This is a genomic window from Devosia sp. MC1541, from assembly GCF_012847305.1.
GTDB lineage: Bacteria > Pseudomonadota > Alphaproteobacteria > Rhizobiales > Devosiaceae > Devosia.
Genome location: NZ_JABBDZ010000011.1, coordinates 1 through 57,671, shown reverse-complemented (window position 1 = coordinate 57,671; position 57,671 = coordinate 1). Strand labels below are relative to the sequence as shown.

The following is a 57,671-nucleotide window of genomic DNA, read 5'->3' as shown; positions in this document are numbered from 1 at the left end:
TCGCGACGTGCGCATGTGGGAATGGGCTTGGGTACTGGCCACCGGCCACGAGGCCTGCAACGTGCGCCATATCGACGAAAAGCAGCGCGCCGACTTCGTCAGCGATTGCGCGGAATTCAGCCCAGTCCATGACGCGCGAATAGGCCGAGAAGCCTGCGACAATCATCTTTGGCTTGTGCTCTCGAGCCAGCGAACGCACCTGATCCATGTCTACATAGCCGTCCTGCTGACGCAGGCCGTACTGAATAGCGTTGAACCACTTGCCAGACTGGTTTGGCTTGGCGCCGTGGGTCAGGTGACCACCAGCGTCGAGCGACATGCCCAGAATAGTATCGCCTGGCTGTACCAGCGCCTGATAGACGCCCTGGTTCGCCTGCGAACCGGAGTTCGGCTGAACGTTGGCGTATTCAACACCGAACAGTTGCTTTGCGCGTTCGATGGCAAGGCTTTCCGCCACGTCCACATATTCGCAGCCGCCGTAGTAGCGCTTGCCCGGATAGCCTTCGGCATACTTGTTGGTCAGAACCGAACCCTGTGCTTCGAGCACAGCGCGCGAGACAATGTTCTCGGACGCGATCAGTTCGATTTCATGCTGTTGACGTCCGAGTTCCTGACCCATTGCTGCGGCGAGTTCCGGATCGGTCTCGGCAACGGAATTGGTGAAGAAGTTTGGAAACAGATTTGCAGCGCTCATCGGAGGGTTCCCTCGCAAGAGTTCGAAGTGGACGAATTGGCGATGGCTTTATCACGCGAAAGCGCGCGATTCCAAGGCCGGACGATGTGCAAAGGGTCCATAGGGCTCCCCTATTTGCGAATGGGTGCCCAGGCGAGCGGCTCAACAAGGTCCGCGCTCCCCGATGGTTCCCCATCTTTACTCGCCAGTCGCACGAACCAGAGCGTTATGCCGCAAAATGGGGCGAAGGGGAAGAGGGATGAATGTGCAGAGCAGCATCTTGCCCCACAGCGATGAAGATCCTTAAATGACAGTAGCTAGGGAGCACACCAGTGATGATTGACAACGCCGAACACGTTCAGGATGCCCCGCCTCCTCATGCAGATAACTCGAACGACAGCTTTCTACATTGGACTTCCCCCCGCCAATGGATTGAGCGAGAGCTGGAGTTATGGAATGCGCTTCACGCGCGTGTCCGCAAATTGCACCAAATGTCGCCCTTAGCCGGCGATACCCTCCTCCGGTACGAAACTCTTTTTTCCGCTTATCACAGGTTTTACAGCGCTATCGGAGGAGCAAGCGAGACCGACCTTCCCAAAATATTAGATGAGCAAGTCCGCACTCGTCAAATTGCTGTACTTCATGGCCATTTTGGAAAAACCATCAAGGAACTTATCCACGCCGCTCCTCTGGGGATTCTACTAGCCCTCGAAGCTCTAACAGCAAAAAAATGGCTACCCGAAAAAGACGAACTCGCTAGCGCCAATACCGCTGTTGAAATCCAACTTTACAGCAGCCTCACGCTCGACAGCATTCCTAACGCATTCAACCAGCAAGACCTCTACTTATTGGACATCGGAAACCGTTTCGGCGAACTCGTAAGCGACATTGAAGCCGCAAAAAAAGCCGCATCAACTGGCATAGCTGCCCAACAAAAAGAACTAGTGAATTGGATTGGCGAGCAAAAAGTCGAAATCTCGGCACTTCACGAGGCCTACCACACGAAGCTTAGCGTCGACACACCTGCAACTTTTTGGAAGAACAAGGCAGCATCGGCTGAAAAGACTAGTCGGAAGTTCCTATCACTTTTCTTTTGGTTGGTCGGCGCAGCTCTGCCCCTTGCGGCCCTATTGGTCTGGCAGCTTTGGCCAGAACTTAAAGTAGTAAGCCAATCGGGAAGCTCCATCCCGTTCGGCTTGGTTGCCGCTCTCCTCATTCCGACTTTGGGCTATGCGTGGATACGCAAGCAAGTAAGCCGCGTGTTTCTGATCAATCGCGCTATAGCCGACGACGCCAGTTATCGAGAAGTAATGACAATGACCTATCTAGGCTTAGTGAAGGATGTGAAGAGTGAGATTACCAAAGAGGAACGCGGCTTGATCCTCAACGCCTTGTTCCGCCCGACGCCTGCCAGCACGCAAGACGATGGGCCACCTACAGGCATCTTTGACCTACTCAATGGGAAGAAGCCTTAGTCCTTAAAGCTAAGCGTATTTGCCCAATGTGCCGGGAGGCGGCGTAGGCTGGGTCTGGGCCAGCTTTTTACGGAGTTTTGCTAGGGCAAGTTGCTGCATATGACCGCGCGCCGTATTGACCGGAGCGATGACGATCACCTCAGTGCCACTGTCGACGTCAATGGCGGCAACGCGCATCTGCTGACCAAGCTGAACGAACTCGAAAAACACCTCGCCTTCCATATTGGCCTCCAAAAACAGCGCTCTATCGTCATTTTAGCACAGTTGCGAGTTCGGTAACATGGGGCGCTGACCACCAGACACCCCTTCTCCGCTTTGTTTGCTGTCTTGGCCCCAGCAACCGGCACCCTGCCACCAAAAAGCAAAAAGGCCCCGCCGGAGCGGAGCCTTACAACCTGTCGAGCCAGAGCGCCTACGCCTGGAAGCTAACTTTGCCCTGTTCATCAAACTTGTAGACGTCATCACGGAAGCTGACTGTGCCCTGACGATTGGCCCAAGCGGTGATGTAGGTGGTGTGGATCGGAACACGCGCCTTCACTTCAACGTCGAGACGGGTCAGCGCTTCAAAGGTCGAGTCGACCTTGTTCTGATCCCAGTCACCATTGTCACGCAGGAGCCAGTTTACCATCTGATTGACGTCATTAACGCGCACGCAGCCTGATGAGTGGAAACGCGCGTTTTCGCCGAACAATTCCTTGCCGGGGGTGTCGTGCAGATAGCAATCGTACGGGTTGTAGAAATTAATTTTGCAGTGACCCATCGAGTTCGCCGCGCCCGGCTCCTGACGGTACATATAGTTCACTTCGCGATCGGAGATATTTGCCCAGTTGATCGTCTGCGGATCGATCTTGGTGCTGCCGTCGTAGATGAAAATATTCTGCTCTGCGAGGTAGTTGGAATTTTCCATCATGTACTTGGTCAGATCCTGACGGATCAATGACTTGGGCACATGCCAGTATGGGTTGAAGTTCACCTGATGAATGTTCGAGGCCATGATCGGCGTAGCGCGATCGGCACGACCGACGACGGCGGTGTGGCGTTGTTCCACCGCACCTTCGTTCACCGCTTCAATGGTTGCCGCCGGAATATTCACGACGACATAGCGCGCGTTCAGCTTGGCAGCCATGTTCTGAACCCGGGTGTAGTTCAGATAAAGCTGCTGCATGCGCTGCGCTGCAGACACATTCATTGCGTACCACGTGGCTTCGTCGATCTGTCCGTTCACAACGAGGCCGTGGCGCGCTTGGAAAGCACGCACGCCGCGATCCGTGTCGGCATCGAAACTGTCGTCCGCGTATTCAACCAATGGCATGTCACCAGAAGAAATCAGACGGCGCTTCACAGCAACGACGGCCGGAGAACTCGCGCCGAGAGCGAGGCGGAATGCCTGTTGCGGAATTTCTTCCCAACCACCAGCAGCGACGAAAGGTTCGTATTGCGAGATCGCCAGCTGCAAATTGTAAAGGGTGTCGAAGGAGAGGATAGGCTCGCGAGTCGCAATGAGCGCCTCTGCAGCGGCAGTGTTGCCCGCCTGATCGACCTTAACAACGCGATTGCCACCGAACCACCCCTGAGCATGAGCGCTCGGGAGAGTTAGAGTTGCCCCAAGATAGGCGCAGCCTCCCAAAAACTTGCGACGATTCAAAAGCATCTAGCCACCCAGAAAATTCTTTGCCCGCAGGCCCCTACCATCCTCATAACGATCAAAGGATGGATGCCCCAAAACAGTCACGCAGGAACGAAAACGACATAGACCTAACGGTTAATGGTTTCAAACCCTGTAACGCACTGAAAAGCGCAATTTTGCGGCATAAATAAGAAACGCCGACCAACTGGCCGGCGCTTGTTTCGGAGTCGTGGCACGGAGGCAACACACGCCACCATCTGCCGAAGATTTGTGTCCGCTCTAATCGTTGCGGGTTTAGAGCTTGTAGAGGATCTGGTCGACCCAGAAGCGTTCAAGTCGAGCGAGAGCCTTGTTCAGACCATCGAACTCGTCATCGCCCAGACCACCGACCTTATCGATGGACTTGAGGTGACGGTCATAGAGCTCGTCGATCACTTCCGCCACTTCTTCACCCTTAGGGGTCAGCTTGATGCGAACCGAACGACGGTCAGTGCGCGAGCGTTCCTGGAAGATGTAGCCAGTTTCGACCAGCTTCTTGAGGTTATAGGAGACGTTCGAACCGAGGTAATAACCGCGAGAGCGCAGTTCACCTGCAGTGAGCTCTGCGTCACCGATGTTGAACATCAGCAGCGCCTGAACCGGGTTGATGTCGTCCCAACCCATACGGTCGAACTCATCCTTTATCAGGTCGAGTAAACGACGGTGGAGACGTTCAACACGGGATACTGCTTCGAGGTAGAGTGGCTTCAGGCCTGCGCTAGAGCGTTCAGGGGTTAGCGCCTCGGCCGCGTTCGATTTGATTGCCATAGTGTGCCTCACTGTTTTGCTTGTGCGATTTTTCGCATCTCGTGAGGATGAAACTAGGCGTCTCCCATAAACATCGAACTAACTGACAGGCTTAAAACTATCTTACTGGAATGCAATGACAATTTAGCTTAATTGAGCCTTACACCTAGTCAGAAACTCGTAACCTTTCTCAGGTGTAAACACATAAAATTGCGCCACACCCGTGCTTTGATGCAAATGAAAGGCAAGTTTTGCTGGAGTTTTTAGTCAGCCGCCGCGCGTTTTAATCGCAAAGTTAGTGCAAAAATCAGCACAATTGCGAGCAAAAGCAGGATGCGAACGAAGAAACCGGCCATCGACATCCGCACATCAGGGTTACCGGAAAGGTAAAGCGCAAGCTCAAATACTGTCGCAGCGACAACTAACACCGCGCCCCAACTGGATTTTAGCCAAAGCCCTACCGCCGCAAACAGGCGCGCGATGCAAAAACCACCGAGATAGGTGAAAGCCGTTGCCCCCATATGCTCCATTGGGCTGACCCCGACCGTGCTCACGCCCAACAGGCGCGCAGCATCACTCAGGCCAAGAGCCAGGGTGAAGAGAGCGACGATGCGAATGTAAAGGCCGTGATTGGGCGCAGGGAACAACATGGCATGATTGATAGCTGGCTCGCTTTATTGGGACAAGCCGCGCCTTGTGAGCTTTTGCTTAGGTTTGATAAGAGCACTGGATAACCCTTTCAACACTGCGTGCCTTATTCAGCATTTTCTTGTTTGCCCCTCGCAAGGGGAGGATAAGCGCACCAAAGCATTTTCCTCTGGAGCATAGTGATGAGCAACTGGCCCAAGCATGACATGAGCTTCCTGGGTGGCCGTCGCCTGCGACGCACCCGCCAATCGGCATGGAGCCGGGACATGGTTCGCGAAACCGAACTGCTTCCCCGCGATCTGATTTGGCCGCTCTTTGTTATCGAAGGTCAGAACGAGCGCACTGAGATCAAGACGATGCCGGGCGTCGAACGCCTGTCTATCGATCTTATGGTCGAAGCCGCCAAGCAGGCGCGCGATGCTGGCATCCCTGCCCTCGCTATTTTCCCGAATACACCGGGCGAGCTTCGCAGCGAAAGTGCAGAAGAAGCCTATAACCCAAACAACCTCATGTGCCGGGTTCTCGCTGCCATTAAGGACGCCGTTCCAGAGATCGGACTGATTGCCGACGTTGCCTTGGATGAATACTCGGCAAACGGCCAAGATGGCCTTGTTCGCGACGGCGCAATTCTAAACGACGAAACCGTAGACGCTATGGTCAAGTCCGCAATCGTTCAGGCGCGTGCCGGCGCCGACATTATTGCGCCATCTGACATGATGGACGGCCGCGTTGCTGCTATCCGTTCCGCGCTGGACGATGAAGGCTTTGATCAGGTCCAGATCATGTCCTACTCGGCAAAATACGCTTCGTGCTTCTATGGCCCCTTCCGTGAGGCGGTTGGTTCGGGCTCGCGTCTGCAAGGCGACAAGCGCACGTATCAGATGGACTACGCCAATTCCGATGAAGCTCTGCGTGAGATCGAGCAGGACATCGCTGAAGGCGCGGACAGCATTATGGTCAAGCCGGGTCTGCCATATCTCGACGTCATCCGTCGCGCCAAGGATGCGTTCAACGTGCCGATCTACGCCTACCAGGTGAGTGGCGAATACGCGATGATCGAGTTCGCGGGCCGGGCTGGCGCGATCAATCGCGATGCTGCCGTGCTTGAGAGCCTGTGGAGTTTCAAGCGTGCTGGGGCCAATGGCATCCTCACCTATTATGCCCTCGAAATGGCTCGCAAGCTGGCCAAATAAGGCCCGGCCTAGCAAAGTACCTTTGAAATCCCCGCTCCGGCGGGGATTTTTATGTGTGCCCTTCTCTCAGTCTGATTCCGCTTTTCGAGACAAGGCCATGATTTCGCGAGACCTTTTGCCAAAGCTCGCATCGCGCCACTTCCATACCACGCACTTGCTTTCCGCACCCAAGCGATTTACCAAGTTTTTACTTGGAAAACTACGAGCCGCAAATGTCAGATCGTGTTGAGGGCCGTTGGGCCGAAATCTTCGGCCCCTCCTATCTCAGAGCGACCGCAATCATTTGCCTTGGCGTGGCATTACTAGCGTTCAATTCCTTCCTCTCCACGACGACCCTGCCGACTGCAGTGCGCGAATTGGACGGTGTTGAAGTTATCGCTTGGGCGACGACACTATTTTTGGTGTTTGCCATTGTAGGTGGCGCTGGGGCCGTACTCGTCAAACAACAGCTCGGCGCGCGTTGGGCTCTTATCGCCACCGCAGGCGTTTTCATAATCGGCACCCTCATCGCCGGTTTTGCCAATTCGATGACGCAGGTTCTCATTGGCCGCGCCATTCAGGGATTGGGTGAAGGCGCAGTTGCCGCGTTGTGCTTTGCGCTTATCCCCGAGCTCTTTCCCAATCGCTTGGTGCCAAAAGTGTTCGGTACCCATGCGATGATATGGGCGATTGCTGGCTTTGGTGGCCCCGCTGGCGCAGGTGCTTTGACAGAGTTCATTTCATGGCGCGCCGCATTCTTGGTCAATGTGCCCTTGGCGCTGATTTTCTGTGTGATGGTCCTCGCTGTCGTTCCCAATACACGCAGCAGTGCCGAGAAGATGGCGTTCCCCGGCATTCGACTCTTTGGAATTGGCGTCGGCGTCCTCCTGATAGCCCTCGCTGCAGTCATGCCTTGGTTGGAGGCCGCTGGTCTCGTGGCACTGGGAGCACTCCTCGTAACGGCTGCGATTTGGCTTGATCGCCGCCACCCCACCCCAATGACGCCAAAGGGCGCTTTCTGGTCGAACACGACATTGGGCCCCGGCTTCTGGACTATTCTCCTTCTGCCAATTGCGGGCACAATGTCAGCGGTCTACGTCGTCATGCTCCTGCAACAGCTGTGGGACTTTGGCCCGACGCTGGCGGGTGCCTTTGCAGCGTTTATGTCGATGGCATGGAGTGCGTCTTCTATCGCCGTCGCCAATATCAAGAAGCGCTCAACACGAAAGATATTCATCTGCATCGGCCCTCTGCTGGTCGCGATTGGGCTGATAACGGTTCTGATCGGACTGCAGCTAACCTCGCCACCGATCGTGGCCGTTGCGCAAATCTTCATCGGCTTGGGCTTTGGCACAAGCACAGGCTACACCATGATCAGCCTGATCGAGTCGAGCAGCGCCGCGGAACGGGATAAAACGTCTACGCTCATCCCGACCACACAATCGGCCGGCAATGCCATCGGCGCAGCTCTGGGCGGGGTGGTGGCGAACATGGCGGGCTATGCAGTCGCGACCAGCAATGAGGGCGTTTTGAGCTCCATCGTCCCGCTGTATATTGCAGCAACAGGCATTACTCTGATCTGCGGCGCTACAGCACTGGCGCTCGTCAGGCGCATCCCAAGCTACATCGAGACCGCTAACTCGCCCGAAACGGCCTAAACCGGTGGCGGTCGACCGCCCCGATTTAGGCGACCGCCCTACCCGGCCTTATCGGTCAGCCCATCTTCTGAGGCGAATTGTGCTGGCCGCTTGCCCCGACGCGGGCGAAGTGCACTAACCACACCCGCAACAGCGACAAGGCCCATGCCAACAAGAGCAATGGGTTCTGGCGCATGGCCGAAAATCACCCAGCCCAAAATGCCCGCCCAGAGCAGATGCATATAGCTCATCGGCGCGATGAATGCGGCGGGGGCATAGCGATAGGATTGGGTAAAGCAATAATGTCCCAGCCACGCTGACACGCCCAAGCCAAAGAACAGCAGCATTTGGAACGGCGTCGGTGATACGCCATGCATGGTCCAGGGCAAGAAAATGCCGAAACCAATAGCGCCCACCAAGGCCGAATAAAACAGCATGGCTGTCGTGCGCTCCGTCCTGGCCAGCACGCGCGAGAGCAGGTTGTAAGAAACTGAAACGATGACGTTTCCGAGAACGAAAATCACGCCCCACGGGTCCAGCCCGCCGCCCGGCCGCGCGATCAGCAGCACGCCGGCAAAACCGATACCAGCCGCGACCCAGGCATTTAGGCCAACTTTTTCGCTCAAAATCGGGCCGGATAGCGCCACAACCAGCACGGGCGCGAGATAGACAATAGCAGTGGTTTCCGCCACCGGCATTCGCTGGAATGCAAGGCTCACGAGCAGCGAACCAAGCGCAAGACTGCCAGCGCGCACCAAAACCCAGCCGGTACGTACCGTTTTGACCATCTCTTTGCCACGGAAGGGCGCGACCAAGGCCATCATCAGCAAGCAATGCCCGATGTAGCGCAGGGCCGTAACCATGGGCACATTATAGTCTTCGAGCAGAAGCTTATTGGTGGTGTCATTATAGGCGAAAAGCAGCGTCGCCGCGACGATGAGCACAAACCCACGTAAAGGCCTGTGACTTAACTCTGCGGGCGGTGAAGAAGTGGACATTGACCAATACCGGCTAGGGTCTTCAGGGTAACGACTCATGCCGCTGAAACGACTTCTGCGGACCATATGTCGAGCCTAGCCCAAGAGCGAGGCCCAAACTGCCTCGAAAAGTTAGTTTACCCGCCACTTGCAAACACGGCCCCACTTCCCATGTTTTACGCATGAACCCAGACTTCGCCGCTCGCCCTGAACTGCCGAACCCAACAACTGCCCCAGAACTTTTCGAGGGCGTTTTGACCCGGCGCGTGGTCGCTTACCTTATCGACCTTGCGTTGATCGGGGTCATCACCCTGATCCTCGGATTCGCGGGCCTGATTTTGGGCTTTTTCACTTTCGGGTTGGCGTGGGCAGCACTGGCGTTGGTCGTCCCGGCCTCAGTACTGATTTACTACGCAGTGACATTGGGTTCGCATCGCCGGGCGACTTGGGGCATGCAAATGATGGATATTGTCCTCACGCCAGCGCGGGGACAGCCGCTCGATGGCTGGATGGCCATTCTCCACGCCGCTCTGTTCTGGGCGACATTCTGGATCGCATGGCCAATTGCTGTGCTTTTCCCGCTGTTCATGCCACGGCGCCAGATGCTGCATGATCTGGTCGTCGGTGGCTTGATGGTCCGTCGTTCTCCTATGGTGCGCCATTGGCGTCGGACGACTGGTCACGATACGTACTGAGAGATTGCAGCCGAGCGAGCACAGGAGTATCCTATGCGTTCTGTGCTCAGTTGCTATGTAGATGACCGATCAGACGCCTGAAACCACTCAGCTCTTCCTAACAGCAGCCATGCCGTGTCCGTATTTGCCGGACCGAATGGAGCGTAAGCTATTCACGCATCTTTCCGGCCGCCGGGCCACTTCATTGCATCACATGCTCAGCGACAACGGTTTTCGTCGCAGCCAGAACCTGATTTACCGCCCCGCATGCGATGGCTGTAACGCCTGCCAATCGGCGCGCATCATCACCAAAGACTTTGTACCGAACAAGCGGTTCCGACGCACATCGCGCCAGAATGCCGATATCGCCGTACAGGTGCGTCCGGCCGTCGCCACACTCGAACAGTTTGACCTGTTCAAGCGCTATCTCCATGCGCGCCACGAAACCGGTGGCATGACGCAAATGGACTGGCAAGATTACGAATATATGGTCGAAGACACACCAGTTCAGTCCATTCTGGTTGAGTATCGGCTCGCTAATCATCCCGATCAGCCTTTGATCGCCGTTGCGCTTACTGATGTGCTGCCAGACGGGCTATCGATGGTCTATAGTTTCTTCGACCCCGACATGAGCCATCGGAGTTTGGGGACATTCATCATTCTCGATCATATCGCCCAAGTTCGCGCTGCAGCGCTGGACTACGTCTACCTCGGCTATTTCGTCGAAAGCTCTCCCAAGATGGCTTACAAAGCGCATTACCAGCCGCTTGAAGTTCAAAAGGGCAATCTCGGTTGGGTGCCTCTACACCTCGATGGAAATACTGTTCCTCAGCAGTAATTTTACGCCGCATTAGGAAGATACTCGTAACAATGCTTTCACAAAACCGGTGGAGGCAACGGTGCAGCGGCAATTTCACAATATTCATTCAGTCGCTCTTTCAGTTGTCGCGCCGTGCTACAATGAAGAAAGTGGACTTGATGAGTTCCACCGCCGCGTAAGCTCTATCTGCCAGTCCACCGTCGGGAACGATTACGAAATAGTTCTGGTCAACGACGGCTCGAAAGACGCAACCCTCGAAACCCTCTATCGCTTGGCCGCAACCGATGACCACTTGGTCGTCGTTGATCTCGCCCGCAATTACGGCCAACAAATCGCGCTCAGCGCCGGGCTGGAGGCAACGCGCGGCGCGCGCATCCTCATCCTCGACGCCGATTTGCAGGACCCCCCAGAACTACTGCCCCAACTTATGGAACGCCTCGACCAAGGCGCGGACGTTGCCTATGGCCAACGCCGCCGCCGCGATGGCGAAGGCCGGATGAAGCTGGCAACCGCTCATGTTTTCTATCGCTTCTGGCGTCGTCTCGTCGACATTGACATGCCTCTCGACGCTGGGGAGTTCCGCCTCATCAGTCGCCGTGCATTAGACCATGTTCTTTCCATGCCGGAGCGCTATCGCTTTGTCCGCGGCATGATCAGCTGGGTCGGCCTACGCCAAGACGCTGTCATCTACGATCGCGACAAGCGCTTCATTGGCGAAACCAAATACAACTTTCCAAAGATGATCGCCTTGGCCATGGATGGGATAACCAGCTTCTCTATCGTTCCACTGCGGCTTGCGTCCCATCTTGGTTTCTTCATGGGCATCGCCGGCCTCCTGATGCTGCTCTATACCGGCTGGTCGTTCGTCACCGGCCGCGCCGTTGAAGGTTGGACGAGCCTTGCGTCAATCATGCTTGTGATCGGGTCCGGACAGTTTCTCGTCTTGGGCATTTTCGGCGAATATCTCGGGCGCATGTATATGGAAGCTAAGCGCCGCCCGCTCTACATCGTCAATGAAATCCGCAGAGGCGCGGAAAACGCTCAGCCGCAGGACGCGCGCGACCTTCAAGAAAAGCTGACCCACGCTATCGCAGCGCAGCGTTGAGACCAATATGACGTTGGATACCGCACAATGGCGCAGCCGCGCCAACCACGCCCTATCGCCTGCGACCATAACTGCCGGCCTCTGGCTTATTGCCCTCATCTTCGTTCAATTTGCGCCGTTCTCCAGCGACAGCTGGTGGCAAATGTGGATCGCGCGCCAAATGAACGCTGGCATCCCCCTCTACGAGTGGATCAACGAGACCAATCCGCCGCTCTGGTTCTGGATGGCGCGGCCGGTTGCCTATCTCTCAGCGTTCACAGGCCTGCCCCAGCCCAATCTCATGGTCACGGGCATTATGCTCCAGATCGCTCTGTCGCTGTCCCTGTGTTGGATATTCTTGCGCCACCTGTCGCCGTCTCGGCAGACGCTTATCCTCGCCGGGCTGCTGTTCTGCATGATTGGCCCGCATTACATCGAGTTTGGGCAACGCGATCACATGGCGCTGATCGCCCTCCCGCCCTATGTACTGCTCATTGCTTGGCGCGCAGAGGGTAAAGCCGCTTCATGGGCCCTAGCGCTAGTCATCGGCTCCTTCGCCGCGCTGATGATCGCACTCAAGCCTCACATTGCCTTGGTCCCAATCGCGCTTGAACTTTGGCTGATTTACAAAAGTCGCAGCTTCAAGCCATTCCGCCCCGAAACCCTATGTCTTGCCATCGGCGCTGTAGTTTACATCGCCAGCATTGCGATCTTTGCACCTGCCTATTTCACCGACATCATTCCTGCCGTCACGGCAGCCTATGGCGATTTCGGTGGCCATAAACTCAGAGTCTTCCTGAGCCGCGCCGCTCTCATGCTGCCGATTGTAGCGCTCTATTTCTGGAGTTTTCGGGGGTCTATACCGCCAACTGCCCAAGCATTTCTCGCTATGGGTGTTGGCTTTACCGGCTCCATGCTGGTCCAGTTTAAGGGCTTTCTCTACCACGGCGACCCGGTCGCCTCGGCAATGCTGATGGCTGTTCTCTTCAACATCGTATGGAGAGAGGGCCCAATCACTTTGCACAAGCGCACCTTACTGGTGGCAATGGTCGGATTTGCCTTATCGCCCTTCGTTCAGAATGAGCGTCCGTACCAACAGTATGCAGCTCCACTGGTTAGCGACTTAGCGCCCGGCACAAAAGTGGCGACCGTGCTCATTGACCCCACTCAAACCTGGCCCCTTCTCGAACGGAATGACCTCATCAACGTCTCTCGCTACTACCATCACTGGATGCTGGTGAAGATAAACAGTACCCTGCGGAGCGGAGAGGACCTCTCACCAAAGCTACAGGCGATTGCTGATGATATCCGATCGGACCTTGCCAATGACCTGCTCTGCAATCCGCCGGATGTGCTGCTTGTCACCCCTGGCGCGCTCGGTGGCCAATGGCCCGTTGTTGATTTTCTCAAGCAAGATCCACGCCTCGCGCCAGTGATTAGCGCCTATAGCGAAGGTCCCGCACTCGAACATCTGGCCCGCTACGACCGAGTGGCCCCGCTACCTGCCCCAACACCCGACCTCGAGTGCTACGCATTAGCCCCATAGGACATCAGGAACGGGCGCAAAGAGACACGCCTGTTTTGTAAGGCCTTCCGTGACGTCAACTGCCGAGCTTGTTGTCAGCGGTATGCGCGACTGCAGTTGATCGACCGTTTAGCTCGCACAAAACTGGTGATCGTGCACTAGCACACTCCCAAAACCTGGGCGGCACAGGCACGCTCGCGGCGTCACGCTAAAAAGTTCCATCAAATTGAAACTATTCTGAAGCTCACGCATTAAACCACTGCGCGGGCCTGCAATTTCGCATGGGCGGCTAGCGAAGAATAACACTGGTTAGTTTTGCCGCATATGCGTCGACCGCTAATCGCGCACAGACCTAAAGCTAACCAGCGACCACCCTGACTATTATTCCCACTCTTTGGGCTCTGTATCGTTATCAACTGGGGTCATAAATGGCTGCACAAGCTAGCTCCGCCAGTGAATTGGAAGAACGTCTCACCTTCATTGGTTTAGATGAAAGAGCTCTCGCGGAGCTCGCAACCATCCAAGGGTATCTCGACCGTCACCTGCCTGTGGCCCTCGAGCGGTTCTACGAGAAAATCGCGACAGTTCCAGCGGTCAATCGCTTCTTTGCCGACAATGCACAAATGCGGCGAGCAGAAAGTAGCCAAATTGATCACTGGAAGAAGATCGCCGCAGGCCGCTTCGACCAGCAGTATGTCGAGGCCTCCCGCCGTATTGGACTGCGCCACGCGCGTATCGGCCTAGAGCCCCGCTGGTACATCGGCGGCTACGGCGTGATTGTCGACCACCTTGTAAGCGGGGTCATTCAAGAGTTTATCGCCGATAATCTACAAACGAGTGCGAAGGGCCTGTTTGGCCGGAAAACCGGCAATGACAATGCCGAGACCAACCAAAAGGTTGTTGAGCTCGGCGCCGCCCTCACTCAGGTCTTCAAAGCCATTCTCATCGACGTCGATCAGGCCGTGACCGTCTATTTCGACAAAATGACCGAAGACGCCGCCGCCATTTCCAAGGAAAACGCCGACAAGGTTCTGCATGCTGTGACAGCAACCGGCAATGTCCTTCAAAAAATGGCAGATGGTGACCTACGGGAGCGGATCGAGCAGGAGCTTGATCCCAGCATGGCTCAGCTTAAGCGGGACACCAACGCTGTGGGCGAAAAACTCTCTGGCATTATCCATCAATTGCGAGACACCTCTTCGTCGCTTAAAATCGCGACATCGGAGCTTCTCTCCGGTGCAAACGATCTTTCGGCTCGAACACAGCGCCAAGCCGCAACCATCGAGCGACCCTCCACCGGGATGAACCAGCTTGTCGACGCGGTCCTCGACAACGCCAAGATCGCCAATGACGCCGCTGGATCCTCCAACCTGTCCATGAGGACATCCGAAGAAGGACGCCTCGCCATGTCGGAAGCCACAACGGCCATGGAACAACTGGCAGACACGTCCGAAAAGATCGCCAAGATTGTCGGCATGATCGACGACATTGCATTCCAAACCAACCTCCTCGCGCTCAATGCCTCTGTCGAGGCAGCGCGTGCGGGCGAAGCCGGAAACGGTTTCTCTGTCGTCGCTGTTGAAGTCCGGCGCCTAGCGCAGTCGACTGCACAGGCCTCCAGTGAGGTGAAAGGCCTGATCGAGCAGTCGGGGGTGGAAGTGCGGAACGGAGGGCGCCTTGTTACCGAAGCTGCCAATCGGTTCGATGCGATGCAAACTTCTGCCAGCAAAACCAACGAACTCGTCGAGGTTATTGCCCAAAAGAGTCAGGTGCAGGCAGCAGCAATTGAGGAAATTAGCCGCTCCATTCGAGAGATGGATGAAATGACCCAGCACAACGCCGCGCTAGTCGAGGAAACAAATGCTGCGATTGAGCAAACCGAAGAGCAGGCGCACCGCCTCGATAAGGTCGTTGACGTGTTCATGATTAACCCCATGCCCAACAAGCACGAAGCTGGTCAGCACATAAGACCTTTGAGTCAAAAAAGAGCCCGATCTGAACAAGAGAAAGCCCACCGTCAGGTGGGCTTTCTCTTGTTCAGATCGGGCTAATTAGCCAACAAACTTGTTATTCTTCGGGAACCCGGTTGGGGGTTGGCGCCCTGCTGCCGCTCGGTCCCCGGCCCAATCCACCAGCTCCTCGGTCGGCTTGGAGTAAGTCCGTCCTGAGCTATCCTGCCAGGTGAGGCCGTCAGCGGCGAAGAAGGTCTTGATGTCGGAAACACCGCCATCCTTATAGCGCTGGAGCCGAACGCCCTTGCCGCGCGTCATCTGCGCAAGCTGTGTCATTGGGAAAACCAGCAGCTTGCGATTTTGCCCGATGATCGCCACGCGGTCGCCGTCGCTCGGTACGATCAATTTCGCTTCTTCCGGCGCACTGACATTGAGCACCTGCTTGCCCTTGCGGGTGTTGGCGATGATGTCATCTTCGGACACAATGAAACCATACCCTGCCGACGAGGCGATGATACGCTTCTGGCCCGGCTTATGGACAAACAGCGCGACAATGTCGGCACCCTCTTCCATATCCACCAACAGGCGCACTGGCTCGCCCTGCCCTCGCCCGCCGGGCAATTTGTCCGCAACGATGGTGTAAACACGACCATCCGTGGTCAGCATGAGCAGCTTGTCGGTGGTTTCGCAGTTGAACGACAGCCGCAAGCGGTCGCCGCTCTTGAACGCCTTATCGTCCACAGTGGCATTATGCCCCTTTGGCGCACGGATCCAACCCTTTTCGGAGAGCACCACGGTAATCGGTTCACGTTCGATAAAGGCTTCAGTGATCTCCGCGAGGTCGGCTTTCGGTGCAACACCCAGAATAGTGCGCCGAGCGCCCAGCGGATGCGGCACGCCGTCTTTGGTGAACAAGGGATAGGACTTCTTGAGAGCTTCCACCTGCTTGGCGATTTCGCCCCACTGACGCTTTTCAGACCCCAGCAATGCCTCAAGCTTGGTGCGCTCTTCGGACAGGTTCGAGTGCTCAGTCCGCAGTTCCATCTCTTCGAGCTTGCGCAAAGAGCGCAGGCGCATGTTGAGAATAGCTTCGGCCTGATTGTCCGTCAGTTTGAACGTCGCAATCAAACTGGCTTTGGGATCGTCATCCTCACGAATGATCCGGATCACTTCGTCGAGGTTGAGATAGGCGATGATGTAACCATCAAGCACCTCAAGACGGGCCGTGATCTGGTCAACGCGGAACTGCGAGCGGCGAACCAAAACTTCTTTACGATGCTCAAGCCAAGCGCGCAGTGCATCGGCGAGGCTCATCACGCGGGGCATTGTGCCCCGATCAAGCACATTGAGGTTGAGGCCGAAGCGCACTTCGAGCTCGGTCAGCTTGAACAGCTGCTCCATCAGAATGACAGCGTCGACCTGACCGTTCTTCGGTTCGAGGATAAGACGAATGTCGTCGGCGCTCTCGTCGCGCACGTCCTTAAGCAGCGGCAGTTTTTTCGCCAACAGCAGTTCAGCAATTTTTTCGACGAGGCGCGATTTCTGTACGCCGTAAGGAATCTGGGTGACGACGATCTGATAGACGCCGCGTCCCTTGTCTTCCTTGTCCCACGTGGCGCGCGTACGGAACGAGCCACGCCCAGTCTCATAGGCATGAACAATCGCCGAGCGGCTTTCGACCAGTTGGCCACCGGTTGGATAGTCCGGCCCGCGCACAAGGTCATCCATGCTTGGCGGCGCGGACAGATCTTGCTGGATGAGTTCTTCAACCGTCGCATTTGGATTCTGGATGAGCTTGAGCGATGCGTTACACAGCTCAACAATGTTATGGGGCGGGACAGACGTCGCCATGCCCACAGCAATACCCATGGAACCGTTGGCAAGCAGGTTCGGGAAGTTCGACGGCAGCACGATCGGCTCGTCGTCTTCCCCGTCATAGGTCGGCTTAAAATCGATGGCGTTTTCGGTGATGCCTTCGAGCAGACGCGTAGCAACCTCGGTCATACGGCTTTCCGTATAACGCATCGCCGCAGCGCTATCGCCGTCGATATTACCGAAGTTGCCCTGCCCGTCGACCAGCGGATAGCGCAGCGAGAAGTCCTGCGCCAAACGCACCAAGGCGTCATAAATCGAAGAGTCGCCGTGTGGGTGGAACTTACCGATCACGTCGCCAACCACACGCGCGGACTTCTTATAGCCCTGGCTCGGATCGAGCTTCAGCAGTCGCATTGCGTGCAGAATACGGCGGTGCACAGGCTTGAGCCCGTCACGCGCGTCTGGCAACGCACGTTGCGTAATGGTGGAGAGGGCGTAGCTTAGATACCTCTCCTCAAGCGCCTGCTTAAGGTCGACGATCCGGAGGTCATCCGGCGGCGGGGTGGTATCTGCATCTGACATGAGTGCTTCAGTCCATGAGAACGAATCGGGAGCAGAATACAGCGCAAGTACGTTTCGCGCATGTACTCACCTTTCGTTTTGCCCAGTTTCCCGGACCCGAGAGCACTTTTGCCGCCACCCAGAGAATACTCCGTGCGGCGGTCAATCTAAGAGTCAGAACAGCGTGTTATGCGAAACGGTTAAACCAATCAGGCACATAAGCCGCCTTTTCAGCGCGCGCTACGTTCTGCGTGAAATAGGACAACAGCATCAAAACAAAGAGGGCTACCGCGATTTCAACACCGGGTATGCCCGCGGAAATATGAGCGCTCGCAGCGATGAGGAGGTGGTAGAAAAAACCTGCATAAGCAAGCTGCGCGAGCCAGACAGGCTTACGAACCAGAACGGCCAAAACGCCTAACGGCTTCACAATCATCATCAGCGGCACGAGATAGGCAGGATAGCCGATCGCAACATACCCTGCTTGCGCACCGGCCGTGTCAGTGATGTAGGCAAATGTGCTCACCAGATAAATGGCGAGAAACATCGCGGTGCTGACCCAGTATATGATTTTACCAACCAATCGAGCCTCCTGCTCTAAGCTGTAGAGCAAGGATAACAAGGCCAGATTTACAGCAAGTGAATCAATGCTTTGTTAGGTTTTCAACGAGTGGCGCACGAGTGGCTGGCGCATGGGTCTGACCGGTAGACCAGAAATGGGCCCTGAGAAAATGCTCTGTCAATGTGAACGCATCCCGGATGTCGTCTGGCGACGCATTCCCACGTTCAAACAGAAAACTCGGCAATTTCAGGAGCCTATCACGATAGGGCTCCGCCGCCTCGCGGCATACGGCTCTGCCCGTTCGAGGAGAAACGTGGGTAAGGTCGTGTGTAGCCCCAGTGGCGCCGCATTGGGTGAGATCTAGCCCGAAACCCAATTCATCCAGCAGCGCGAGCTCAAACCGCACCAATGCAATCGCATCGGGTTTCGCATCGATCAAACGCAGGGCCATGCCCAACAGCCGATCGGCCGCTTCACGCTCTGGCAGGAGATGGAGATGCTCAAAAACAGTCTGCGCCAGATAGAGCCTATCGCGATCGGCAATCAGCTCTGCAGCACGAGCATGGAGTAGCTCTACCGTGAAAAAGCCAAGCTGACTTTCAAGCCGCGAACGCCACGTCACTTGGAGCACATTGCCTGGCTGCAAAGCGGCCGCCAGTTTGGGCGACCGCCCTCCCCGGATCAGGCCCAGCTGACGCCCGCGCCCGGCCACCATCACCTCAGCAATGAGGCTGGTTTCACCTTGGCGTTTAGCGCCTATCAGCAGGCCTTCACCGGTCCATTCCATCGTGTACTCGGGACAGCGCCCTACTTCTTATCAGAGGGGAATTCGAGGCCCATTTCCTGATAGCGCTCTGGGTCTTCAGCCCACTTTTCGCGGACCTTGACGAAAAGGAAGAGATGGATCGGCACTTCGTACATGTCCATCAGTTCACGACGGCTGTCCGCGCCAATGGCCTTGATGGTCTGGCCACCTGCACCGAGCACGATCTTCTTATGGCTCTCACGCGACAGGTAGATCACCTGATCGATCTTGTAGGAGCCATCCTTCTGGATCTTAAAACTCTCGGTTTCGACCGTGGAGTTGTATGGGATCTCATCATGGACGCGCAGGAATAGCTTTTCGCGCGTCACTTCCGCCGCAGTGATCGCCATGGTCAGATCGGTCAGGTGATCTTCTGGGAAGTGCCATGGGCCCGGTGGGACGTGCTTTGCAGCCCAATCGATGAAGTCCTTGACGCCGTCGCCCTTGAGCGCGGACAGCATAAAGGTTGCTTCAAAGCGAAGATGCTCGTTGAGATCATGCGCGAGGTGCAACAGCTTTTCGCGCTGTACCTGGTCGATCTTGTTGAGGATCAGCACCTTTGGGTGGTTGATGTTCTTCAAGCCCTCGATGAGCGCTTCGATGTCGCTCGTGATGCCGCGCTCTGCGTCGACGATGAAGGCGACGATGTCAGCGTCACCTGCCCCGCCCCAGGCGCTATCGACCATAGCGCGGTCAAGACGGCGCTTTGGCTGGAACACACCGGGCGTGTCAACGAAAACAAGCTGGGTCTGTTCAAGCGTCAGCACACCGCGCACTTGGCTACGGGTGGTTTGCGCCTTGTGAGTCACGATGGACACCTTCGTGCCAACCAGCGAGTTCAATAGGGTCGACTTACCGGCGTTGGGCGCGCCAACCAGCGCGATAAAGCCGCAAGCGGTGTCGGTCATTTCGATATTCTGTGTCATTTTGTTTCCTTCCAGACCTTCTGCAGGATCAGGAATTGTTCGGCGACGCGATGCTCGGCGATCTTCTTGGAAGGGCCTGTAGCTGAAATGCGTTCAAAGCCGGAAAGATCAACGGCGATCGTAAATTCTGGGGCGTGGTCGGGACCGGTGCGCTCGACAAGCGTATAGGCCGGGACTTCAAGTCCCCGCGCCTGCGCCCATTCTTGCAGGGTCGTTTTCGCGTCTGCACGGTTTGCCTGACCACCATCCAGAACGCCTTCGAAATTGCGCTGGATGAAATGGGCAGCTGGATCGAGACCGCCATCGAGATAGATCGCCCCGATAATGGCTTCCGTCACGTCGCCGAGAATAGCATCCTTTTCAGCGCCGCCGGAGCGCGCTTCGCTGTCGCCGAGCACCATCTCTTTGCCTAAGCCAAGACGACGCGCGATGTCCGCGCAGGTTTCCTTGCGCACGAGCGTGTTGAGCGTACGGCTCAACTCGCCTTCGTTTGACTTTTCATAGCGTTGATAAAGCATGTCAGCGACGACGAGCCCGAGCACACGGTCGCCGAGAAATTCCAACCGCTGGTAAGAACGGTCAATGCGCTTTGCCGGAGACAAAGCGCTGGAATGGGTAAGGGCCCGCTCGAGCAGGTCCGGGTCGGCAAAATCATAGCCTAGCCGGTCCTGCAGCGCGGTCCGCGATTTAATACGTGATGTCATTAGTGAATGGACTGGAACATGCGATCCCAACGAACATTGGCAGGCCACTGCCAAATCTGCCACGGCGGCAGGTTGTCCTTGATGGAGAAGAAGCGTGCTTCCGCCTTTGCGATAAGGTTGACCGAAGGGACATAGCCAACCTGGCTGAGCACGCGGCTGTCGGCCGAGCGGTCACGGTTGTCACCCATCATGAAATAGTGGTTCGCCGGCACAACATACTCAGGCGTGTTATCGAGCTGCTGATTGTCGCTGATTTCCTGAATGATGTGGCTCGTGCCTTCCGGGAAAGTCTCGCGGTAAACCGTGACTTCGCGGGTGTCGAAATTGGAGTCGGTATCCATGGCTTTGCCGATCTCTTCGCGCTCAACCATGGTGCCGTTGATGTACAGACGCCCTTCCTTAACCTGAATACGGTCGCCCGGCATGCCGACAATACGCTTGATGTATTCCATGTTCTGCGGAACGGGACGGAACACAGCAACATCGCCACGGTTCGGATCACGACCCAGGATACGATTGCCGATTGGCAATTCGAAATCGAGCGCTGCGAAATTGCCATAGCGGCCAAGCGAGAACGAGTGCTTGCCGTAGCCCCACACGAACTTGTTAGCGACGAAGTAGTCGCCGATCATCAGCGTCTGCTGCATCGAAGCGGTCGGGATCGAGAACGGCTGATAGAGGAAGAACCGCAGGAAGATCGCAATCGCCAGCGCTTCGACAACCACAATGATGGTATCGAGCCATTCGTTCTTTGCCGACTTAGGCTTGAGCGTTTTTTGGGGCTTGTCCGCAAGCTGGTTCATGTTTTCATCCGATAAGGCGCTGCCGAAGGGTTAGGCGTTTGCGCTGTTCTGGTCAACCTTGAGCGACCGGGAGAGCTTCAATGATAACGAAAGCCTGCGCTAAACCTGCGTCGTCGGTGATGGTTATGTGAATGTGGGGCTCGTGCCCCTCTGGCATCATCCGGGCCAGCGCTTTGGCTGCACCATTGGTGAGCTTCATGGTGGGCTTGCCACTCGGCAGGTTCACGACGCCCATATCGCGCCAATAAACCCCACGACTGATGCCGGTTCCCAAGGCTTTTGACATGGCTTCTTTCGCCGCAAAGCGTTTCGCGTAAGAAGCCGCCCGTTCAGCCCGACGGTCCGACTTGGCGCGCTCAATGTCTGTAAACACGCGATTGGTGAACCGCTCGCCGTGCCGGTCCAACGTCGCCTGCACGCGATGAATCTCGATAAGGTCAGAGCCGAGGCCGATGATCATACTCTTTCCCTTTGTGTGATCGCCTGTGACCCGAACAGGAAGCCCGAGCCACAAGCGTTCCGTCGTTCGGTTATTTTACGCCCTGAATCCCGCGCGACCCCGGCTTAACAGCTGGAATAGCGGCCAATTCTGGCGGGAGATTGTCCGCAGGATAGGCAGGAACCTTAAATTCAATCAACGAGATCAGCGGCACGCCAACATCGGCCTCGCCACCCGAGCGGTCAATCAGGCACGCAGCAGCCACCACATTGGCACCAATGCCGCGCAGCGCTTCCACGCACTCACGGATCGAAAGACCAGTCGAAACGATATCCTCAACCACGATGACCTTGTCATCAGGCGAGATTTCAAAGCCACGACGCAGTTCGAACTTGCCGTCGACGCGTTCTGTATAGAGCGCTGGCAGGTTGAGGTGACGCGAGGTTTCGTAACCCGGAATAATGCCGCCGATTGCTGGCGACACGACCTTGGTCACGCCCGGCACTTCAGCCTTGATGCGTTCGGCCAGAGCCTTGCAGAGCTTTTCCGTCTGATGCGCGTATTGGAAGACCTTGGCCTTCTGCAGGAAAACCGGCGAGCGCAAGCCTGAGGACAGAATGAAGTGTCCTTCCAGCATCGCACCGCATTCCCGGAAGATATCCAGAACTTCGTCCCTATTCATCACGCGCACTCCTGTCGACTTTGCCGTCCCATTCTAGCGTAGAGATCATTCCCGCTTCACGCAGGCCAGCCCTCTGGACGGCAGAGAGGCCAGGGCTACGCTTGAGCGTTGCCAGAACATCGGTGAGCTGCGCAAGGTCGCGCACCTCGATTTCAAAGATCATCTGGTGGAAGTCAGGCGAAATCATCCGCATGACAAGGTTATTGATGTTCGCATCGCATGACGCGATGGCGGTCGAGATCTGCGCCAGAGAACCCGGGCGGTTGACCGATTCCATCGAAATCACCAGCGCGTAGAGATTATCTGGTGCGTCCGCGGCAATGTTCCAGCGCACATCAACCCAGGCCACATCGCTATCATGCATAGCGATGAGCGCTTCGGAATGTGCCGGATAGATCATAAGCGGTTTTTCGGGCTGCAGAATGCCAATCAGGCGATCCCCCGGAACAACCCCCTCCCCCGACACCACAACAGCGGTGTGGAAGTCGAGCTGCTTGAGCGCACGCCAAGCTTCGGAACCTTCGAGGTGCCCACCCGCAACGCGGAAGCGGAAATGATCGGTGGCGCGCAGCGCAAACCAGCCATCAGCCGTATCAGCCACAGGAAGCTCCAACTTCCGGCGACGCTTGCGGATGCCCTTAACCTGCTCAAGCGCAGTGCCCAGCTCTTCTGAGCCAATTTTGCCTTCGCCCAATGCGATCAGCAATTCACGCTTATTGGGCTGGTTCAAAGCCTCAGCCAGTGCCTGCGCTTCGCTGTCTTCCAGCATCACGCCTTCACGGTCGAGCAGCAGGCTCAGCACTTGCTCGCCAAGCGCCAAGGCACGCTGGGTTGCTTGCTGACGCACAGCACGACGGATTGCAGCACGCGCCTTGCCGGTCGCAGCAATACTGCTCCAGTTGCTTGGCGGGCGATGATTGTGGTCGCGCATAATTTCCACTTCATCGCCCGACCGGAGCTGAGTGACGAGTGGCAGAATAAGCCCGTTGATCTTGGCCCCGACGCAGGTATCCCCGATGTCGGTATGCAGTGCATAAGCAAAATCGATTGGGGTCGCGCCGCGCGGCAAGGCGATCAGACGGCCGCGCGGGGTAAAGCAGAACACCTGATCCTGGAACAATTCCAGCTTGGTGTATTCAAGGAATTCTTCGGTGGGGATACCCGAGGTCAGATGGCTAATCGTCTGGCGCAGAGAACCGTAAGCCGCCGATTCCATTTCAATGCGCGATAGGCTCGCGGAAGCACCGTCCTTATAGAGCGCGTGAGCCGCGATACCGAACTCAGCGATCCGATCCATCTCTTCGGTGCGAATTTGCAGCTCAACACGCTGTCGCCCCGGCCCAACAATGGTGGTGTGGATCGACTGGTAATCATTGTTCTTCGGGACCGAGATATAGTCCTTGAACCGGTTCGGCACGACCTTCCAGGTCGTGTGCACCAGACCCATGGTCCGATAGCACTCTTCGACTGAACCAACGACCACGCGGAAACCAATGATGTCCGAGAGCTGCTCAAGGGCGATCGACTTCCGTTCGATCTTGGAAAAAATCGAATACGGGGCCTTCACCCGCGCCTTTACCCGCGCCACGATCCCCGCATCGGCGAGACGATCGGTCAGTTCATTGGAAATGGAAGCGATAATCTCGCGGTTCTCGTCCTCAAGTTCCTTGAGGCGGGATTTGATGGCAGCGTAATGATCGGGCTGCAGGATCTTGAACGAGAGATCCTCCAACTCGTTACGCATATCCTGCATACCCATACGCCCCGCGAGAGGCGCGTAGATATCCATGGTTTCTTGGGCAATGCGCTTCTGCTTGTCCTCGCGCATGAAGTCGAGCGTACGCATGTTGTGCAGCCGGTCAGCCAGCTTCACCAGCAACACGCGGACGTCCTGGCTAATCGCCAGCAGCAGCTTACGCAGGTTTTCCGCCTGGGCTTCTTCACGAGAGACGAGATTGAGGCGCTCAATCTTAGTCAAACCGTCAACAATGGCCGCGATTTCCGCGCCAAAAAGTTGATCGATCTCCGCGCGAGTCGCGTCGGTATCTTCAATGGTGTCGTGGAGGAGGCCCACAGCCACCGAAGCGTCGTCCAGCTTCAACTCTGTGAGAATTGCAGCGACTTCTAGCGGATGATGGAAGTAGGGGTCGCCAGACGCGCGCTTTTGCGAACCATGCTTCTGCATGGCGTAGACGTAGGCCTTATTCAACAAATTCTCGTCGACGTCAGGGTTATACGCCTGAACGCGTTCGACGAGCTCATACTGTCGCATCATGAAAGTAGCCGCGGCTCTGGGGAGGAGAGCTTAGCGCCTGCACTAGAAATGAAAAGAGCGCCCAGTTTGAAAACCGGACGCTCCAGATATAGCTTGAACTGGCTAGCCCGCAAGCGGGATCAGTCGTCGCGACGCTCCGGCGGAGCAAGGCTTTCGATACCGCGCAGAAGTTCTTCTTCCGAAATGGTGTCGAAGTTGATCGAATCGTCGTCGCCGGCGCTTTCGATCATCGGAGCAGCGCTATCTTCTGGCTCGTCGACTTCAACATACTTCTGCAGCGAGTGAATCAGATCCTCGTGCAGGTCGTCTGGCGAGATCATGCCGTCGCCAATCTCACGCAGTGCAACGACAGGATTCTTGTCGTTATCGCGAGGAACGGTGATCTGTGCGCCTGAGGAAATCATGCGCGCGCGGTGAGCGGCCATGAGGACGAGGTCGAAGCGATTCTCGACCTTTTCAATGCAGTCTTCAACGGTGACGCGTGCCACGAACGTCTCCACTTTTTATTAAAGGGAATGAAGGGCCGGAATACACCAAGGACGGCTGCTTGACAAGCGGAAGCGAAAACACCAGATGCGGCGATCTCACCGTTGCTCGCCGATCAAAAACGTGCGAATACCGAACTTAAGTTATCCACACAGTATATTGATTTCGCCAGGCAAGTCCTAGGCACTCTTTGAGGGGTTTATAATGGCTATTGATCCACGTGAGAAGATTGCCCTCTTCATTGACGGTGCAAATCTTTATGCCACATCAAAAGCTGTCGGTATCGACATCGACTATCGCAAGCTACTTACTGAGTTCAGCGGCAAAGCTTATCTATTGCGCGCAAACTATTACACGGCTCTAATTGAGGATCAGGAATATTCCTCTATTCGCCCGCTCATCGATTGGCTTGATTACAACGGCTACACCGTCGTCACCAAGCCAGCAAAAGAGTTCACAGATGCTACCGGCCGCCGCAAAGTAAAGGGCAGCATGGACATCGAGCTCACCGTTGACGCGCTAGAGCAAGCTCCATTCTACGATCACATGATCTTGTTCTCCGGCGACGGTGATTTCACGGCGCTTGTGGCTTCACTTCAGCGCCGCGGGAAACGCGTCACAGTGGTCTCGACCCTATCGAGCCAGACGCCCATGATCTCGGACGATCTGCGTCGTCAGGCCGACTTCTTTATGGATGTGGCTGATTTGGCGAAAACAGTGGGCCGCCCACCACAGGCGCCACGCCCGCACGAAGAATAACAAAAAGCCCGGATCGCTCCGGGCCTTTTTTTATCCTCGTCCGCCTTCTTTCATGATGCGGGCTTTGTCGCGATTCCAATCCCGATCACGGGCCGTCGCGCGCTTGTCGTAATTCTTCTTACCCTTGCCAACGCCCAGCAGCAGCTTGGCGCGACCTTGGTCATTGAAGAACAACTTCAGCGGCACAATCGTGTGCCCTGCCCGCGCCACATCCTGGTCCAGCTTGGCCAACTGCTTCTTGCTCACCAGCAATTTGCGCGGACGGCGCTCAAGATGGTTGAAACGGTTTGCCTGCAGATATTCAGGGATATGCGCGTTGATCAGCCACAGCTCCCCCATCTCTGGAGAGGCGTAGGATTCGGTGATTTGAGCCTTGCCTAAGCGAAGAGACTTCACTTCGGTGCCGGTTAAAACCACACCGGCCTCAATGGTATCGCCGATTTCATAATCAAATCGAGCACGACGGTTTTCAGCCACGAGACCGTGGCTGATCCAACCGTTCTTGCTCTTGTCGTTCTTTGCCTGTGCCATAGACCTTAGATAAGGCCTGCGTGGCGCATTGCAAAGTCCATTGCGTCTTGCGTTGCTTGGCTCACAGGCACAAGCGGCAGCCGCATTTCATTCGCACACAGATTGAGACGATTACCGACATACTTCGCAGGCGCCGGATTCGGCTCCATGAAGAGATCACGGTGCAGGTAAGCCAACTTATCGTTGATTTCGCGCGCCGCAATGAAGTCACCCGCCAGCGACAACTCCTGCATTTGCGAGCACAAAGCTGGAGCAACGTTTGCTGTTACCGAGATACAGCCCATGCCGCCATGTGCATTGAAACCCAAAGCGGTGCTATCGTCGCCGGACAGCAGAATGAAGTCTTTGCCCAGCTTCTGGCGCTGGATGGACGCGCGTTCGAGATTACCCGTCGCATCCTTCACACCAATGATATTGCTGTGCGCTTCGTGGAGACGCGCAATGGTGTCGACGGAGAGATCAACGACAGTACGGCCCGGCACCGAGTAGAGAATGACCGGGATACCGATGGACTTTGCGACAGCCGAGAAATGCTGGAACAGGCCTTCTTGGTTCGGCTTGTTGTAATATGGAACAACCGACAAAACCGCGTCAGCGCCTGACTTTTCGGCGTGCTGAGCCAGAGCCACAGCCTCGGCCGTTGCATTCGAGCCTGCACCAGCCAAGACCGGTACGCGCTTGTTGGCGACTTCGATACAGATGTCGATGATGCGGTTGTGCTCTTCGTGGCTAACCGTCGGGCTTTCGCCGGTCGTGCCAACCGGCACCAGACCGCGCGTCCCCTGCGAAATCTGCCATTCGACAAAGCTAGCGAAGGCTTTCTCATCCACTACCCCATCGCGCATGGGAGTGATGAGTGCCGTAATCGAACCTCGCAGCATTTTGCCGATATTCCCTAATTATCGCCAGCCCTTTGCTGGCGTGATTCCAATCTTGCCTGCACACGCGCGGCGCAGGATGCGCTGCACCATACTTTCAACGGTGCGTCGCCACAAGACAAGCAAATGGTGCTTGTGGGTCCTGTCCGCAGATCGATAAACAAGAAGCATGGACATGTTGCTGCGACGCCACCGAACCACGCCCGCCGATCACCCAGCCTTCGCTGGGCTGGATGTCACACGCGTCCCATTACACGATGGAAAGACCCACGCAGCAGTCCACATCAGGGGAAAGTTCGAACCCGGACGGCCACCTTTAGTTTGCCTGGCTGGCTACCATCGCAACATGGCGGATTTCTCCGGTTTTCTGGACATTCTCCAAAAGACCAAGCTGGCTGATTGGCCATTGATATTAGTGGACTTTCCCGGCCGCGGGCGAGCCGACGACCGTTCGAAGATCGAGGATTACAACTCGCTCAATGACGTTCGCGACCTCGAGGATGTTCTGGCCAGTTTAGGAATCGGGCGCGCCATATTTTTTGGACAAGGGCACGGTGGCCAAATCGCCATGCTCTATGCTGCCCGTCATCCAACCCTGATCGCAGGCACAGTTCTGGTCGACGCCGGTCCGGTAACCGATTCGCGTGGCTTAGTGCGTTTGCGTAGCAATATTGCCCATATTGCCTCGTGGCAGGGGCAAGCTGTGAGTTCCGGCTTCCGCCGCATCCTTGGGGGCGACTACCCCGAGCTCAGCGAAATTGCGCTCGATAGTCTCGCCAAGCGCACGCATAGCACCGGCAAAAAAGGTCGGGCCCTCCCGCTATTCGATGAGCGCCTCATCAAACGCCTCGACCAATTTGATTTTGACGATATTCTGGTGCCTCAATGGCAGCTTTTTGACACCCTTCAATGCGCGCCACTGTTGATTTTCCGCACGCAACTGACGGATCTTCTGCGTCGGGAAATCTACGAGGAAATGGTGCGCCGCCGCCCTGACGCGACCGCACTCACCATTTCGGGGCAAGGCTCCCCTGCCCTTTTTGAACACTTTGAAGAGGTCGAAACCATTGTCAGCTTCATCAGCCAGATTACCCAGCCGCCGTCGACTCGCACGCGCCGCTAAATCTCTAGTCGCGCAGCCTAATGACGATCCGGCGGTTCGCCGATTTCCCAGCCTGCGTATCGTTGACCGCTACCGGTACAGTCTCACCGTAGCCAATCGCGTAAAATCGCTCTTCAGCGATGCCGCGTCCCACAAGTGCCTTAACAACGGATTCGGCGCGCATCACTGATAGGATAAGATTTTTCTGATCGTCGCCATCGCTGTCAGTATGGCCCTCAACCTCTACGGCTGCGTGTCCGCATCCCTTCAAAGCTTGGGCAAAGAGGTCCAACTCAGCTGAAGCCGATTCAGCAATCACCGACGAACCTGACCGAAAAAGTATGGCGTTGTGCGCAGAAAGCTCCGCCAAGCGCGCCACACACTCGTCGCGTGACATTGTCACTGTTAAGCTAACGGCACTGTCGCCACCCAGCTCCGCCCCCAGGCGTCGCGCGACGTCATCCGACCCGACTTCGCCGGTCAACGTCCAGCCACCATCCCGTAACTCTAAGCGGCCTTGATCAAGTTCCATAAGGGACCGCATGCCAGACTGAAGCTTCGCGCCAAAATCGTCGGGTGCATTGCCCGATACCGCCAAGCGGTCAACAACGACGCCAGACAGATTGCTCAAATAGCGCAACGTCGCCTCCGACGGCACCTGCCCGCGAAACGACAAGGCACCGCCAGGCACTTTGACGGCCACGAAACTGAAACTGCCCGGTGCAGAAACGAGAGTGGTAGGGCTTGGCGTCGCCGTTTCGACAGCGCCGGATGGAGTGGTGGCTGTGCCCGCTTGCCCGTGAACCGTACTCACAAAACCTGCAATACAAACAAAAACAACACCAGGGGCCGCTCGCTTGAGCATGTCCTTGATCATCAACTTAATTCCAGATTATCGCCGCAACACCTGAACGTACCAAAGCCGAGGGGACATACCAAGCACGACTTCGTCACCGAGGCTTCACTCAAGCATCGAGCGCTTACTTGAATTCCTTCCCGGCGCGGACTGTTAGCTTATATCCGCCCTCGGTGTTGAACTCACTTTTCAAGTGGCCAGTGACGCCGCCACCTGGCGTCACGTTCACATGGGCGCCAGCGTATCCCACAACATCATTATGGAAGGCACCAGCGGCTTTCTGTTCAGCGATCTTCGAGCCAAAATAGACACCAGCCTCAGCGCCGACCGAGAAAACTTCCGTCATGACAGCATTCACCTGCCCAGCAACCTGCCCCGTCACTAGGCCCGTGCGACCGTCGATAAAAGCGCGCGTACCGACATTGCCAGAAACATACCTATGTAGCGGGAAGCCAACCGACGCACCAAAGCCGTAGTCTATGAAGTTCGTCCCGAACAGCGGACCATCATGAATAAGTTCGGACGACACGGCGAAGGTCAAACTTCTAAAGCGCCCTTCGGCGGAGGCCATAGCGTCAATGCGATCAATGCCGTCATGCTTTGCGTTCGCATGGTATGCGACTGCGGATCTGAGGCTAAAACCATCGAAATATGCGGACGCACCGCTATGGAGCATCCAAGAACGGTCCGCACTGCTGAGGTCGAATAACAGGCCAGTTAAATGCCCGGAGAGACCATCGCGATTATAGGCGATAGAAGCCACCCCAGTGCCGCCAGTGTCAGACCCAATCGCCTCAATACCGCCAGCAATGGTCCACTGATTGTTCAAGCGAGAGGTTGCATGCACGACATGCCCACCAATCTTCTCGCTGTCATTGTCAATGCCGACGCCACCACCTTCATACGAAGAGGTATTGAACAAGCCGAGATAGTTAAACGGCCTGTCATTGCCAAATATGGCAACCGACCCCTTCTTCCCAATCATCAACTTGGTCGCGTCACCAATCTCAACAAAAGCCTCGTCAATCTTTAGCTCATTGCTGCCGCGCGACGACGCCATTGGGCCGTCAGTAGTGTAACCAACTGCACTGCCCCAATACTTTTGCTCTTCCTCGGTGCCAATCTGGATGACCGCACGAGAGGGGCCAAAATCCGTTTCAGAGACATCGACCAACTTCAGCCAAGTCTTGACCTTGGTATTCCAATCGACGCCATAAAGCCCGACGGGCAATTTAGTGTCGTGAGACGTCCGCGCGATAACAACTTCATCCCGAAACTGCCCCAACTCCAGCTCATAGGACACACTACCCCGCAACTGCAGACAGTGAGTATCTGAGGCCAAAGTCATGCCGGGCACGCCGAGGTAATCGCAGGTGTTCAACTCTTGCAACACGCCCAATCCCTGCGCCTGCACAACACCAAACTCCTGCGCCGCAACGAACGACGTCGGCGCAACCAGAGCACAGGTAAGAAGGAAAAGTCGCTGATTTATCAAAGTTTTGCCCCAAGACGAAGTCTAGCAACGCCGCAGCCCAATGGGCAGTGTGATTACAGCTCAGCCAGCCTTAGCCCACACGCATTAACGGGTCATAAACCATAACGCAGAAGGTTGGAAACAGTTCACAATTCTTGAGCGGTCACGATGATTTGCAGACCACGGGAATGACGCACGATTGGTCCAAAAAATGAATTGTGATGTCGAAATTCGTTCGATCACTGATCCACTTGGGCGTTGCGCATGCGAGCAGAAACCCTCACCCACACAGAACGAAATTCTCAAACTACCCAGCGGACGCTCGTAGACCGGTCGCCCAACTAAACGGGATAGGGCGTTCACTCGCCCAAATCACTTAGTCGACCACCAAGTCAAAGCCCGGATATCGATCGGGGATATAGCCCCACATTATGGCAAGCTTCGGCACGAACGTGGCAGATGTCGATAACACGCTAACCACCGCCAGCAAACTCCACGGACCGATAACCACGCATCCGGCCCTTTGTGAGTTACACGCTCGGTCAGTTAGGAACAGCGTAAAAAGAAAAGGCCCGGCGTGAGCCGGGCCTTTCCCAATTCAAAGCTAATCCAAGGATTACTTGAATTCCTTCGCAGCCTTGAAGGTAACCTTGTAAGCGTTTTCGCTGTTGACGGTACCTTCGAGCGAGGAGGTGAAGCCGCCACCTGGTGCCCAAGCAAGACCAACGGTACCATAGATAACGTTGTCGTTCTTGAATACGCCAGCAGCCTTCTGAGCCTGGATCTTATCACCGAAGTAACCGCCGATTTCAGCAGTTGCCTTGATGGTTTCAGTCAGAGCAGCAACGAGCTGTGCCGATACCTGGGTGGTGTTGAGGTTTTCAACGCCAGCGTGGAAGTAACGAGCGCCGAGGTTGATCGAAACACCTTCGGTGACAGCGAAGCCAGCCGATGCGCCGAAGCCGTAGTCGGTGAAATCACCAGCTGGGCGGTTCGAAACGTTCAGAACTTCAGCCGAAGCTGCGATGGTGAACAGGTCGAACTTACCTTCAGCCGAGATCAGGGCGTTCAGGTGGTTGTAGCCGAGGTAGTTAGCGCCGCCGATGAGCGACTTGTTCAGGTACGATACCGCAGCGCGGACCTTGAACGCGTCGAACTGGCTGGTAACGCCAGCATGCAGCATCCAGGATTCAACGTTGCTGTTGAGAACTTCGAATGCAGCTGCAGTGAGGTGCGCAGTGATACCTTCGCCAGCGTATTCAACAACGCCAACTACAGTACCTGGACGCTTGCCAGCAACGTTCACATCGTTGCCAAGGGCTTCGAAGCCCAGACCAACCTTAACGCCATCAGCTACTTCGGAAACAACCTGAATTACGTTGCCGCCGAGCAGATCGGAGTCACCGTCGAGGCCAACACCAGCACCGTCGATCGATGCAGAGTTGAAGAGGCCAAGGAAGTTGAATGGAGCGTCGTCACCGAGGTTCGCGATCGAACCCTTCTTACCAGCCATGATGGTGGTGGTGTCGCCAACCTGAACGAAAGCCTCGTCGATGAAGACGAATTCCTTTTCAGTGTTGGTGGTGGTGCGTGGCGTACCAGTGGTACGGAAACGCTGGTCGCTCTTCAGCTTGATGGTTGCCGAAGCTGGACCGAAGTCCGAAGCTGCAGTGCCAACAGCCTTGATCCAGGAGATAGTACGGCTATCCCACTGTTCACCGTTGAGAGCAACAGGAACCTTACGCGAATCGTGAGTTTCTGCAACTACGCCTTCGTTACGGAACTGGCCGATACCGAATTCATACGATACGCCGCCGGTGATCTGGAGGCAGTTGTCCGAGGACGAAAGGGTCAGGCCCGAGATGCCGAGCGAGTCGCAAACGTCGAGCGAGGTGAGAACGCCGAGATCAGCAGCGTAACCAGCGGTCGAGAGACCAGCAGCAGCAACGGAACCGAGGATAAGGCTCTTGAGTTTCATTATTGACCTCCAAAGTCAGTCATATTTTTGTGCCGGTTACCCAGCGGTTTGTCGTAACGCGACCACACTATTCGTGGTGCAGTGTGTTGTCGTCGCGTCGCGACCGACAAACGATCCCATGCATGGATTCGCAAGACCCACTCTACGCAACCCGGAGGCGTACGCAATCGTTCAGAAGCGGTTTTGGTGCGAGGTGGGGTTCGTAGCGGAGAGGTTGTTGCAGATTCAGCACACACTCAGTGACGAACTGTTAACGGCGGTTAATTTTACCTTAACTCGGCACTTTAGTAGATGACGGCACCACTATTATTGGCGCGAGAAAACCAGGATTTAGAAACAATGAGGGCGCGGCAGGTATCCTGCACGCGCCCCAAACTGGTTAAGCTGCGTAGACGCAACTTCCATTAATCCACGTCGACTGGACAGCTCTCTGGTCATCTAAATGAACGAAGTTGCCGACGGCCTTAGCGCCCAAATGGCCATGCTCATTATCGATGCCAAGCGCTTGCGCCGCATAGAGCGAGGCCATCCGGAACACCTCTTCCGCATCCACACCAACGACATCGATCACATAGGTCACCGCATCGATCATATCGAGATCGGCACCAGCTAAAGTTCCATTGGCCAGACGCAATGCGCCGTCTGCACGGGTGATCGTGCGACCATTCAAAATGATTTCCTGCAAATCCGTGCCCGTTTGCGACATGGCGTCCGTAACAAGAAATACCTTGCCCGAACCGCGTTTGGAGCGAAGCGCCACGCCGATCGAAGCTGGATGGGCATGAATACCGTCGGCGATCAGCCCTGCGGTAACGCCTTCGCTGTCCAAGACAGCCCCTACAACACCAGGCTCGCGGCTTCCCATTTGGCTCATGGCATTGAACAAGTGCGTCGCCATGGAAGCGCCAGCTGAGAAGGCCTGCTTTGCAATGTCGAAGCTCGCGTCCGAGTGACCGATACTCACGACAGCCCCAGCCGCAACGAGCCGTTCGATCTGCGCCGGAGGCACTGTTTCAGCCGCAACGGTGCAAATAAGGTTCGGCAATGTCTGCGCTGCGTTGACCAGTCGCTCCTCATCTTCGCTATCCATGGGGCGGATGAGCGCAGGATCATGGGTCCCTTTACGCGCTACGGCCAAATGCGGTCCCTCGAGATGCAGACCGATAAAACCGGGTACGCGTGCAGCGTCCGCTGCAACACCAGCAGCAATCGCCTGCTCATTGACCTGGGCCGTATCGGTGATCAGCGTTGGCATGAGCGCGGTCGTACCAAACTGATGGTGTGCTGCGCAAATCGTGCGGATAGACTCAAGCGTTGGCGCGTTATTAAAGAGAATGCCACCCCCGCCATTGACTTGAAGGTCGATGAAGCCAGGCACAACCATGCCTGCACCCAAGTCAGTCACCTCTGCATTCGACGGGACAGCTGCCTGGTCGACAATGCCCGCGACATAACCAAATTCGACCAGCAATGCGGCCTTCTCGTGCCAGGCATGACCATCAAAAATGCGATCACAGGTGAAGGCTTGGATATCACTCATTCTTATACGTCACTTGTTTGAGCCATCAGCTCGTCAGGAAATAAGTCGATTGGGGCGGCTTATGCGCTCAGTCGCAACTCAGCGACAAAGTCATAGGCATCCCCGCGATAGATCGAGCGCGTGAACTCAACCACACGCCCAGTTTTTAGATAGGAAAGCCGCTCGATCTGCAGCCCCGCTGAGCCGATCGGCACTTGCAGGAGCGCCGCATCAGTCTCGCTGATATTGGCCGCGCGGATGCGCTGCACTGCACGCACCGGGCGCGCATCGCGAGTTTCGAGAAATTTGTAGAGCGAGTCGCCGATCTTGTTCGGATCGGCAATGAGTTCCGCCGAAACACTCGCCCGCTCGATAGCCAGCGGCAGATCTTGGTGTAACCTGAGGCGATTGATACGAGCTACTTTTTCTCCTGCTGAAAGCCCGAGCGACATGGTTTCTTCAGGCGACGGCAGGAACACGCCCCGTTCCAACCATTCCGACCGCACGATCATCCCACGCCGAGCCATATCATCGGTAAACGAGGTGAGCTGCGACAGGGATTGCTCAACCCGTTCAGTGTGCGGCGCGACGAATGTGCCCGAGCCGTGGCGCTGTACGAGAACGCCTTCTCCGACCAGTTGCTGCACCGCCTTGCGCACCGTCACGCGAGACACGTTGGCGCGGATCGCCAGATCACGCTCTGACGGCAGGGCATGACCCGGGAGGACTTCACCCGCCAAAATTACGCCCTCTATCCAGCGTTTCAATTGCAGATAGAGTGGCCCCCCGCGAGGCAGGACAACAGGACTATTGCCGAAAAGACCTTCAGGCGCAGTGCTCATGGGACCATCTTGTACCATGCGTTTACTGCTAATCAATACCAATCACATACCAGCTAAGCTCGTCATCGACTTTTGCGATACGGCGCAACTGGCGCTTTTATCTCGACCAAACGTTTGGAGACCGCAATGCCCCAACCCCGTACCGAGCAAAAGAACAAAAACGCCAATGCGTTAGACCTTCGTTCAAACGCAGAGATTCTAGCACTGTTCGCTGATGGTCAGGTTGCGGCAGCACAGTGCGTGTCAGCCACGATCCCCTCTATCGACGCAGCAGCCACCATTGTCGCCAAAACGCTGCAAAGCGGCGGGCGTCTAATTTATGCAGCCGCTGGCAGCTCCGCGCTCATGGCCTTGGCCGACGCCCTTGAATTGCCGGGCACATTTGGCTTCCCCCAAGAACGCATAATCGTCTTGTTCGCCGGAGGATCGGATATACTGCGCCACCTGCGCGGCGGCCCTGAGGACGATGCCACCGCGGGCTCAGCGGAAGCGGAAGCTCTCCATTTGACCGATGCTGATTGCGTCATCGCAATTTCCGCCAGTGGCAGCACCCCCTATGCCGTTGCCGCGGCGCAGGTTGCCAAGTCGCATGGCGCGCAGGTGATTGCCATCGCCAACAATTCAGACAGCCCTCTGGGAAGTTTGGGTGATGCAAACATTGTTCTCAGCACGCCGCCGGAAACTATAGCGGGCTCAACCCGCATGGGCGCAGGCACCGCACAAAAGATCACGCTCAACATGATCTCCACACTGGCCGCTCTTCGGCTTGGGCACATCTATGATGGCTACATGGTCAATGTTGTCGCCGACAACGCGAAATTGGTCACGCGCGCTCAGACCATGATTACCGAGATCACAGGCGTCTCATTTCCAGAAGCGCAAGCGGCACTTGAGCGGGCCCAACTCGCTGTCAAACCAGCCATTCTGTTGGCAGCAGGTGCGCCAGATCTTGCCAGCGCAGAGACACTCCTGAACACGCATTCCGGTCAACTCCGGCCGGCCTTACGCGCTCTCGCACACCCCTAGTGCCACGCAAAGACGATTGACAGACGCGCGGCTTGCTGTAGATGTATTTTACGTTTGTAAAAAACATGATCAGCCATGTCAGAGCCGCAGCCGCGCAATAAAGACGACGATCCTCGCCTCCTCAGGACACGACGTGCCCTGTTGGACGCAGTTGTCGCCTTAGTCGACGCAGACCCGTCACAGCCCATTTCCATCACCAAGCTGGTGGAGACAGCTGGGGTTACGCGCCCGACGTTCTATCAGCATTTCCCGGACGTTTCCTCAGCTCTGCAGCGCGCAGCACTTGAACGCGTCGCCACCGTATTACCGCCATTCACTGGGGTCTGCACACCAGAGACCATCGAGCAGACCGTGACGCAACATGCCCTGCCCGCCCTCATTCACATCGACGCCCACCGCGCATTCTATTTGCGCTCTATCGAAGGCGCAGCCACCGCGGCGTTCTTCGAAGAGCTCGTTCAATTCGTCAGCCAGCGCATGCTCACCCGTACGACCGACGATCTCAGTCCCTTGGCAAGTGAAAAACTCAGCCAACTCTCTGACGTTATCGCAGGCGGATCGATGTGGCTCGTCGTGCGCTGGATCCGAGGGGATTTGCTCTGCACGCCTGCCGATCTCGCGGCGCGCATGGCAGATACCGCTCGCCTCCTCTACCTCGCTCAATTCCTCCCGGCTGAAGGACGCTAAAGCCGATGCTTAACACCCCCTCACTACTCAAACTTGCCGCATTGGCCAGCATTGCCGGCCTCGCCGCGTGTGACGCTCCCGCGAATACTGCGACCAAACCGACCCCGCTCGTCGAGGTCGTAACGGTCACTCATCAGCTCCGAACGCTTTCACAAACCCTCACAGGGTCGGTCGAAGCCAAAGCTCAAGCGTCTGCCGCCTTTCTGATCAGCGGCAGACTTTCGACGCTCACTGTAGACGTCGGCCAGCGCGTACAGGCCGGGCAAGTTCTAGCGCGCATGAGCCCTGCAGAATACCAAGCTGATGTTGACGCGGCACAGGCGGGTGTCACGGCAGCGCAATCACGCCTGGCGCAGACCAAGACTGCGCTCGATCGACAGACATCTCTCTGGGATCAGGGACTGACGACGCGAAGCGCGCTCGATGGGGCGAAGACGGCTTGGGAAACGGCCTCCGGCACAGCTGAGAGTGCGCAGGCGCAGCTCGAACTCGCCCAGGAAGCTCTCAGCTACACAACACTCAAGGCGCGTGCGGATGGTGTGGTCATCCGCAAACTCGCCAATGTCGACGAAGTCGTCCAAGCAGGCGCTCCTGTCTTTCTCATCGCAGAAGATGGCCCGCGCAACGCCCGGATCAATGTGCAGGAAGCCGCAATATCTGGCTGGGACATGAACCAACAGGTCTCGGTGTCCCCCATTTCAAATCCAGCCGCCATCACCACCGGACGCATAGCCGAAATTGCTCCGGCTTTGGACGCGACAGGCACTGTCCCGGTGAAAGTTGAAGTTGACCCCAGCCTGCCCCTAGGCGTGCCAGTCTCCGTCCGCTTGCAAGTCAGACAAGACGATCACGTTACCCTACCGATGCAGGCTCTGACGCTAGCTGATGGCCAAGTGGCCGTTTGGCTCGTCTCCGCCGACAACACAGTCTCTCTGCGAGCAGTCGCTGTCGAACGCTACGAGAGCGGCGTCGCGATCCTTGCCGATGGGCTTGAGGATAACGAGAAGGTGGTCGTCTCCGGCGGTCAGTTCCTGTCCCCCGGCCTCGTTGTCGATACCCGAGAGGTGGCCCAGCCATGAAGTCCGTCACTCTCCTGACCGCCTCGGCGCTTGCGCTGTGCCTGTCGATACCATCATGGGCTGAAGACGCTGCGCCGGGCGACATCGCAACCGTGCGCCCCGTACTCACCCAACTCGTTACAGAGCAGCACGCGTCTGCCCCACAATTTGTTGGTGTGGTTTCCCCGCGCGTATCGGCTTCGATTGCTTTTCGCGTCGGTGGAACCTTAGTCACACGTCAGGTCGATCTGGGTGCGCAAGTCAGCGAGGGAACACCTCTCGCCAATCTCGACGCCACCACTCAAAACCTAGCGGTTCAAACCGCACGCGCCGATCTCGCTTCGGCAAAAGCCCAATACGCCAATGCCGCCGCCGCTGAAGGGCGCCTGCGCACCCTCACGCAAACGGACGTCGTCTCCATTGCCAATCTTGAGCTTGCTGAACAGCAGACGTCAGGGGCAAAGGCGATGCTCGTCCAAGCTGAATCTCGCTTGCGCCAAACGCACGAACAGCTCTCCTACACAACTCTGCTCGCCCCCTTCGACGGCATTGTCACTGCCGTAAACACCGAAGCAGGCTCGGTCGTCGCTGCCGGGCAATCCATCATCATCCTAGCCGACCCAACAACGCGCGATCTCGTCCTTGACCTGCCCGATAGCCTCATGGGTGAGGTCTCGGTCGGCACAGAGTTTCAGATTTGGCCTCAATTGACCCCTGAAACGAGCGTCCCCGGAACGGTACGCGAGATCGCCCCCCAAGCAGACCCGATAACGCGGGCTTGGCGCATCAAAATCGGTATTGAGACCGAAGTGGAAGCCTTTTGGCTGGGGTCAACGGCGAGTGCAGCTTTGGTGGCATCCAGCAAGCAGCAACTCACCATTCCCGCAAGTGCTGTCAAATTCGAAGATGGCAAAACCGGCGTTTGGATTGTCGATGAACCCAACGCCACCGTTCACTATCGAGAAGTCGTCCTCCGCGGTGCGCCAGCTTCTGGGCGTGCAATCGTCAGCGTCGGCTTACAGGCCGGCGAGCGCGTGGTCGTCGCGGGCGTCAACAGCCTGACCGACGGCCAGTCCGTCAAACTCATTCTGGAGAGCAAAAAATGAAGTCCTTCAACCTCTCCGAATGGGCCCTCCAGCACCGCTCTATGGTCTGGTACTTCATGATCGTCGCCATGGTGGCGGGTGTATTCTCCTATTTAAGCCTTGGTCGTGAGGAAGATCCGGCCTTTGCCATCCGCACCATGGTCATTGCCGCTGCCTGGCCCGGCGCTGCACCTGAAGAAATGGCGACACAGGTTACGGAGCGCATTGAACGCGAACTGCAGGATTTGCAGACGCTCGATTTCACGCGCTCGACAACCACCGCTGGCTCGACGACAATTTTCGTCAATCTGCGCAATGAGACCCCGGCGGCGACCGTTCGCCAGACTTGGCTCGAAGTGCGCGCCATGGTCAGCGACATCGCCCGCACCTTCCCCCAAGGCGTACAAGGACCCTTCTTCAACGACCGCTTCGGCGACGTCTATGGCAATATCTACGCCTTCACGGCCGATGGCCTGACCCATCGTCAGTTGCGCGACTATGTCGAAGATGCACGGTCCAAGATTTTAACTCTCAAAGAAGCTGGCACTGTCGAACTCATCGGCGCCCAGAGTGAGCAGGTCTACCTCGAATTCTCCTCCCGTCAGCTTGCTGCAATGGGTGTCAGCGCTGCCGAGGTCATTGCGACCCTGCAGGATCAGAACGCGATTAGCCCATCGGGTGTCATCCAGGCAGGCGCTCAGCGGGTTGCGGTGCGCGTGGGTGGACAATTCTCCTCAGAAGAAAGTCTTGAGCGCGTCAATCTGCGGATCGGCGACCAGTTCTTCCGTCTCGTCGACGTGGCCAGCGTTCAGCGCGGATATACCGACCCACCAACGGCGCTCTTCCACTACAATGGGGAGCCAGCAATTGGCCTCGCCATTGGCATGCGTGCTGGTGGCAATCTCTTGCATTTCGGCGAAGAGCTGACTGCCGAAGTCGAACGCATCGTTGGCGAACTGCCCTATGGCGTCGAGATCCATCGCGTCTCTGATCAGCCGCACGTGGTTGAAGAAGCCGTCAACGGTTTCACCAAAGCCTTGTTTGAGGCTGTTGGCATTGTTCTCGTGGTCTGCTTCGTCAGCCTCGGCTTGCGTGCCGGCATGGTGGTCGCCCTCTCCATCCCGCTCGTGCTCGCAATCACCTTCCTCTTCATGAGCTATCTCGACATTTCGCTTCAACGTGTGTCGCTCGGCGCCCTCATCATCTCGCTCGGGCTTTTGGTCGACGACGCCATGATTGCCGTAGAAATGATGGTGTCTCGACTTGAGGCAGGAGACTCTCTCAAAAAGGCTGCCGTGGCGGTTTACACCTCCACCGCCTTCCCCATGCTCACCGGCACTATCGTCACTGTGGCGGGCTTTGTCCCTATCGGCCTAAACTCATCCCAGGCTGGCGAATTCACCTTCACGCTCTTCGTGGTGTTGGCAATAGCCCTCTTGGTTTCATGGGTTGTGGCCGTGCTGTTCACCCCGCTCATTGGCGTTTCCATTCTGCCAAAGCAGATGAAGCACAAGGCTGGCAAAAAGAGCCGTGCCATGCGTGCCTTCTCAGCCCTCATTCAAGGGGCGATGCGCCATCGATGGCTCACGATTGTCGTCACCATTGCGCTCTTTGGCGCCTCCCTCTTCGGCATGACCCTTGTTCCGCAGCAGTTCTTCCCATCGTCGGATCGCCCAGAGTTGATCGTGGAATGGACGTTGCCGCAAAACGCCTCGATCGCCGAAACTGAACGGCAGGTCACCAAGTTCGAATCCGATCTCCTCGCTCAAAACCCGAATATCGATCACTACTCGAGCCACATAGGGGAAGGCGCGCCACGCTTCGTTCTGACCCTTGATGTGCCCGTGGCTATGCCCAACATCGCCCAGACAGTCATTGTCACAAAAGGGCTTAAAGTCCGTGACGGGGTGAAGGCGGAAATCGAGGCCTATCTGCAGCAGACCTTCCCCGGCACTGATACCTATGTGCGCCGTCTGGCACTCGGCCCGCCTGTCACCCGCCCGATCCAGTACCGTGTGAGCGGCCCGGACATCCAAACCCTCCGCACTCAAGCGCAGCGTCTCGCCGCCGTCATCAGCCAGAATCCAGACCTCGGTCCGGTTCGCTATGATTGGATGGAAAGCATGCAAGTTGTGCAGGTCGATGTGCTTGAGGATAAGGCCCGTCAGCTGGGCATTTCCAACAGCGACATCTCTACCGCCCTCAATGGCGTCACATCGGGGCAGCCCATTACGCAGATTAGAGACAATATCTATCTCGTCACTGTCACCGGACGCTCTGAAGCCACTGATCGTGGGTCTATAGAACCCCTGCAAGACATGCAGTTGGCAACGGGCGATGGTCGCTCCATCCCGCTCTCTTCGATTGCTACTCTGCGCTATGAGCAGGAACAACCGGTCATAAACCGCCGCGACCGTGCGCCAACCGTCACGCTCAATGCTGATGTTGTCGGCACGATCCAGCCCGCCAGCGTTGCCAGCGCATTGGCCCCATTGGTCGCTGACTTCGCCCAATCGCTTCCCGCGGGTTACTCTGTCGTCACCGGTGGTGAGGTGGAAAGCAGCGAGCAATCGATCACGCCGATCGTTGCGGTGGTGCCGCTGATGCTCTTCATCATGGCCACCGTGCTCATGATCCAGCTGCAGAGCTTCTCGCGCCTCATCCTCGTCTTCGCTGTGGCCCCTCTCGCGGTCATTGGCGTCGTCGCGGCGCTCTTGCCCTTCGGCAAACCTCTGGGCTTTGTCGCCATTCTCGGCGTCTTGGCGCTTGTCGGCATCCTCATCCGAAATTCGGTGATCCTGATCGTGCAGATCGAGCATCTGCGCTCTGAGGGGATGCATGCATGGAACGCCGTCGTCGACGCCACGGAACACCGTGTGCGCCCGATCATCCTCACTGCGCTCGCTGCCAGCTTGGGTCTTATTCCGATTGCGACGGAAGTGTTCTGGGAACCGATGGCCTACGCCATGATCGGCGGAATTTTGGTGGGCACCATCCTCACGCTCGTATTCCTGCCCGCGCTTTACGTGGCGTGGTTCCGTATCCATCCGGAGGAAACGCCTGAAGCCGAGCTGGCCGTTGCACCAGCACCACACCCGTAATTGGCACAAGAAAGGGGCGGTCTATACCGCCCCTTTTCACATCTGCTTTTTAGCCTGAAATCAACCGTAAACTGCCCGGCACACGGCCTCGCACTTGTTCAGATCAAGATAACCGTCGGTGCGGATGCGCGACTCCATGTCGATCCAGTACTGAACGCCCTGCGGCGCATCGATCGCCTTCAGCACATCCTTGACCGTGTCTGGCCCGATCCCGCCCGAGAAGCCCACGAAGGGACCGTTCTTCGCCAGCGTCGGCCACGCGGTTGGAGCTACGCCTGTGCCGAAGGACACATCGAACAACCAATCGAGCCGAGAATCGCTAGGCGTCTCTTTGCTGAACTGCAGCATCGAGCGAACCCCGATCTTCCGCCCGAAATAGACGGTGTTCTCAATGTGGGCGGCCGAACTCCCGGTAAAGCTGTGATTAACTTGGACGCGGGAATAACCAAATAGTTCTACGTCCACGCTGTCTGGCTCGTTGGCGATGCGGCGTGCCTGTTCTCCGCACACGTGGGCTGCCAAGCGCAGCCCACCAGCTGTCACAAAAGCTTTGCGTTTTTCTGCATCTGGAAACAGCGGCTTTTCTGTCTGCGCATCATCCACCAAGACGCCCCATTCAATCGGGTAACGCGCTGAAAGCGCCCGCAAATCACCGATCTGCGCGGGGTTATCCAAACCCGTAAACGCAATAAAGCTTGGCAGCTCAGCCATACAAAAGACTCCCTAAAATATCACCCCGGCTTCTATTGGTACGTACCACCGAAGTCAAATTTTGCGCAGCCCTGCCTGATATTTAATCACTAATCCGTGAAGTTGACTTATTGGTACGTGCCACTTAGCACGCCCCGTCCGACAGGGATCTCTCATGACCTCTTCTGCACTGAACACAGATGGACCGCTCTACCGCCGCCTCGCAGAACAATTGCGCGGGGCGATCGAAACAGGTGAATTTGCCGCCGATGGGCCGCTGCCCGCCGAGCGCGATCTCGCCCTGCGCTACCAAGTCAGTCGCGACACCGTCCGTAAATCACTGAAACTTCTTGAGACGATCGGCGTCGTCTACGGCGATCATGGGCGCGGGACCTTTGTATCCCCACCGGCCGTCCAGCAGATGTCGCGGTTCATCGATGGCTTCTCGGTCGACACCAGCAAGCGTGGCGAAACCGCAGGTCAAACCGTTCTTTCTGTCGAACAATTTCCGGCCAGCATTGCTATCGCTGGTGTGCTTGAGATTGAGCCCAAGCGCCTCATCACCAAAGTCGTCCGCATTCGAACGGTCGACGACCGGCCCGTTGGTTTGCAGGAAGCCTATCTGAACCTACCCCAAAACAGCTCTTTCACGCTAAGCGAGCTTGCTGAGGTTGGTTCCCTTTATAAGCTGCTCCGCGCTCGATTTAATATCGCGCTGGCAGAAGCACTTGAGAGCCTCGGCGCAATTGCCGCAGGGCCTGAAGACGCGTCCCATCTTAATGTTGAGCAGGGCTCGCCCCTGCTGCTGTGTGAGCGGGTCACCTTGTCCGATCGCCGCCAGCCCATCGAATACTGCGTGATGCGCTACGTATCGACGTATCGCTACACGACCAGGATTAACCAGTTCAGCCAACTCACGAAGTAGCTTAGGAGAGCTCATGTTGAAGGTTTTGAAGGCCGCAGGTCTTGCTGTTAGCGCACTGACGCTGGCGACTGCGGGTGGCGCGATGGCGGAAGATCTGCAGCGCGCCCCGGAAAGTGTCGTTTACTTCATCAACGGCACTCTCGGCGACAAGTCGTTCTTCGACTCCGCGGAACGCGGCATTCAGCGCATCAATGCTGAAATGGGCATCGAAACCAAGACCGTCGAAGGCGGTTACGACCCAACCCGTTGGGAAGCAGCGCTGTTCGATATCGCTGAAAGCGGCGACTACGACACCATCGTTGCAGGCACCTTCACCATGGTCCCGCTGATCGAAAAGATCGCGGTAGAATTCCCAGAAATCCGCTTCGTCGTCTTTGACGGCACCGTGGACTACGCCGTTTGCGGCTGTGAAAACGTCTATTCCATCCTCTTCCGTCAGAACGAAGGCGCATACGTTGCTGGCGCTCTGTCGGCTCGTCTCACCACGGCTGGCGTTGAAGACATTGCCGAAGGCTCCAAGCTCGGTGTTGTCGGCGCAATGCCGATCCCGGTTATCGATGACTTCCTCGTTGGCTACGAAGCTGGCGCAAAGTCGATCATCCCGGAAATCGAAGTCCTCAAGCAGTACTCGAACTCCTTCGCTGATCCTGCCGTTGGCAAGGAAATCGGCAAGGCCATGTACGATCAGGGCGCAAGCATTGTGTTCCAGGTCGCAGGCGCTTCGGGTCAGGGCACCATTGAAGCCGCTGTTGAAGCTGGCCGCTATGTCATCGGCGTCGATTCTGATCAGGCTCTTCTGTTCGAAGAATCCCGTCCGGAAACCGCAGAGCGCATCTTCACCTCGGTCCTCAAGCAGGTCGACAATTCTGTCGTCTACGCTTTCGAGCAGCTCCAGAAGGGCGAGCTCAAGCTCGGCTCGGCTGAATCGCTTGGCCTGAAGGAAGGCGCGATCGCTATCGCCGTCAACAAGTACACCGATGCTGTCGTTCCAGCTGACGTGATGGAAGAGATCAAGGCCATCGAAGCCAAGATCATCGACGGCTCTATCGACGTCCCAACAACTCTCTAAGCCTATCTGCCCTCGGAGATTTTTAGATGCACATCGCCCCTTCGATTTCCGAGGGCGCCCCTGCTATTGAGTTGCGCGACGTCACCAAGCGCTATCCCAATGGCACGCTCGCCAATGAACACGTCTCGCTGACCATTCGTGCTGGAGAAATCCACGCGATCTGCGGCGAGAATGGCGCTGGCAAGTCCACGATCATGAAAATGATCTATGGCCTTGAAACCCCAACCTCCGGTCAGATTTTGATCAATGGTCAGCCTGCCCGCTTCACCCACCCCAGTCAGGCGATTGCCTCTGGCGTTGGCATGGTGGCGCAGCACCTTAATCTGGTGCCTTCACTGACCATTGCCGAAAACATCGTGCTGGGCCAAGAGCCGCGCCAGTCCAATGGCTTGCTGGACCGCGCTGCCGCCGAAAAGGCGGTCGCCGATCTCGCGTCGACCTATGGTCTCGACGTGAACCCCGCTGCCAAAGTTGCCGATTGTTCTATCGGGACCCAGCAGCGCGTTGAAATCTTAAAGACGCTCTACCGCGGCGCGCGCATCATCCTCATGGATGAACCCACAGCAGTGCTAACTCCGCAAGAATGCGATGAGCTGTTTGCCGCGATCCAGCGCCTCGTGGCGTCCGGCGTGACAGTAGTCATCATCACCCATAAGCTTGCGGAAGTGAAAGCGATCTCCAATCGCCTTACCGTCCTGCGCGATGGCAAGGTGACTGGCGCAGCCGACACCGTCGATATCGATCATAAAACCATCGCTGAAATGATGGTTGGTCGCCCCCTCTCGATCCCCCCTGTGCCGCGCGTTGATGCCCGCGACAAGACCCCACTCGTGGTGGTCCGCAATCTCGGTCACATCAACAATCAAGGCACGATCGAACTCTCCAACGTTACCCTCGACGTCGCGCCGGGCGAAATCCTCGGCATCGCTGGCGTTGAAGGCAATGGTCAGGACTTCTTGGCCCGCGTTCTCTCTGGTCTCGCCGATCCGCATTCCGGCACTGCCGAAATCGGTGGCGACAGCTTTGTCGGCCTGGGCGTGCGTAAGGCGCGCGAAATGGGCATGGCGGCGGTCCCTGAAGATCGCCTCAGCGATGGCGTCGCTGCAACGCTCTCCATCGACGAGAACCTTGCCGCCACGTCTTATTATCACGCCCCAACCTCCAAGTTTGGCTGGCTGAACACGAGCTATATCAAGCAGCGCGGCGTTGAGCTGATCAAGAAGTTCGGCGTCAAAACATCATCGGGCAAAACCCCGGTTGCTGCGCTGTCCGGCGGCAATATGCAAAAAGTGGTCATGGCGCGCGAGCTCTCGTCTCAGCCCCGCTTTTTCATCGCCGCCCAGCCCACCCGTGGCGTCGACATCGGCGCGGCCCAAGGCCTTCGCGACGAAGTCATTGCCGCGCGCGACCGTGGTTGCGCAGTGCTCCTGATCTCCGCCGACCTTGAAGAAGTGCTCGCCCTCTCGGATCGCATCGCGGTCCTGTTCAAGGGCGAGATCACCGCTCACTTCCGCGCCGACACCGTCGATCAGCGCGAAATCGGGCTCTACATGACCGGCCTCAAGCGTCAGCCAGACGCCTCTGCCCAGCTCAGCGCCCCCTTTGCTACCGAACTTCAGAGTACAGCTTCATGAGCGCGCCAGCTTCTGCCAAAGGCTCCATGATCTCCCGCGTCGGACGCCTCGTTTTCGTTATCGCAGCAGCTTTGCTCTGCGGTTTCATCATGACCACCTTCGCCAGCGAAGACCCGGTCGGCGCGTTCAAGGTCTTGCTCACCGGCGCATGGCCCGAAATCTCGTTTGAAGATGGCGAGCTTTCCATCAAGCGCCTCACCCGCGTCGGTTCGCTGCTCGAAGACGCCACCACGCTAACCCTGCTGGGGCTAGCGGTTGCGATCCCCTTCCGCGCCAAACAGTTCACCATGGGCGCAGACGGCCAGCTGTTCTTCGGCGCTCTCGCCGCTGGTGCTGTCAGCATGACGCTGCAAGGCCCGTCCTGGGTTGTGCTGCCGGCCGCTTGCCTTGCCGCGATGACTTCGGGCTTTATCTGGGGCCTGATCCCCGGGGCCCTGAAGGCTCGCTTCGGCACCAATGAAATCGTGGCGACGCTGATGCTCAATGTCATCGCGCTCCAATTCTACCGCTTCTGCATCACCTATCTGCTGCGCGATCCGACAGCAGGCTTCATCACAACCGGGCCGTTCCCGGAAGAAGCCCTGATGCCGATCCTGATCAACCGCACCAATGTCACCCCGGTTATTTTCCTCGCTATCGCGGCCGCGATCATCGTCTGGCTGATCATGCGTCGGACCAAAACCGGCTTCGAGATCAACCTGATCGGCGAAAACCCGCGCTTTGCGAAATATGCTGGCGTGCCGGTGCGCTGGGCCACTGCACTCTCCATGGGCATCGGCGGCATTTTTGCAGGTCTCGCGGGTTTCCACACGGCCAACGGCCTTCTTAAAAACCTGCCGATGGATTTGGCCCCCGGCATTGGTTTTGAGGGCATGGTTGTGGCGCTTCTGGCTCGCAATAATCCCTTGGCGGTGCCGCTGGTGGCGCTGCTCTACGCCTATCTACGTGTGGGCGCTCAGATCATGGAACGCTCGACTGACGTGACCCGTGAAATGGTCATGATCATTCAGGCCTTCATCATCATCTTCGTTGTTGCTGAACGCTTTGGCCCTGCCCTTTTCGCCAAGCTGTTCCAGCGCAAGGCTAAGTCTTCTACCACCGAGGTCAGCGCATGACTTTCGAACTCGCCGCATGGGGTGTCACCTTCGGCACCTTGCTCGCCGCCGTCCTGCGCGCAGCTGCCCCGATCATTTTGGCTGCCATGGGCGGCCTGATTTCCGACCTGGCGGGCTCCACCAATGTCGCGCTTGAAGGCATTATGCTGATTGCGGCCTTCTTTGGCGCAATCGCTTCGGGTTATGCCGCCATCTGGTTCCCCGGCTCGCCGATCTGGTTCTACGCCCTCTTTGGCCTCGTGTGTGGCGTTGGCGCAGGCGTTCTCGTGTCCGGCCTTTTGGCCGTGTTCCATCTTGAGTTGGGCGCCGACATCATCGTTGCAGGCATCGGCGTCAACATTCTGGCCGCTGGCCTGACCGTCTTCCTGCTGTTTAGCCTCACGGGTGACAAGGGTTCGACAGCGCAGCTCACGACCTTTATGCTGCCTAATATCTCCATGCCTTTCCTTGAAGGCGTGCCTTGGCTCGATCCGATCTTTAACGGCGATGGTGGCAACGGCCACAATATGATCGTCTACATCGCCCTGATCGCCGCGCCGTTGTTGGCCATCCTGCTCTACCGCACACGCTTTGGACTGCGCCTGCGTGCTGTCGGCGAAAACCGCGAAGCCGCCCTCGCCTCGGGCATTTCGGTCCGCAAAATCCAGTATTCGGCTCTTCTGCTCTCCGGCCTTCTGGCTTCCCTTGGTGGCGTCTTCCTATCGATGGGCTACCTCAACCTGTTCCAAGCAGACATGACCGGCGGTCGCGGTTTCCTTGCCCTTGCGGCAGTGTTCCTCGGCGCTCGTAATCCTTGGGGCACGCTGGTTGCCGCGCTTGTCTTTGGCGCATCGACCGTCTTTGCGGCACGCCTCGGCGCGTTTGACGTTCCCTCGCAGATCATCTTCATGATCCCGCCAACCCTCACCCTGATTGCCCTCGTTGGGTTCAACATTCGTCAGGAGCGCGTCGCCCGCCGGAAGATCAAGCAAGCCGCAACGCAGTTGAAGGCCGCTTAAGCATGGCAAGCCCGCGCGCCATCGATCTGCTCGCTTACGGCGATCCAAACGCCGACCATATCTATCTCGCCGACCGGGTCCCTCTGGCCGACGAGAAGCTCTTGGGTCGCAAGCTCGGCGTATTTGGGGGCGGCACAGCGGCAAACGTTGCTTGCGCCGCAGCCCGCCTCGGCCTCAAGACTGCCGCGTTCGGACGTGTCGGCGCCGATGCTGACGGCACCATGCTGCTCGCAGAGAATGCCAAACTCGGCATCTCCAACGACTATATGACGGTCTCGGACGACCCAACCGCCTCCGCAATGATCATCGTCAACGCTGAAGGCGAAAAGGCTTTGGTCTACGCGCCCATGCCGGGCGTTGCCTTCGATGAGGCCAGCCTCACCAAAGCCGTCCAGCAGTCCCGCGTTGTCTATGCGATGCCCTATGACATCGAAGAGTTCACCGCGATTTCTCGGCTCGCCCGCGCCGATGGCTGCCTTGTCGCTATCGATATTGAAGCCGCTGTTGCACCCAATCGCGAACGCCTCGAAGCGCTCCTAAAACTGTCCGACATCGTCTTCATGAATGAGCCCGGTTTTCTGGCAACCTCCGCCGAACCCCTCACGCCAGACGCTGTCGAAAAGCTCCTCGATTTCGGCCCGCAGCTGATCACCGTCACCCGCGCCGCCGAAGGCGCAATTTCGGTATCCCGCGACCAAGCTCTCACCCAGTCCAGCTTCCCAACCAGCTTGGTTGACGCCACCGGCGCAGGCGATTGCTTCAACGGCGCATTCCTCGCGGCTCATCTCGCCGGCGCATCTCTGGCTGAAACCTTGCGCTTTGCCTGTGCCGCCGCCGCGATCAGCGTCTCTGCTGTCGGCGCCCGCACCGCCCTGCCGGACATCGCGCAAGTGCAAGCCAAGCTCTCGGCCTAGTTTACAGCGCTACTCAAACACCGCCCCGATCCCTCCCCCTTAGTCAGGCGCAGGTTCGGTGGCGGCACATATCACTGCGCTAAAAATCCCCTCATCAGATGCCGGAAGGCGTCTCGCGCTTTCGGCAGGGTCATATCGGGATCGGAACTTGCCGCCACCCAAAGCGCCGCATTGAGAGCTGCGCCGTTCATCAAACGCGCCGCCGCTTCAATATCCATCCGCTTGACCACGCCCTCTTCCATTAACGTCACCAAGATCGAACGCGTACCAACGAGGCAAGCGCTCTGGCTTTCCCACTGTGACGGGTCGCCCAAAACCGCCGGGCCATCGAGCAGCACAATTCGGCGGATTTCCGGGTCCGTGGCCAGCTCCATATAGGCAATGCCTTCGGCAACCAATTGCTCCCAAAGATTGGCAGGATTGCTCGCGCGAACGGCATCGTGGGCACGCGCCGCCATTTCTGTGTCGACTGCATTGACGACTGCAGCCAACAACCCGCGTTTGTCGCCAAAATTATGATAGAGCGCGCCCCGCGTTAGCCCCACATCAGCCGTCAGCGTATCCATCGACGCGTCAGCATAGCCGTGCTCGGCAAAGGCCTTGCGCCCCGCCGCCAGCAACTTGGCGCGTGTCTCTACCATCATTTCAGCGCGGGTTTTGCGGGCCATTTCAAATACCAACTCACATACACTGCGTATGCCAGTTGACATACGGCGCGTATCTGTATCTATTCACATACGCGCCGTATATCACATCGAGGCGCGCCGTCCCATAGCGGACGACCAACACATGCGAGAATTCTTATGCCCACAAGCACACCGGTTTTCCCGGCGAACCGTCACGCCCTTTATGAGGCGCACCGCTACTCCGCTGCCACGCGCTCGGGCGATTTACTCTTTGTCTCCGGCCAAGTTGGCGGTCGCGAAGATGGCACGCCAGAGCCTGTATTTGCTGATCAAGTTCGACGTGCTTACCAAAATCTTCAGGCGGTTCTCGCCGCAGCTGGAGCGGGTCTGGAAGACATCATCGACGTAACGACATTCCACACCGACCCAGAAAATCAGGTCGGTGATATCATGGCCGTCCGCGCGGAATTTTTCCCAGAAGCGCCCTATCCAAATTGGACAGCGGTCGGCGTGAACTGGCTCTCTGGTTTTGACTTCGAAATCAAAGTCATCGCCCGCATTCCGTCCTAACCCTGAACGACCTACAGGCACCGCCCCAATGCTACGACCGTACTAAGGAGTGGCGACGCCTTAACGCGTCACCAATTCCTCAACGACCCCGAGCAATACCGCGGCCCCCTTAGCCAATTCTTCTTCAGAAGAATGCTCAAGGGGATTGTGGCTGATGCCGCCAAGGCTCGGCACAAAGATCATGGTGGCGGGACAAACCGCCGCCATCATCTGCGCATCATGCCCCGCTCCGGAGGGCAGACGCAGATGGGAATAACCAAGATCCACGGCAGTCTCTTCCACGCAATCGATAAGATCTGGTGCAAAATCAACCGGCTCGCTGGTTCCCAACACCGCCATGTGTGTGCCCAGCGCAGTCTCTTCAGAGATCGCCGCCAACTCAGCTGCCATCGCCTCACGCGCCATGCGCAAAAGCTCCGACTTCGAGCTCCGGCAATCTACAGTCATAACAGCGCGCGAGGGAATGACATTAATGGCGCCCGGCTCAAGTGAGAATGTCCCCACCGTCGCCACCAATTCGGGCGTATGTGCCCGCGCCAGTTCATCAACAAAGCGCATAAACCGCGCTGCGCCCTGCCCCGCATCGCGCCGCAACCGCATAGGCGTTGTCCCGGCATGATTGGCAACACCATCAAAACTTACGCGGATCGAAAAGGCCCCGTTCACACCGGTCACAACGCCAATGTCGCGCTTATCAGCCTCCAACACCGGCCCTTGCTCTATGTGCAGTTCCACATAGGCAGCAGGCGTTGGGAAACTATCCGTGCCGACATAGCCGATGCGCAGGAGCTCTTCTCCAACAGTAACGCCATCCCGATCCGCCGTTGCGTAGGCGGCCTCGAGCGACAAAACGCCGGTAAAAACCCGTGCACCAAACAGCGAAGGCGTAAACCGCACACCCTCTTCATTGGTAAAAGCAACCAGCGCGAGCGGCCGATTGATCGCCACCCCCTCGGCTTTGATTGTTTCCAACACGCCCAGCCCGGCCAAAACGCCGTAGCAACCGTCGTACATGCCCGCGTTGATCACGCTGTCGATATGCGACCCGATCAAAATCGGCGATTCGTCCGACCCACTCGGATTGTAGACAATGAAAAGATTGCCGATCGCGTCGCAACGCGTCTCAAAACCCGACTCGCGCGCCCACTTCAAAAGCAGATCGCGCCCTTGCCGATCCGCGTCAGAGCACGCCAAACGCGCCAGAACACCACGCTCGTCGCGCCCAACCTCACCCAAACGGGTTAGGCGCGACATCAGGATTCGCGTGTCCACACGGGAAGAATTCATTTGGGCTTTGTCACTCAAAACGGGGATCAATAAGCGCTAACTCTAGCACAGCGTCCCGCTTTCCCGGCCATTTCACCAATCGACAGCGCTATTCCGCTGGGGAAATTTCGCTAGATACATCAGCGGCTCAAGATCGCATTCAGGCCGAGAACAGGCGCTTTAAGCCTCGGGAAAAGCGAATTCATACAGGGCGTTAGTAGCGTCAGTGAGAATTTCTTCTGTTTCGCCTTGTTGTGACCATGAAATTCAGGCATAAAGTGCTCATACGTTTTCAGCCTAAGTCGGCTGCCTTTCTGCCGGTTCTACCGGTCCTTGGCTTTCTGATGCACCTTGCAAACGTGTTAGGCTCCCAGGCATGTCGCTTTGGAGTATTGCTCGTTTAGCTTCGGCTCCGAGCTTTAAGGAAATAAAAATGGCTTCCATCACCGGTACCGTCAAGTTCTTCAACGCCACTAAGGGTTTTGGTTTCATCACCCCCGACAACGGCGGCAAGGACCACTTCGTACACATTTCTGCTGTTCAGCGCTCGGGCGTTGATGGCCTGTACGAAAACGACAAGGTCACCTACGAAGTCGAAACCGGCCGTGACGGTCGTGAATCGGCAATCAACCTGTCGCTGCAGTCGTAATTCGACGCTACGATCAGAATACGAAAGGTCGCCTTTGGCGGCCTTTTTTTTACGCCTGCAGAGTGCTTTGCAAGGCCCGCGCGGATCGCCGCAGCAACTTCCTCCTCGCCCACATTGACACCCCTCCCCCGGAAACGCATTGATAGGCGGTCCACGGTCCCCGCGAGGGGATAATAGGGAATCCGGTAAAGGCGTGACCTTAGTCCGGAGCTGCCCCCGCAACTGTAAGCGGCGACGTGCGCTACTCATGCCACTGGCGAAAGCTGGGAAGGCGAGCGCTCGGTTGACCCGCAAGCCAGGAGACCTGCCATGGAACTGATATCCACTGGGTGCTGATCGGGCGGATCGGCAAGAGGACTTGCCATGGCGACGCTTCGTCAGTTTCCAATCTCCCCACTGTCACGAGCACTGCTGGCCACTGTCGCCAGCGCTTGCATTGTCAGCGCCACCCCCGCGCTTGCTCAGCATGCCGTGCTCGGCACCATCATTATTCAGGCCGACCGCTCGCCCATGCAGCGCGAACAGATGGGCCGCTCCCTCACCGTCATCGACGCCAAGCAGCTTGAAATCAGCAAGGCCCCCTATATCGCCGACGTACTGCGCCAAGTGCCCGGTCTGGCCGTATCGAGCAGCGGCTCGGTTGGCTCCTTGTCTCAAGTCCGCATTCGCGGCGGCGAAGCCAACCACACCCTCGTCATGATCGACGGCGTCGTTGCCAATTCGGCATCCGATGGCGACTTCGACTTTGGCCGCCTGCAAATCGCCGAGGTCGAGCGCATTGAAGTTCTGCGCGGCCCGCAGGGCGCATTTTGGGGCAGCAATGCCATTTCGGGCGTCATCAATATCGTCACCAAACCCGGCATTCGCAGCGGGTTACGCACCACGCTCGGCACCGAATTTGGCAGTGACGGCACCAAGATGGGCTCGGCCCTGCTACAATATGGTCAGGACAATTTCACGTGGTCCGGCAGTGTTACCAGCCGCCAGACCGACGGCTTTAACATCTCCAGCATTGGCGATGAAAAAGACGGTGCGCAGCATTTTGATGCCAATTTCAAATTCCGCGCTGACATTTCTCCGTCCGTCACCCTCGACGGCAATCTTCGCTATGCCAACACCCTCGCCGAAGGCGACAATGAGGTTAGCTTTGGCGTATTGAACGACAGCGGTGACACAACCAGAACGAGCGAGCTTCTCGGCTCGCTCGGCGGCCGCTGGACGAATGAGGACGCGAGCTGGTTCCAAACCGCGCGCTTCAGCGCAAATCAGGTTGACCAGCTGTTTCAGGGCGGCGCATGGGGCGACTCCGACGCGACAACGCGCCGTTACAAGGGCAGCTATCAGCTCGGCCATCGCTTCTATACGCCGGACCTTCTCAATGCCGAACACACCATCACTGGCGGCTACGACCTGACCCAAGAGACCTACAAGTCTTCCTACGACGCCGACATGTTCACGCGCTCGAGCCATGCTTTCACCGGGGAGTATCGCGGACGTTTCGCGAACCAGTTCTATCTTACCGCTGCCCTGCGCCACGACCTCAATGATCGATTTGAGGATTTTACCAGCTACAGCCTTAGCTCTGCCTGGCAAATCCCCGAGGCTGGAACGCGTCTTCACGCCTCCCTTGGCACGGGCTCTTCTAACCCCTCATTCTACGAGCAGTTCTACGGCGGCAGCAGCACGTTCACACCGAACCCAAATCTGCGTCCAGAGCAGAGCTTTGCGTGGGACATTGGCGTTGAGCAGTCGCTCTTCGGTGGCCAACTGATTGTCGATGCGACCTACTTCAATCAAAGACTAGAAGATCTGATCAAAACGGCCAGCTCCTCCGGGACATCGACCGTCATAAATCTTCCCGGTATCAGCACACGCCAAGGGCTGGAACTGACCGGCACGCTCGATTTCCTCAATGGCTTTGTCGCCTCCGCCAGCTACACCTATACGCACGCCCGAACAGCTGATGGTGAAGTCGAAGTTCGTCGTCCGGCCCACGTCGGCGTCGTCAACCTGCGATACACGCTCGAAGACATCCCCCTAACTTTGCACACCAGTGCAAGCTTTGTCGGCGAAGCCAAAGACAGCGATTGGTCAAACGGCGGACTCGCCACAATCCCCGCCTTCACGGACCTCAGCGCAGGCCTCAACTACAAGGTCAATGAGAACGTCGAAGTCTATGGCCGCGTGACGAACATTCTCAACACGGCCAATCAAACCGTTTACGGGTTCAACTCTCCCGGCCGCACCTTCTACGTCGGCGCTAAGGCCAGCTTCTAATCAATCAAGCTCGGTGACAAGCGATGCGTGTTACCGAGCATCATCTCGAAACGTGTAACGTACCAGCAAACGCCTCTTACTGCGAAATAATAACCGTATAATATCGCCATTTCGGCGATTGCGACGTTACTAGAATCTTCAACATTTCAAGGTAACATCCGTAAATCTCCATAATCATCACGAAAATTGGCACCAGCAACTCCCAGAATCTCTAGGATACTTATCCTGAATTATACGGAGTTATGCTCCTCTAAATCTTTATCGAAAAACGTGAACACCCCGTACATACGGGAGTATAAAGGCAAGCTCCTCACGGAATTGTCACATCAGTATTTTTACGTAGTTACTTCGGCAGGACGCAATTTTTCTGCCGGAGACTATTATGGCCGCGCGCTTTACAAACGATCACACCCCTTCTCTTGAGCACGTGAGCAACGGCGCGACACGCCTCGACCTCAATGATGTAAAAGTGGTCGCGGAAGCAGCAACTGACACTCCAATTACGGAGGACTTCAGTCCAGCTACTGAGGGCAAACAGGTCGTATTCGAACTCGACAACGCTGAGACGGTTCGACTCCCGGCAGACGCTAATCTTGACCAAGTCCGCGTAAACGGCGCCAACCTCGAGTTTGTTCAACCCGACGGCACGATTTTGGTCGTGGAGAACGGTGCCGTTGATGGCATCCGGATCATCTTGGGCACCGTCGAAATTCCATCGCAGACCGTTGCGCTGCTCTTCGCAGCCAATGACATCGACATCGCAGCTGGCCCGGGTCGCATAACCGCGCAAAGCTCCGGCGGTAATTTTGAGGTTCCAGTCGGTGGCATTGGCGATGCCTTCCCACTCGGTGATCTTCTGCCGCCGACCGCGCTGGCATTCACCCTCCCCGAACTGCGTGAACTCTATCCTAGCGTGCTGCGTCGCGGCATCGCGCCCGACAATGACAAGCCAACCATTGAAAGCATTGTCTATGGTGTTGGCGGCCGCGTCGGCATGCTCGATGAAGATGGTCTGCCGCAGGCAGCTGCCGACAGTTCACCCCTCCGCGCCGGCGAAACCGCATCCTCCGGAGCGTCCTCCCAACAGATCAACATCCTTGTTCAGTATGGCAACGACGCCCCTACCGACCTGATGGGCTCCTTTGAACTCCTTGGCTCTGCAAACCTCAACGGTCAGCTGCAAGGTCTTGATGGCCTGCCTCTGACCTTCGCAGTGGAAGGCGGCGCCATCGTCGGACGCTCCTCGACTGGCGAGCCCCTGCTCACCATCTCCCTCAGTGGAGCCACGCGCGGCGAAAACGGCGCGGTCACCTATACGCTCGAAGCGCAATTGCTCGGCCCAATCCAGCACGCCACCCAGGGCGAGGATCTCGACATCCTGGCCAATATTGCATTCCGCGTCACCGATGGTTCGGGCGATCAGGCCAGCAGCACGCTGACCTTTGAAATTGCCGACGACATGCCAAGTTTTGACGCTGAGCGCCTACTCGCGGTCAGGCCGCTGGCTGCCGACGAAACCCATCTCAACACCGAGCACACAGCCAACTTTGCCAGCGCCTTCGAAGACGCCGTAGAGTTCGGCGCTGATGGCAAAGCCTCCCTAAACTACGCACTAAAGCTCTCGGGCCCCAGCGTCGGCTCCGGCCTCTATGCCCTCGACGCTAGCGCGGATAACGGCAAAGGTGCCGAAATTCTCCTGAGCCAGAGCGGCAATATCATCTTCGGCAAGGTGGGCGACGTCACCTATTTCGAAATCACGATCAACCCGGACACGGGTGCGGTCACCCTCGTCCAAAAAAACGCCCTTTGGCACGCCGACACAACCAATCCCGATGACACCCAGACTCTGTCTGCCGCGCCAGAAGCGATAACCATCATCGCAACGGCCACAGACCGAGACGGCGACAAAGCCTCCCACAGCCTCGATCTGAGCCAGAACACTTTTGCCTTCAAGGATGATGGTCCAAAGATCGACGGCGACAAGGTCGGGAAACCAACCCAACTCATCGTCGATGAAACCACCCTCACAACCGACGCTTCGGCCAATCTGACCAATCTGTTTAGCAGTGCCATCTCCTATGGCGCTGACGGCGCTGGCTCCACCAGCTATGCCCTCAGCCTCACCGGCTCCAATGTCGCCAGTGGCCTCTACGCCCATGGCACCAATGGCGCTCAGGGGACCCAGATCGTTCTCAATCAGACGGGCAATGTCATCACCGGCTCAGCTGGTGGACAAAACTACTTCACCATCACGCTCAATGCCGATGGCACACTCAAGCTCGATCAGATCAAGGCCATCTGGCACGGCGACAAAACCAATCCAGATGACACGCAGACCCTCAACGCTGTGGCCAATGCCCTCAAGCTCGTTGCCACCGTCACCGACGCCGATGGTGATACCGCGTCCCACAGCCTCGATCTGAGCAAGGGCACTTTTGCCTTTAAGGATGATGGTCCAAAGATCGACGGCGACAAGGTCGGGAAACCAACCCAACTCATCGTCGATGAAACCACCCTCACAACCGACGCTTCGGCCAATCTGACCAATCTGTTTAGCAGTGCCATCTCCTATGGCGCTGACGGCGCTGGCTCCACCAGCTATGCCCTCAGCCTCACCGGCTCCAATGTCGCCAGTGGCCTCTACGCCCATGGCACCAATGGCGCTCAGGGGACCCAGATCGTTCTCAATCAGACGGGCAATGTCATCACCGGCTCAGCTGGTGGACAAAACTACTTCACCATCACGCTCAATGCCGATGGCACACTCAAGCTCGATCAGATCAAGGCCATCTGGCACGGCGACAAAACCAATCCAGATGACACGCAGACCCTCAACGCTGTGGCCAATGCCCTCAAGCTCGTTGCCACCGTCACCGACGCCGATGGTGATACCGCGTCCCACAGCCTCGATCTGAGCAAGGGCACTTTTGCCTT

Annotated in this window: 51 protein-coding genes and 2 riboswitches (1 of these 53 running past the window's edge); of the genes, 25 read left to right on the top strand and 26 right to left on the bottom strand. The window is 57.1% G+C overall.

Translation table 11 applies throughout. The annotated features are described in order from the left end of the window. Window positions 1-694, bottom strand: partial view of a serine hydroxymethyltransferase gene (glyA, locus tag HKD40_RS12400; protein ID WP_169196090.1) — the 5' portion only. It extends 596 nt beyond the left edge of the window; 694 of the gene's 1,290 nt are visible here — the first part of the coding sequence; its start codon is at window positions 692-694; its stop codon lies beyond the left edge, outside the window. 119 nt (window positions 695-813) lie between these two features. After that, a riboswitch (ZMP/ZTP riboswitch) is annotated at window positions 814-896 on the bottom strand. Between the two features lie 112 nt (window positions 897-1,008). On the opposite strand from glyA, the gene HKD40_RS12395 reads away from it, so the two are divergent. After that, a complete protein-coding gene (locus HKD40_RS12395; RefSeq protein WP_169196089.1) occupies window positions 1,009-2,148 on the top strand; it encodes a DUF6161 domain-containing protein in 1,140 nt (379 codons plus the stop codon). Between the two features lie 9 nt (window positions 2,149-2,157). Here the strand turns inward: HKD40_RS12395 and HKD40_RS12390 are convergent, their stop codons facing one another. The 4 genes from HKD40_RS12390 to HKD40_RS12375 form a co-directional block, all read right to left on the bottom strand. Further along, window positions 2,158-2,370, bottom strand: coding sequence for a hypothetical protein (locus tag HKD40_RS12390; protein ID WP_199368502.1), 213 nt, complete (start codon window positions 2,368-2,370; stop codon window positions 2,158-2,160). 190 nt (window positions 2,371-2,560) lie between these two features. Further along, complete coding sequence (locus HKD40_RS12385; protein WP_169196087.1) at window positions 2,561-3,799, bottom strand: L,D-transpeptidase family protein; 1,239 nt, start codon at window positions 3,797-3,799, stop codon at window positions 2,561-2,563. Window positions 3,800-4,069: 270 nt separating this feature from the next. Then, window positions 4,070-4,582 carry a MarR family transcriptional regulator gene (locus tag HKD40_RS12380; RefSeq protein ID WP_169196086.1) on the bottom strand — a complete coding sequence of 171 codons (513 nt, stop codon included), beginning with the start codon at window positions 4,580-4,582 and terminating at the stop codon, window positions 4,070-4,072. 242 nt (window positions 4,583-4,824) lie between these two features. Next, window positions 4,825-5,211: a hypothetical protein gene (locus tag HKD40_RS12375; protein ID WP_169196085.1), complete on the bottom strand. Its 387-nt coding sequence runs from the start codon at window positions 5,209-5,211 to the stop codon at window positions 4,825-4,827. A 180-nt stretch (window positions 5,212-5,391) separates the two neighbouring features. Here HKD40_RS12375 and hemB point away from each other — a divergent pair, with 180 nt between their 5' ends. Next, window positions 5,392-6,402: a porphobilinogen synthase gene (gene hemB, locus HKD40_RS12370; RefSeq protein WP_199368501.1), complete on the top strand. Its 1,011-nt coding sequence runs from the start codon at window positions 5,392-5,394 to the stop codon at window positions 6,400-6,402. Window positions 6,403-6,614: 212 nt separating this feature from the next. Beyond that, on the top strand, window positions 6,615-8,039 hold the full coding sequence (locus HKD40_RS12365) for an MFS transporter (protein ID WP_169196084.1): 1,425 nt from the start codon (window positions 6,615-6,617) through the stop codon (window positions 8,037-8,039). 38 nt (window positions 8,040-8,077) lie between these two features. On the opposite strand, the gene HKD40_RS12360 is transcribed toward HKD40_RS12365, so the two are convergent. Continuing rightward, window positions 8,078-9,016 carry a DMT family transporter gene (locus HKD40_RS12360; protein ID WP_199368500.1) on the bottom strand — a complete coding sequence of 313 codons (939 nt, stop codon included), beginning with the start codon at window positions 9,014-9,016 and terminating at the stop codon, window positions 8,078-8,080. Window positions 9,017-9,177: 161 nt separating this feature from the next. Between HKD40_RS12360 and HKD40_RS12355 the strand changes: the two genes are divergently transcribed. From HKD40_RS12355 to HKD40_RS12335, 5 genes are all read left to right on the top strand, one after another. Further along, complete coding sequence (locus HKD40_RS12355) at window positions 9,178-9,690, top strand: RDD family protein (RefSeq protein WP_169196083.1); 513 nt, start codon at window positions 9,178-9,180, stop codon at window positions 9,688-9,690. A gap of 61 nt (window positions 9,691-9,751) precedes the next feature. After that, complete coding sequence (locus HKD40_RS12350; protein ID WP_169196082.1) at window positions 9,752-10,507, top strand: arginyltransferase; 756 nt, start codon at window positions 9,752-9,754, stop codon at window positions 10,505-10,507. Window positions 10,508-10,568: 61 nt separating this feature from the next. Further along, window positions 10,569-11,594 (top strand): glycosyltransferase family 2 protein, encoded by a 1,026-nt coding sequence (locus tag HKD40_RS12345; protein WP_169196081.1) that lies wholly within the window; start codon window positions 10,569-10,571, stop codon window positions 11,592-11,594. Window positions 11,595-11,601: 7 nt separating this feature from the next. After that, a complete protein-coding gene (locus tag HKD40_RS12340) occupies window positions 11,602-13,119 on the top strand; it encodes a hypothetical protein (protein ID WP_169196080.1) in 1,518 nt (505 codons plus the stop codon). Window positions 13,120-13,526: 407 nt separating this feature from the next. Beyond that, window positions 13,527-15,149 carry a globin-coupled sensor protein gene (locus HKD40_RS12335; protein ID WP_169196079.1) on the top strand — a complete coding sequence of 541 codons (1,623 nt, stop codon included), beginning with the start codon at window positions 13,527-13,529 and terminating at the stop codon, window positions 15,147-15,149. On the opposite strand, the gene parC is transcribed toward HKD40_RS12335, so the two are convergent. From parC to rpoZ, 10 genes are all read right to left on the bottom strand, one after another. Next, window positions 15,150-17,447 (bottom strand): DNA topoisomerase IV subunit A, encoded by a 2,298-nt coding sequence (parC, locus tag HKD40_RS12330; protein WP_169196078.1) that lies wholly within the window; start codon window positions 17,445-17,447, stop codon window positions 15,150-15,152. It abuts the gene before it with no gap. A gap of 166 nt (window positions 17,448-17,613) precedes the next feature. Continuing rightward, on the bottom strand, window positions 17,614-18,009 hold the full coding sequence (locus HKD40_RS12325) for a DoxX family protein (RefSeq protein ID WP_169196077.1): 396 nt from the start codon (window positions 18,007-18,009) through the stop codon (window positions 17,614-17,616). 61 nt (window positions 18,010-18,070) lie between these two features. After that, window positions 18,071-18,775 carry a DNA repair protein RecO gene (recO, locus tag HKD40_RS12320; RefSeq protein ID WP_169196076.1) on the bottom strand — a complete coding sequence of 235 codons (705 nt, stop codon included), beginning with the start codon at window positions 18,773-18,775 and terminating at the stop codon, window positions 18,071-18,073. Between the two features lie 20 nt (window positions 18,776-18,795). Beyond that, window positions 18,796-19,719, bottom strand: coding sequence for a GTPase Era (gene era / locus HKD40_RS12315; RefSeq protein ID WP_169196075.1), 924 nt, complete (start codon window positions 19,717-19,719; stop codon window positions 18,796-18,798). Then, window positions 19,716-20,423 carry a ribonuclease III gene (gene rnc / locus HKD40_RS12310; protein ID WP_169196074.1) on the bottom strand — a complete coding sequence of 236 codons (708 nt, stop codon included), beginning with the start codon at window positions 20,421-20,423 and terminating at the stop codon, window positions 19,716-19,718. Before rnc ends, era begins: the two co-directional genes overlap by 4 nt. After that, entirely contained in the window at window positions 20,423-21,226 is an 804-nt protein-coding gene (gene lepB / locus HKD40_RS12305; RefSeq protein ID WP_169196073.1) for a signal peptidase I, read from the bottom strand. The genes rnc and lepB overlap by 1 nt, the downstream gene beginning before the upstream one ends. 52 nt (window positions 21,227-21,278) lie before the next feature. Further along, window positions 21,279-21,686 carry a holo-ACP synthase gene (acpS, locus tag HKD40_RS12300; protein ID WP_169196072.1) on the bottom strand — a complete coding sequence of 136 codons (408 nt, stop codon included), beginning with the start codon at window positions 21,684-21,686 and terminating at the stop codon, window positions 21,279-21,281. A gap of 70 nt (window positions 21,687-21,756) precedes the next feature. Then, a complete protein-coding gene (gene pyrE, locus HKD40_RS12295; protein ID WP_169196071.1) occupies window positions 21,757-22,347 on the bottom strand; it encodes an orotate phosphoribosyltransferase in 591 nt (196 codons plus the stop codon). Next, the gene (locus HKD40_RS12290) at window positions 22,340-24,622 is read right to left on the bottom strand and encodes a bifunctional (p)ppGpp synthetase/guanosine-3',5'-bis(diphosphate) 3'-pyrophosphohydrolase (protein WP_169196070.1); all 2,283 of its coding nucleotides are present in this window, start codon (window positions 24,620-24,622) and stop codon (window positions 22,340-22,342) included. The genes pyrE and HKD40_RS12290 overlap by 8 nt, the downstream gene beginning before the upstream one ends. Before the next feature lie 119 nt (window positions 24,623-24,741). Then, window positions 24,742-25,110 (bottom strand): DNA-directed RNA polymerase subunit omega, encoded by a 369-nt coding sequence (gene rpoZ / locus HKD40_RS12285; protein ID WP_169196069.1) that lies wholly within the window; start codon window positions 25,108-25,110, stop codon window positions 24,742-24,744. 202 nt (window positions 25,111-25,312) lie between these two features. Between rpoZ and HKD40_RS12280 the strand changes: the two genes are divergently transcribed. Further along, window positions 25,313-25,867, top strand: a complete 555-nt coding sequence (locus tag HKD40_RS12280) for an NYN domain-containing protein (protein ID WP_169196068.1) — start codon at window positions 25,313-25,315, stop codon at window positions 25,865-25,867. Window positions 25,868-25,897: 30 nt separating this feature from the next. Here HKD40_RS12280 and smpB read toward each other — a convergent pair whose 3' ends face one another. Beyond that, window positions 25,898-26,398, bottom strand: a complete 501-nt coding sequence (gene smpB / locus HKD40_RS12275) for an SsrA-binding protein SmpB (RefSeq protein ID WP_169196067.1) — start codon at window positions 26,396-26,398, stop codon at window positions 25,898-25,900. Between the two features lie 5 nt (window positions 26,399-26,403). Further along, window positions 26,404-27,279 carry a 4-hydroxy-tetrahydrodipicolinate synthase gene (gene dapA, locus HKD40_RS12270; RefSeq protein WP_169196066.1) on the bottom strand — a complete coding sequence of 292 codons (876 nt, stop codon included), beginning with the start codon at window positions 27,277-27,279 and terminating at the stop codon, window positions 26,404-26,406. Between the two features lie 166 nt (window positions 27,280-27,445). Here dapA and HKD40_RS12265 point away from each other — a divergent pair, with 166 nt between their 5' ends. Next, window positions 27,446-28,399: an alpha/beta fold hydrolase gene (locus tag HKD40_RS12265; RefSeq protein ID WP_349236477.1), complete on the top strand. Its 954-nt coding sequence runs from the start codon at window positions 27,446-27,448 to the stop codon at window positions 28,397-28,399. A 4-nt stretch (window positions 28,400-28,403) separates the two neighbouring features. On the opposite strand, the gene HKD40_RS18210 is transcribed toward HKD40_RS12265, so the two are convergent. The 5 genes from HKD40_RS18210 to HKD40_RS12240 form a co-directional block, all read right to left on the bottom strand. Beyond that, window positions 28,404-29,192 (bottom strand): OmpA family protein, encoded by a 789-nt coding sequence (locus HKD40_RS18210; protein ID WP_169196064.1) that lies wholly within the window; start codon window positions 29,190-29,192, stop codon window positions 28,404-28,406. 166 nt (window positions 29,193-29,358) lie between these two features. Next, window positions 29,359-30,729, bottom strand: coding sequence for a hypothetical protein (locus HKD40_RS12255; protein ID WP_169196063.1), 1,371 nt, complete (start codon window positions 30,727-30,729; stop codon window positions 29,359-29,361). A gap of 595 nt (window positions 30,730-31,324) precedes the next feature. Then, window positions 31,325-32,686: a hypothetical protein gene (locus HKD40_RS12250; RefSeq protein WP_169196062.1), complete on the bottom strand. Its 1,362-nt coding sequence runs from the start codon at window positions 32,684-32,686 to the stop codon at window positions 31,325-31,327. A 379-nt stretch (window positions 32,687-33,065) separates the two neighbouring features. Then, window positions 33,066-34,226 carry an N-acetylglucosamine-6-phosphate deacetylase gene (gene nagA, locus HKD40_RS12245; RefSeq protein ID WP_169196061.1) on the bottom strand — a complete coding sequence of 387 codons (1,161 nt, stop codon included), beginning with the start codon at window positions 34,224-34,226 and terminating at the stop codon, window positions 33,066-33,068. A gap of 59 nt (window positions 34,227-34,285) precedes the next feature. Further along, window positions 34,286-35,047, bottom strand: a complete 762-nt coding sequence (locus HKD40_RS12240) for a GntR family transcriptional regulator (protein WP_169196060.1) — start codon at window positions 35,045-35,047, stop codon at window positions 34,286-34,288. Window positions 35,048-35,119: 72 nt separating this feature from the next. On the opposite strand from HKD40_RS12240, the gene HKD40_RS12235 reads away from it, so the two are divergent. The 5 genes from HKD40_RS12235 to HKD40_RS12215 all read left to right on the top strand — a co-directional run bounded on the left by HKD40_RS12235 (window position 35,120) and on the right by HKD40_RS12215 (window position 42,004). Further along, window positions 35,120-36,073 (top strand): N-acetylmuramic acid 6-phosphate etherase, encoded by a 954-nt coding sequence (locus HKD40_RS12235; RefSeq protein ID WP_349236476.1) that lies wholly within the window; start codon window positions 35,120-35,122, stop codon window positions 36,071-36,073. A gap of 75 nt (window positions 36,074-36,148) precedes the next feature. Next, complete coding sequence (locus HKD40_RS12230; RefSeq protein ID WP_169196058.1) at window positions 36,149-36,760, top strand: TetR/AcrR family transcriptional regulator; 612 nt, start codon at window positions 36,149-36,151, stop codon at window positions 36,758-36,760. Between the two features lie 5 nt (window positions 36,761-36,765). Then, window positions 36,766-37,839, top strand: a complete 1,074-nt coding sequence (locus HKD40_RS12225) for an efflux RND transporter periplasmic adaptor subunit (RefSeq protein ID WP_169196057.1) — start codon at window positions 36,766-36,768, stop codon at window positions 37,837-37,839. After that, entirely contained in the window at window positions 37,836-38,924 is a 1,089-nt protein-coding gene (locus tag HKD40_RS12220) for an efflux RND transporter periplasmic adaptor subunit (RefSeq protein WP_169196056.1), read from the top strand. Before HKD40_RS12225 ends, HKD40_RS12220 begins: the two co-directional genes overlap by 4 nt. Continuing rightward, window positions 38,921-42,004 carry an efflux RND transporter permease subunit gene (locus HKD40_RS12215; protein WP_169196055.1) on the top strand — a complete coding sequence of 1,028 codons (3,084 nt, stop codon included), beginning with the start codon at window positions 38,921-38,923 and terminating at the stop codon, window positions 42,002-42,004. Before HKD40_RS12220 ends, HKD40_RS12215 begins: the two co-directional genes overlap by 4 nt. 60 nt (window positions 42,005-42,064) lie before the next feature. On the opposite strand, the gene HKD40_RS12210 is transcribed toward HKD40_RS12215, so the two are convergent. After that, window positions 42,065-42,715, bottom strand: coding sequence for a phosphoribosylanthranilate isomerase (locus HKD40_RS12210; protein ID WP_169196054.1), 651 nt, complete (start codon window positions 42,713-42,715; stop codon window positions 42,065-42,067). A gap of 154 nt (window positions 42,716-42,869) precedes the next feature. Here HKD40_RS12210 and HKD40_RS12205 point away from each other — a divergent pair, with 154 nt between their 5' ends. From HKD40_RS12205 to HKD40_RS12180, 6 genes are read left to right on the top strand one after another with little or no spacing between them, the layout of a single operon-like run. Continuing rightward, the gene (locus HKD40_RS12205; RefSeq protein WP_169196053.1) at window positions 42,870-43,619 is read left to right on the top strand and encodes a GntR family transcriptional regulator; all 750 of its coding nucleotides are present in this window, start codon (window positions 42,870-42,872) and stop codon (window positions 43,617-43,619) included. Between the two features lie 13 nt (window positions 43,620-43,632). Further along, window positions 43,633-44,688, top strand: a complete 1,056-nt coding sequence (locus HKD40_RS12200; protein WP_169196052.1) for a BMP family ABC transporter substrate-binding protein — start codon at window positions 43,633-43,635, stop codon at window positions 44,686-44,688. A 26-nt stretch (window positions 44,689-44,714) separates the two neighbouring features. Continuing rightward, window positions 44,715-46,322: an ABC transporter ATP-binding protein gene (locus tag HKD40_RS12195; RefSeq protein WP_169196051.1), complete on the top strand. Its 1,608-nt coding sequence runs from the start codon at window positions 44,715-44,717 to the stop codon at window positions 46,320-46,322. After that, entirely contained in the window at window positions 46,319-47,437 is a 1,119-nt protein-coding gene (locus HKD40_RS12190) for an ABC transporter permease (RefSeq protein WP_169196050.1), read from the top strand. Before HKD40_RS12195 ends, HKD40_RS12190 begins: the two co-directional genes overlap by 4 nt. Continuing rightward, complete coding sequence (locus HKD40_RS12185) at window positions 47,434-48,435, top strand: ABC transporter permease (protein WP_169196049.1); 1,002 nt, start codon at window positions 47,434-47,436, stop codon at window positions 48,433-48,435. Before HKD40_RS12190 ends, HKD40_RS12185 begins: the two co-directional genes overlap by 4 nt. Window positions 48,436-48,437: 2 nt before the next feature. Continuing rightward, window positions 48,438-49,349 (top strand): carbohydrate kinase family protein, encoded by a 912-nt coding sequence (locus HKD40_RS12180; RefSeq protein ID WP_169196048.1) that lies wholly within the window; start codon window positions 48,438-48,440, stop codon window positions 49,347-49,349. Between the two features lie 71 nt (window positions 49,350-49,420). Here the strand turns inward: HKD40_RS12180 and HKD40_RS12175 are convergent, their stop codons facing one another. Continuing rightward, on the bottom strand, window positions 49,421-50,017 hold the full coding sequence (locus tag HKD40_RS12175; RefSeq protein WP_169196047.1) for a TetR/AcrR family transcriptional regulator: 597 nt from the start codon (window positions 50,015-50,017) through the stop codon (window positions 49,421-49,423). Window positions 50,018-50,152: 135 nt separating this feature from the next. Between HKD40_RS12175 and HKD40_RS12170 the strand changes: the two genes are divergently transcribed. Continuing rightward, window positions 50,153-50,545 (top strand): RidA family protein, encoded by a 393-nt coding sequence (locus tag HKD40_RS12170; protein ID WP_169196046.1) that lies wholly within the window; start codon window positions 50,153-50,155, stop codon window positions 50,543-50,545. Between the two features lie 60 nt (window positions 50,546-50,605). On the opposite strand, the gene HKD40_RS12165 is transcribed toward HKD40_RS12170, so the two are convergent. Beyond that, window positions 50,606-51,832 carry a Zn-dependent hydrolase gene (locus HKD40_RS12165; protein ID WP_169196045.1) on the bottom strand — a complete coding sequence of 409 codons (1,227 nt, stop codon included), beginning with the start codon at window positions 51,830-51,832 and terminating at the stop codon, window positions 50,606-50,608. A 412-nt stretch (window positions 51,833-52,244) separates the two neighbouring features. On the opposite strand from HKD40_RS12165, the gene HKD40_RS12160 reads away from it, so the two are divergent. The 3 genes from HKD40_RS12160 to HKD40_RS12150 all read left to right on the top strand — a co-directional run. Beyond that, window positions 52,245-52,460, top strand: a complete 216-nt coding sequence (locus tag HKD40_RS12160) for a cold-shock protein (RefSeq protein ID WP_169196044.1) — start codon at window positions 52,245-52,247, stop codon at window positions 52,458-52,460. Between the two features lie 137 nt (window positions 52,461-52,597). Then, window positions 52,598-52,787: riboswitch (cobalamin riboswitch) on the top strand. Window positions 52,788-52,823: 36 nt separating this feature from the next. Continuing rightward, on the top strand, window positions 52,824-54,737 hold the full coding sequence (locus tag HKD40_RS12155) for a TonB-dependent receptor (RefSeq protein WP_169196043.1): 1,914 nt from the start codon (window positions 52,824-52,826) through the stop codon (window positions 54,735-54,737). Window positions 54,738-55,119: 382 nt separating this feature from the next. After that, on the top strand, window positions 55,120-57,671 hold a 2,552-nt coding region (locus HKD40_RS12150; RefSeq protein ID WP_169196042.1), incomplete at its 3' end, for a DUF5801 repeats-in-toxin domain-containing protein.

Excerpts from the sequence above, each read along its gene's own strand:
- HKD40_RS12160 (WP_169196044.1), top strand. The coding sequence starts at position 52,245 with ATGGCTTCCATCACCGGTACCGTCAAGTTCTTCAACGCCACTAAGGGT.
- HKD40_RS12170 (WP_169196046.1), top strand. The coding sequence starts at position 50,153 with ATGCCCACAAGCACACCGGTTTTCCCGGCGAACCGTCACGCCCTTTAT.
- HKD40_RS12165 (WP_169196045.1), bottom strand. The coding sequence starts at position 51,832 with ATGAATTCTTCCCGTGTGGACACGCGAATCCTGATGTCGCGCCTAACC.
- HKD40_RS12195 (WP_169196051.1), top strand. The coding sequence starts at position 44,715 with ATGCACATCGCCCCTTCGATTTCCGAGGGCGCCCCTGCTATTGAGTTG.
- pyrE (WP_169196071.1), bottom strand. The coding sequence starts at position 22,347 with ATGAATAGGGACGAAGTTCTGGATATCTTCCGGGAATGCGGTGCGATG.
- HKD40_RS12185 (WP_169196049.1), top strand. The coding sequence starts at position 47,434 with ATGACTTTCGAACTCGCCGCATGGGGTGTCACCTTCGGCACCTTGCTC.
- dapA (WP_169196066.1), bottom strand. The coding sequence starts at position 27,279 with ATGCTGCGAGGTTCGATTACGGCACTCATCACTCCCATGCGCGATGGG.
- HKD40_RS12175 (WP_169196047.1), bottom strand. The coding sequence starts at position 50,017 with ATGGCCCGCAAAACCCGCGCTGAAATGATGGTAGAGACACGCGCCAAG.
- HKD40_RS12225 (WP_169196057.1), top strand. The coding sequence starts at position 36,766 with ATGCTTAACACCCCCTCACTACTCAAACTTGCCGCATTGGCCAGCATT.
- HKD40_RS12380 (WP_169196086.1), bottom strand. The coding sequence starts at position 4,582 with ATGGCAATCAAATCGAACGCGGCCGAGGCGCTAACCCCTGAACGCTCT.
- HKD40_RS12365 (WP_169196084.1), top strand. The coding sequence starts at position 6,615 with ATGTCAGATCGTGTTGAGGGCCGTTGGGCCGAAATCTTCGGCCCCTCC.
- HKD40_RS12265 (WP_349236477.1), top strand. The coding sequence starts at position 27,446 with ATGGACATGTTGCTGCGACGCCACCGAACCACGCCCGCCGATCACCCA.
- era (WP_169196075.1), bottom strand. The coding sequence starts at position 19,719 with ATGACACAGAATATCGAAATGACCGACACCGCTTGCGGCTTTATCGCG.
- HKD40_RS12350 (WP_169196082.1), top strand. The coding sequence starts at position 9,752 with ATGACCGATCAGACGCCTGAAACCACTCAGCTCTTCCTAACAGCAGCC.
- HKD40_RS12240 (WP_169196060.1), bottom strand. The coding sequence starts at position 35,047 with ATGAGCACTGCGCCTGAAGGTCTTTTCGGCAATAGTCCTGTTGTCCTG.
- recO (WP_169196076.1), bottom strand. The coding sequence starts at position 18,775 with ATGGAATGGACCGGTGAAGGCCTGCTGATAGGCGCTAAACGCCAAGGT.
- HKD40_RS12395 (WP_169196089.1), top strand. The coding sequence starts at position 1,009 with ATGATTGACAACGCCGAACACGTTCAGGATGCCCCGCCTCCTCATGCA.
- HKD40_RS12390 (WP_199368502.1), bottom strand. The coding sequence starts at position 2,370 with ATGGAAGGCGAGGTGTTTTTCGAGTTCGTTCAGCTTGGTCAGCAGATG.
- acpS (WP_169196072.1), bottom strand. The coding sequence starts at position 21,686 with ATGATCATCGGCCTCGGCTCTGACCTTATCGAGATTCATCGCGTGCAG.
- HKD40_RS12190 (WP_169196050.1), top strand. The coding sequence starts at position 46,319 with ATGAGCGCGCCAGCTTCTGCCAAAGGCTCCATGATCTCCCGCGTCGGA.
- HKD40_RS12290 (WP_169196070.1), bottom strand. The coding sequence starts at position 24,622 with ATGATGCGACAGTATGAGCTCGTCGAACGCGTTCAGGCGTATAACCCT.
- HKD40_RS12215 (WP_169196055.1), top strand. The coding sequence starts at position 38,921 with ATGAAGTCCTTCAACCTCTCCGAATGGGCCCTCCAGCACCGCTCTATG.
- HKD40_RS12250 (WP_169196062.1), bottom strand. The coding sequence starts at position 32,686 with ATGAAACTCAAGAGCCTTATCCTCGGTTCCGTTGCTGCTGCTGGTCTC.
- HKD40_RS12375 (WP_169196085.1), bottom strand. The coding sequence starts at position 5,211 with ATGTTGTTCCCTGCGCCCAATCACGGCCTTTACATTCGCATCGTCGCT.
- HKD40_RS12180 (WP_169196048.1), top strand. The coding sequence starts at position 48,438 with ATGGCAAGCCCGCGCGCCATCGATCTGCTCGCTTACGGCGATCCAAAC.
- HKD40_RS12335 (WP_169196079.1), top strand. The coding sequence starts at position 13,527 with ATGGCTGCACAAGCTAGCTCCGCCAGTGAATTGGAAGAACGTCTCACC.
- smpB (WP_169196067.1), bottom strand. The coding sequence starts at position 26,398 with ATGGCACAGGCAAAGAACGACAAGAGCAAGAACGGTTGGATCAGCCAC.
- nagA (WP_169196061.1), bottom strand. The coding sequence starts at position 34,226 with ATGAGTGATATCCAAGCCTTCACCTGTGATCGCATTTTTGATGGTCAT.
- hemB (WP_199368501.1), top strand. The coding sequence starts at position 5,392 with ATGAGCAACTGGCCCAAGCATGACATGAGCTTCCTGGGTGGCCGTCGC.
- HKD40_RS12200 (WP_169196052.1), top strand. The coding sequence starts at position 43,633 with ATGTTGAAGGTTTTGAAGGCCGCAGGTCTTGCTGTTAGCGCACTGACG.
- rnc (WP_169196074.1), bottom strand. The coding sequence starts at position 20,423 with ATGACATCACGTATTAAATCGCGGACCGCGCTGCAGGACCGGCTAGGC.
- parC (WP_169196078.1), bottom strand. The coding sequence starts at position 17,447 with ATGTCAGATGCAGATACCACCCCGCCGCCGGATGACCTCCGGATCGTC.
- HKD40_RS12280 (WP_169196068.1), top strand. The coding sequence starts at position 25,313 with ATGGCTATTGATCCACGTGAGAAGATTGCCCTCTTCATTGACGGTGCA.
- HKD40_RS12220 (WP_169196056.1), top strand. The coding sequence starts at position 37,836 with ATGAAGTCCGTCACTCTCCTGACCGCCTCGGCGCTTGCGCTGTGCCTG.
- HKD40_RS12360 (WP_199368500.1), bottom strand. The coding sequence starts at position 9,016 with ATGTCCACTTCTTCACCGCCCGCAGAGTTAAGTCACAGGCCTTTACGT.
- HKD40_RS12205 (WP_169196053.1), top strand. The coding sequence starts at position 42,870 with ATGACCTCTTCTGCACTGAACACAGATGGACCGCTCTACCGCCGCCTC.
- HKD40_RS12155 (WP_169196043.1), top strand. The coding sequence starts at position 52,824 with ATGGCGACGCTTCGTCAGTTTCCAATCTCCCCACTGTCACGAGCACTG.
- HKD40_RS12385 (WP_169196087.1), bottom strand. The coding sequence starts at position 3,799 with ATGCTTTTGAATCGTCGCAAGTTTTTGGGAGGCTGCGCCTATCTTGGG.
- lepB (WP_169196073.1), bottom strand. The coding sequence starts at position 21,226 with ATGAACCAGCTTGCGGACAAGCCCCAAAAAACGCTCAAGCCTAAGTCG.
- HKD40_RS12230 (WP_169196058.1), top strand. The coding sequence starts at position 36,149 with ATGTCAGAGCCGCAGCCGCGCAATAAAGACGACGATCCTCGCCTCCTC.
- HKD40_RS12340 (WP_169196080.1), top strand. The coding sequence starts at position 11,602 with ATGACGTTGGATACCGCACAATGGCGCAGCCGCGCCAACCACGCCCTA.
- HKD40_RS12355 (WP_169196083.1), top strand. The coding sequence starts at position 9,178 with ATGAACCCAGACTTCGCCGCTCGCCCTGAACTGCCGAACCCAACAACT.
- HKD40_RS12210 (WP_169196054.1), bottom strand. The coding sequence starts at position 42,715 with ATGGCTGAGCTGCCAAGCTTTATTGCGTTTACGGGTTTGGATAACCCC.